This window comes from Streptomyces sp. NPDC048696, from assembly GCF_043198895.1.
In the GTDB taxonomy this organism is placed as follows: domain Bacteria; phylum Actinomycetota; class Actinomycetes; order Streptomycetales; family Streptomycetaceae; genus Streptomyces.
Genome location: NZ_JBICVJ010000011.1, coordinates 112,558 through 167,878, shown reverse-complemented (window position 1 = coordinate 167,878; position 55,321 = coordinate 112,558). Strand labels below are relative to the sequence as shown.

Here is a 55,321-nt window from a genome sequence, read left to right as displayed (position 1 = left end):
CGTGAACGGATCGATGGGTGAGCGCATCACGGGCGATCCAATCCGATGCTGAACTGGCAGGAGCCGTCAGTGTCTTCGCGCCTTCGGCATCGCGTCTTGGACGATTGTCGCGTAGCTTGCTGGCATGCGGTCCGCCGGACAGGCCCACGACGCCGCGTCGCTGTGGGACATCGCCACCCCGTCGCGGCGGGGCCGGCTGCCGGGTGTCAGCATGGCCGGATTCCGCGCCCGTACTACCGACCCCGTCGACCTCGGTGTGGTCCCGTACCCGGCTGTCACGGTGGCCGTCGACCTCGGCGACGCGCCGCTCGCCGTCGACGACGTCAGCGGTCGGCGGCAGAACGGCAGCGTCGTCGTGGGACTTGCGTCCGTCGGAGTACGAGGGCGCGGGCGGGACGTCGAGTGCCTGCAGGTGCGCCTTTCGCCGCCGGTCGCGCACGCGGTGCTGGGCGCCGGTGCGGAGTTGGGCGCCTCAGTAGTCTCTCTCGACGACCTCTGGGGCCGCGACGCCGCGCGTACTCAGGAGCAGTTGCGCGCCGCGAGGTCGTGGGAGGAGCGGTTCGCGATAGCGGAGGCCGCTCTCGTACGCCGATACGAGGCAGGCCGAGCCGTCGAACCCGAAGTCGCTTTCGTGTGGGGGCAGATGGTGACGAACCTGGGAGGGGTTCGGGTCGAGCGGCTGGCGGCCGAGATCGGCTGGAGCCGCAAACGCCTGTGGTCCCGGTTCCGGGCCCAGATCGGGCTCCCCCCCAAGCGTGCCGCTCAGCTCGTCCGTTTCGACCACGCGGCCCACCGTCTGGCCGCGGGCCACAGCGCCGCACAGGTGGCAGCGGAGACCGGCTACGTAGACCAGTCCCATCTCCACCGGGATGTCGTGACCTTCGCCGGTGTGACGCCCACGGCCGTGCGGATCGCGCCGTGGCTTGCGGTCGACGACGTCGCGTGGGCCTCCCCCGCATACCTGTCCCGTTACCTGTCGAAGTCCTGACCGATGGTCCGCGCTCGTCAGGCGTGCGGCCGAGGGCGGATCACGGGGGGGCAGGAACATTTCTACAAGACGCTTGGCAAGCGGGCTTGTGACACTGCGAGCATGACCAAAGACCGGAATGATTCGCCCCTGCCGCGCCTTCACCGGCCGCGGTACGGCGTTGACGCTCCAGCGTTCCCGGCGCTGCTGGGCACCGCAGGCGCGGCCTGTTGCCTGGCTGCCGCCCGGTGGCAGCCGGGGCGGAAGACGATGGTGACCGCGGGGACGGTACTGATCGCCCAGACCGGCATCGCAGGGCAGCACTCGTACCTCACCGGATTCCTCCCCCGCCAGTGTCCGATTCCGACAGTCAGGCACACCTCGTCCGGTGCGCATCTCGTTCTTCTCTGACTCCTCGTGTGGGTGTGGCCCCCGGCGGGACGCGGAGCCGCCCCGATACCGGAAGCCCCCAGGACTCCTATACGTGCCCAGCTGCAAAGCGTTGTTCTTCGGCGGCCCGTTCAGCAGGGGACGACCGTCCACACGTAGTACCAGTTCTGCGAGGTGGCGAGCGAGATCGGCGGCAAGCTCTCGTCGATGTAGTCGCCGCGCTTGCCGTAGAACTTCGCAACGTGGGTTCCGTACTGGCGGTTCACCCACGATCCAGTGCCGGTGTAGTTCATGGGGTAGGAGCGGCAGTAGTACATCGGGTCTTCGCTGCCGGTGAAGTCCTCGCCGCTGAAGGCGCAGAAGTAGCCGTTCCGGGTGACGGCCCACGGGTTGCAGATGCTGCTGTAGGCGGGGCCCGTGCTGCCGTGGTCGGTGAAGGTGCGCGGGTGCGCCTCGCCGGGAACGGCGACGCGGATGGTGCGCCTGTCGTCGACCTTGATCTCGTTGAGGGAGATCTGCTTGCCGCCGCTGCGCTGGAGGTACTTGGCAACCTCGGCGCGCAGCGCCCTGTCCTGCGCGGGAGTGAGATGCGCGGCGCGGACCTGGCCGGCGAACGGCTCGGGCGTACCGGCGCCGACGGCTGCCGCGCTGCTCCGCACACCGGCATCAGCACTGTCGGCGACAGCCGCCGGAGCCATGGCCATCGCGAGGCCGGTTGCTGTGGCGGCCAGCGCGAGCCCGACTTGTTGGACCTTCTTCACAGTGCACTCCTGTCCGGTCGATGCCTGCTTGCTTGTGGCCCATGACAGACTCGCCCGCCCCCGCGATGGCGGCCATCCTTTCAGCGGAGACTGAATCGTTGTCGGGGCCGGGGGGTTCCGGTTCACTGTGTTGCAAGTCCGCTGCCAGGCAGAATCGCCAACCGCAGGGGAACCGGGCCGCCCGGGCCAGCTGTAGCCCGGGCGGCCCGGTGGGCTTCAAGGGCTCAGGGCTTCACCACCTTCCAGCGCTCGGCCAAGATGTCGTTGCAGGAGGCGAGGCGGACGGTGCCGCGGTCCGCGTCAGGGGCCAGCAGACAGAGATGGGTGGCCTCGTTGCGGTAACGCACTGTGCCGTCCGCGTAGGTTTCGGCCAGCCAGCGCTGTCCGGCCGCGTCAACGCCGCGCGCATCGCCGCACGACCGCACCATGGCGTCGGTCTGCTCGGTGGCGTGCTCGTCGCGGACACCCAGGCAGTACTTGTTGCCGAACACGCTCTCCAGGCGGACCAGGTTGTCGCCAGGGCTGATGCGCTGGACGTTCCAACCGAAGTCCAGGCGCTCCTGGCGCAGCCAGTAGATCCACCACCACCTCGACGGTGTGGGCGCGGTGCGGATACCGGTCCCGGGATAGCCCCCGGTCATGATGCGGCCGCCCATGAAGGCGGACTCCAGGCGGATGTTACCGGTGGTCGTCGGCCAGTCCTTGGGCAGTGCGGCCGCGTTGTCCCACCAGCGCTGGGCGATGTCGCCGCCGCATGGCGCCGCGGTCACCTGCTTGTTGGACGGCGTCAGACAGAGCTGGGGGAAGGCCACGTTCCGCCACAGCTGCGGTCCCCCGTTGTCCTGGTTCCACCCCGGATCGGGCCGCGGGTCGGTGAGCGTCCACTGCGCCCGCGGGTCGTCGCACGAACCGGCGACGACCGGGGAGCCGGACACGTCCCGCCGCACCTTCGGCGCGATGGAGACACAGCCCGCGGCGTACCGGATGGTGTGCGTGCCCGCTGCGGTGGTGGACATCCGGGCGGTCTGGTTGTTGTCGTGACGGGCGGCGGTGATCCCGAACGAGCCGTCCTGGTTCGCCTGCATCACAGTGCCGGTGACCGTCGCCATTTCGGTGGCGTAGGGATACGCCGGGACGGGCGCCTGAGCCGGCGGCGGCGTCCGGCTGTAGTGCACCTCCACGTGGTCGGACCCGCCAGCGCGTGGAACGTTCGCGGTGAAGCCGCCGGGCAGACCGTGGGCGATCGTGTAGTCCAGCTCGCTCGGCTCGTCGCTGTTGATGTACGTGGGCCGACCGGTGCGCAGCAGGCTCTCGTCGGCGTTCAGGTGCAGCGACTGGTCATGCGCCTGGGCGGTGGTGCGGTTGAGGATGTTCACGTTGAAGTCGCCGACCATGACCCAGTTCCGGCCCCGCTGGTCGTACCTCGACGCGAAGGTGCGTACTTCTCTCAGCAGGCCCTGGACGTCGCCTCCGCGCGCGTGGATGTTCCAGTACCAGGTGTTGCCGAACCTCAGACCGAGCAGCGGTCGTGCCCGGTACTGGTTGTCCGGGGCGTTCGGGTCGGGGTCGTAGGCGGGGTTGTCCAGCACGCGGACCTCGGTGGCCGGGGTGTCGGTGATGGTCGCCAGGTTCACCCGGCCGCCGTCCCAGGTGTCCTGGTTGGTCCCGTTGATTCTGCGGGGGTCGGTCTGCATGAAGTACACATAGCGCTCGACACCCCCGGCCATCCAACGGCTGAACTGGTAGGAGCTGGGCTGGTTGTGGGGGCGGGTCCTGCCGAGCCGCATGTCGCGGACGATGTTGTCGACCGGTGCGGGTGGACCGGAGCCGACCTCTTGCAGTGCGACCAGCGGGACGCGTTCGACCAGCTGCACGATCTCGTTCGTCCACCGGGCGCCGTTGTCGGAGCCGCGCATGTTGTACGAGGCGAACGGCGACGTGCCGTCGCGGTTCACGGCGTGTGCCGACGCGGCCATCAACGGAACGGTCAGCAGGGCTGCCACCGCGCTCAGAACGGCGAGCACAGCGGTGATCCACCGCGGCGACGGTAATCGTATTCTTGTGCTCCGCAGGGTCGTCATGGCCTGCGGACGGTTGTCTCTGCTCAACGATCAGACCTCTCCCGTCGGTCCCCGCGCCGGGCGGCGCGGGGTACTGCCCAGGCCGACGACTCCCCGCGGTGGCCCCGTGCTGCCGTACCGGCAGCAGACTGGGAGCGCAGTCGCCCCGGATCCGCTGCCGGGCGGATGGTGCACAGACCGTCCCGTGAGTGGTTGCCGACCCTTCAGTAACAGGAGACGGGAGATCGCGCTTGGGCGGTTCAGACCTGCATCGATATCCGGCCCCGTCCCCCGACCCGCCTCCCAAGCCGACTTTCACACGGCCGACCAGTGTGAATGCAAGCGCAAAGTTCGTACAGCCACTCGCTTGGGCGGCCCGGCGCCGCAGCCCCTGATCGTCTCGGGAAGACACCGCTGCCTGGCGATACGCCGCCCCGACCGAACTCCTATAAGTCGATGCAGCGTTGTCCAGAACAGTGGCCCGTGAAACGACCGGGGGAAGGGAGCGCGGTGCAGCGAAGACGTTCGGAAGCACCAAGCTGGTCCGGCAGCCGGCACGTGTCCTGCCCCACCGTGGCAACGCCCGGAGCGCCCCCCAAACCGCGCGCATTCCGTACCGCAGGCCTCAGGGCTTCAGCGCGGCGGGCGTCGGGGGCGGCCGCGGTACGGCGGCTGGCGGATGGTCGTCAGGCGGACGGCACCAGAGGTCATGAGTGGCGGGGGCCTACACCGTTGCCAGTAGTTCCACGACTGCCGCCACCCTCGACATACTTTCCACGCGTCAGCTGTACAGCACGACGAGGGAAGCGAGGAGAAGGATGGCTGCGGCTGAGAGCCCCAGGATCCGGTAGCGGTCCCATGCGATCAGCGCGAGGAAGCATGACCACGCTCCGCCCGTGATGGCGGCGGCCCACCAGCCGGCGGCCGTCTGTGCGGCGACGAGAGGCAGTGGCCCCAGCACGATCGTCTGCGGGATGACTGCGTGCCGTGGCCGGATGCCCAGCTGCTTGTAGACGAGCATCAGGATGATCACGCTTGTCGTCACGGTGAGCGGGAGGGCTGCCAAGCCCAACCATGTGGAGCAGAGGCCGTCTGTCTTCCCGCATGCCCGGGCACTGTCGTGCCTGGCCCAGAAGACGAACTGCGACGCGCCTGCGGCCAAGACCGCGCCGGTGACGGCCGATCCGGCCACGCGCGGCAGGACAGGTCGGGCTTCTGCGTACGGGGTGCTCACGCCCACAGCTTTCCCTGATCGAGGGCCAGGGGCCTGAGTACGGATACTCAGGCCCCCATGAGCGTATCGCCGGCCCGGCGTTCCGTCCGGCTCGGCCGATACCACCGTCGCGATCCACCCGGCACGCCAGACGCACCTGTCACAGGCGACGGGTAGTCTCGGTCGCGCGCCAGGGGGGATCACCGGGCGCCGTGGCGGTCACAGGGGCCGCCGACTTCCTTGCCCTGGGGGGCATGTGATGCGTCAGTCCAGAGCTCGTGCCGTACTGGTCGCCGCGGCGGCCACCGCACTGAGCGCCGCCACCCTCACCGTGGCCCAGCCCGCCGCCGCGGAGGTAGGTTTCCATCCCACCGTGCGCGACCTGACCCTGGGCCCCGGCTCCAGCTGGGGCCCCTCCGGCGGAGCCTCCGGCATACCGGACGGCACCGTCGTCTACGCGTTCAGTAAAACCCCGCTCACCGACGCCTCCTGGCACAGCGGCGGCACACCCGGCGGGCTGAGGGTAACCGCGGGCCACGACGGCTGCACGCTCTACGCCGGTGCGCCGGGCATCTTCCTCTGCCCGGTCACCACCGACAACGTCCTTGACGAGCCCGAGGTGGCGGCCGGCGCGTCGGCCGCCAACGACACCACCGTCTACGTGGGAATCGCGTATGCGCCGCGCGGCGCCAGCATCACGACGGCCATCAAGGCCGCGCAGATGGCCGGCACCACCTCCGACCCGCAGAACCCGACCGCGGCAACCATCAAGGTCAAGACACCCGAGCAGGCCGCCAAGAGCCGCGTCGCACTGACCACGCCGGATGTGCCAGTGAACTCTACGCTTCAGCAAAGCGTGCACGTCCACGCGGAAGACCCCGGCCACCTGACGGTGAACTTCGACCGCACCGACGACGAGCGGTACTTCGACGAGGAGGAGCTGGACAGCACGGTGAAGTCGGTGGACGGCGGCCCGGACAGCGCCTGCCACCACGTCCTCGACTCCATCGCAGGCGGCCACGGCACCGTCACCTGCGACCTGCCCGCAGGCGAGCACACCGTCACGTACACGCTCGTCTGTGGCCCCAAGGTCGCCGCCTGGACGATCAACGCGGGCGCCGACTTCGAGGTCGTCGACTACGGCCACGGCAACCCCACCGCGCAGAGCACCTTCGCCGTCACCAGCCCCTACCCCGTCCGCGACCGGTACCGCCTGTTCGCCCGCGACACCAAAGGCAAGTTCTGGTTCTACGACGGCAGCGGCAGCGCCGCCGCCCCCTACGCACCCCGCACCAAAATCGGCGGCGGCTGGAACACCTACAACACGCTCTTCTGAGGGGGGATTTGAGGATGAAACGTTGTGCACGGTTGGCGGGGGCCGTTGTCGGGCTGACTATGGTCCTGGTCACGGGATGCAGTGGTTCCGGCAGTGAGGAGCGTTCGGTTCGACCATCAGGCGTGGCGACCTCACCGGTGGACGATCCGGTCTCGGCGAAGGCTCAGGCCGCGGAAAAGGTCAAGTCCACACTTGAGGCGAGCATTTCCGCAGGCGAGCAGCAGTTCGGGTCGGGCACGAAATCCCCCTGCTCCACGTCATCGCCACGAATGTTCACCCCGAAGTGCAAAGCGGCGGCCGGTGCCGTCTCCGGTTCTGCCGATCTGGCAGTGCAACAGATCGACGGGCGCGCGGGGTTCGCGACACTGGACTCCGTCGCGCGCAAACTCCAGGCAGCGGTTCACACGTACGAGCAACTGGGCTGCGCGGCGGGACCGACGGCGCCGCGGACCCGTCACGCGTGCCTGGCCCCGGCGGCCGCGATCGCGCAGGGCTTCGACGATCTGCGGGGTGGGGCAAACCTGGCTCTGGCCGGTAAGTGACCGGCCATGTGGAGAGTCGACGGGTCCGCCTCACGTGGCCGTCACGAGGGCAATGGGGACGCGACGACATCGCTGCTCGCAAGGTGGAGGGCAGTCGGCCGAGAGGGCTGAATACATGAACCACCTGTTTTGCAATGGCCTTTCATAAAAGGCCATGCACCCAGGAGTACGGAACCGCCCGCTCTCTCCCTGTGTGATCTTAAACCGATTGACAGTTAAAGATTCTGTGTAAAGATCGCAATGATCACGTGGCGTAGCCCGGCCAGTCATCGCCTTCGGCGTGCGCCGGCGCGCCACGGCATGTTCACCGAAACTCATGGAGAGATACGTGGCCAAGACCACTGGCCGTACGCGTGCGCGCAGAGCCGCCCGTCTCGCTGCCGCGGCGGTGACCGCCGCGCTCGTCGGCACCGCCGTTCCGGCGTTCGCCGCCGACGGCAACAGCCCGGTTCCCGGTTGGCACTTCGGGACCGGAAAGGCCAAGTCGCCCCTGACGGCCGCACAGTCGGGCGCGGCCGCCGGGCCGCAGGCCCCCGTCTTCCCGCTGTTCGGTGTGGACCGCTCCGACCGGGGCTGGCTGTACACGCAGAACGGCAAGGGCGGCCTCACCGACCGCGGCGGGCTTTGGGACGGGAAGCAGGTCCCCGGCCTGAAGACCGGCGCCGTGGTGGACAATGACGGCGACAACCTCCCGGACGGCCTCTGGCTGTGGGACACCAAGGGCGGCCTCCACTACGGCGGCGACAACAACGACTTCCTGGTCGGCGGCGGCTGGAACATCTACGACAAGGTCCTCTCCCCCGGCAACCTCGGCGGCGGCAAGGCGGGCGACCTGCTCGCCCGCGACTCCTCCGGCACACTGTGGCTGTACCTCGGGTACGGCAACGGCAAGCTGACCTCGCGTTACAAGGTCGGCGGCGGCTGGGGCCAGTACACGCAGATCGCCGGCAACGGCGACCTGACCGGCGACGGCAAGCCCGACATCGTCGCCCGCGACGGCGACGGCACGCTGTGGCTCTACAAGGGCACCGGCAACTACAAGGCCCCGTTCGCGCCCCGCACCAAGATCGGCGGCGGCTGGAACACCTACAACACCCTCGTCTCCATGGGCGACGTGGACCTCGACGGCAAGACCGACCTGCTCGCACGCGGCAACGACGGCACGCTGTGGCTCTACAAGGGCACCGGCAACGCCTCCGCCCCGTACAAGCTGCGCGTCAAGATCGGCACCGGCGGCTGGAACACCTACCGCACCCTGTTCTAGGCACAGCCGTGGCCAACGGCCCCCGGCCGTAGGGCCGCACTCACACGAGTGCGGCCCGTGCCGTTGCCGGTCCGGCGGCCACCCTCTCCTGCTTAGTGCCGCTGAACGTCTGCTCCACGAAGGCGTACGCCCGGCTCACTTCCCTGCCGTCCACGATCGCCCGGTCCCAGTCCGGCGTGACTCAAGATGATCACCCCATCTGGGCTCGCTGTAAGTACCACCATGGCACGACCGCCCGAACTCTCCCGTCACCGACCGGAGTTCATGCCTGACCGGCAACGACCGACGATCGCGTTCGGAAAGCGGATTGCCTCTCAGGCCAGCGCATCACCCCTCCGGTGATCACTCGCGGACTGTCAGAGATTCGGCTTGCGCCGAATCTGGTGGAGCGACGCCGACTCGCGCGGACAGGCTGGGAATCGCACCGCGGTTCGGGCGCAGGAGGCATGCGGACGCGGAGTCCTCGTGTGCCATCGCATCGCCCTCCGCTGTGTGCAGATCAGTTCAGGGAAGCAGCGGTTCCGCCCCTGCTCGCGCATGGCCGAGTCAGGTCGGCGCTGAAGAGGGACGCCCGCGGCCCGGAGAGGGAGTTTCATGCGTATGCGTTTCAGGACGTGCGCCGTTGTCGCCGTCGCGGTCGGTTCGCTCGCCACTGCCATCGGCCCGGCCTCTGCCGACTCGTACAGTCAGATCACCTACAAGGTGGTGCCCGAGGTCGCCGACCCCACCACCGAGTCCTGCTCGGCCTGGATGGACGGAGCGTGGGACGACACCCAGGGCTACTGGGTCGCCCGCGGGGTCTTCTACCCCAACGGAAGCTGGTGCAAGGCGGCCCTCTACCGCAAGAAGGACGGCACGAATACCTGGTACAAAGCCAGCAACGCGTACGCGGTCTACACCAACACCATCCTCACCGGCTGGCACTGGGATGGTCCCGGCGCGGTGGAGAAGGCGTGCTTCACTCCCATCAACAGCGACGATCCGATCAAGGCGTCTTACTACTTCTGCACGCAACCGTATTGACGCCTCTTCCGCTGAGCGGGAGGTGTTGAGGAGCCAAGCTCGGACCGCTGGGACGGCCGCCTCCAACATGCGGCGCCCCGCCCCACAGGACGTGGCAAGCCACCGCCCCGGTATCGGCTCGGGGCGGTGGCTCTGCGAGCGGCCTGTCCGCGACGGGGGCTCGGCCAGGCCAGGTTTGGGGGGGCCAGCCGGGGAGGCGGGCGGGAGGCGACCGGGTGGGGCACGTGATGGTCGGGAGAGCCGAACCAGGTGCGGTGGTGACCGGAGGTGGTCACGGTGAGCCCGAACCGGTCGACGCCGGGTCGGCCGGAGGCACCCCACTCCGGCCGACCGAGTGCGGACATCGCGGGCGACCACGGGCCGCCGACGGTAAGTTCCGGCGGGCCTGGGTCCGATGTACGACCGGGTATCTGGGTACGGGCGCAACATTCACCTCTGCGCCGACACCCGGCTCTCGACCGACGAGCGTCGGTCGAGAGCCGGGGTTTCTCTGCCCGTGCAGCAGCCTGGCCGTGGGCGTCGCGGGTGGCCACCGAGTCACCTACCCCGAACCGTGACAGCTCCACATTCCCTGCGCCCGACCGCCGTGGGGCTGTGGCGGAGGGCGTCGGTCGGTGTCAGCAGGCGCCCTCGACCGCCCCAGGCTTGTCGTCGACCGCCTCAGGGCGGTACCCCCTTCGAGCAAGCCGGGGGAATCCGCGCCCCCTGGTACGGCTTCGGCACCGGCCCGCCCGTTTGAGATCCGGGGAAGAGGTTAGATGTAAGTTGTCGGGAAAATTCACGACGATTACTTGAGGAGGCAATGGCATGTCAGGCAATGAGAAGGCCAAGGCCAAGAGCGAGCAGGCAAAGGGAAAGGCCAAGGAGGCTGCTGGCCGCGCGGTCGGCAATGAGCGCCTCACCGCCGAGGGGCGCGTCGACCAGGCCAAGGGCGATGCCCGCCAGGCCAAGGAGAAGGCCAAGGACGTGTTCAAACACTGACCGCGCCCGTGGGGAAACATTCCGTACCGGGGTCCGGAAATCGGGAATCGGCAGTGATGCGCCGACGCATTCGTTTTCCCTCACGTTCCGGCGGACACCGTTGCCGGATTTCCGGAAACGCCGTTTCGCCGGGACGGAACTCCCCAGAATCCGCTCCTCGGGGCGCCCGGTAGCGCTGTGCGGTGATCCCGGACCAAGGGCCCGGAGGTCGCTGGCCTCGGGTCCGGCGACGAGGGACCTGCACCGTGCGACCGCGGCGCCCCGAGGCGGTTTCGTGTAGTACGCACGCACCTTTCTGTCGCCGAAGCGAGAGAGCCGCTGCGCGCCGAGTACCGAGGGTCATCCGCGCTGCCGCCGCTGTTCTCGACCGAGGTCCGCTACGGCCCGTTCCTGCGGCACGATGGATGCCGCAGACCGGCTCGACGCACCAGACGGGCCGTCGACCGCCCCGGAACCCCTCTCGCCGTCACACTCACCGGCGGCAACCGCGACGGCGGCACCCAACTCCTGGCACTGCTGGACGCGGTCGCACCGATCCGGGCACTTCGCGGACGCCCCCCGGCACAAGCCCCGAGGCCTGGATGCCCCGTCAGGTCTGCGCTCAGCCTCTTCGGTGACTGCGGCTAGCAGTGACAGGTACTGGGTGCGTGAGAGGGGATGACCGGGCCGAATCAAGTGTGGGGTCGGAGCCGGTCGTTGAGCGCGGCACCGACGTCGGGGCAGCTCTTCCGGATGGTGTCGAGGAAGGCGCGCAGCACAGGGGAGTGATCGCGGGCCGCGAAGGACAGAACGAGATCGGGCAGGGGCGTGCGCGGGGTCACTTCACAGAACCGCACTTCCGAACGCGGGACCGCCCTCATGCGGGACGGCCCCAAGCCGACACCCACGCCTGATGCGGCGAGGCCGATGATCGTGTGCACATCCCTCGCGACGGTCGCGCTGCCGAGAGCCGATGAGTCCGTGCCCAGCAACGCGCGCAGTCCGGCGACTACAGCGGGCTCGTCCTCGCCGGCCGACACGATCAGCGGCTGTCGCCGCAACTGATCGGCATTTACCGACTGTTGGCCCGCGTACGGGTGCACCGTACTCACCACAGCGATCACGTGGTCGTGTCCGATCGGGACGGACACGAGATGCTCGGCTCCGGCACCCCGTGGTGGGCCGAGGGTGAGGGCCACGTCGAGCTCCCCGGCGACGAGAGCCGGGCTGCTGCGACTGGTTGCCATCTCGTGCAGTTCCATTCTCACGTCGGGCCGTTCACGTCGGAACCGGCTCAGGACGCCCGGCAGCGGGTCGAGCAGTGCCGAGGCGATGAAGCCGAGGCGCAACCGTCCCGTCTCGCCGCGGGCGGCCCGGCCCGCGTCGACCGTGGCCGCCGCGATCTCGTCGAGGGCCCGGCGCGCCCGCGCGAGGAACGCCTCGCCGGCGGCGGTGGGGAACACCCCCTGACGTGTGCGGTCGAACAGCCGGGCCCCGACCTCGCGCTCCAGGTCGGCGATCTGCTTGGACAGCGGCGGCTGCGCGATGCCCAGCTCGCCGGCCGCCCGGCCGAAGTGTCCGTGCTCGGCGAGAGCAACCGCGTACCGCAGGTGTCGCGCTTCCATGATCCGCCCTCCACCCCATCGGCTACTGGCAATACCTCAAAGGTATTGCCATGCCACGTACCAGATCTATAGATGGATGGTGCTGTGGTTCCCTGTCTGGAATGGGGCCATGACGTACGTATCTCTGACCGACACGGTCTTCGTTTTCGTGCACGGCGCCTGGCACAGCTCCGGACAGTGGGCAGCGACGCAACGCGCGCTGGCCGGACTGGGCGCCGCAAGCGTGGCCGTCGATATGCCCGGGCACGGCTTCGACGCACCCCTGCCCACTGGGTATCTGCTGCCCGGCCAGCCGGGCCTGCTGACCGAGAAGTCACGGCTCGTCACCCTGACGATGGACGACTGCGCCGAGGCAGTGCTGAGCGTCCTGCACCAGGTGCGTCACCATCGCACTGTCGTGCTCGTCGCGCACAGCGCGGGCGGCGGTCCCGCGTCCCTGGCCGCGGAGCGGGCGCCGGAGCTGGTGGACCGGATCGTCTACCTGTCCGCTTTCGTCCCGGGCGGGCGGCCGCGGTTCTTCGACTATCTGGGCTCACCCGAGAACGCCACCGCGCTGGGCCGGAACCTGAACCTCGGCGACCCCGCGGACCTGGGCGCCGTACGGATCAATCCGCTCTCATCGGATCCCGCCTACCTCGACGAACTGCGGGAAACGCACTACCACGACACCCCCCTGGACCGCTTTGACCGGTGGCGGTCCGCGCTGAGCCCTGACCTGCCCCTGGCGATCCCGACGACTCCAGTCACCCTGACCGCAGCACGCTGGGGACGAATTCCACGAACCTTCCTGCGCTGCGCCGAGGACCGGGCGCTGGCACCGGACGCGCAAGACCTCATGATCGCGGAAGCCGACCGGGCCTTCCCCGGCAACCCGTTCACCGTGCACACCCTGCCCGGCAGCCACAGCCCGTTCGCAGCCCGGCCGGGCGAACTCGCCGCGGCCCTCGCTTCGTGAGCCGGCATCGGCCCAGGAAGGGTTCCCGTCCCTCAGCGGGACAGCTCGCGGCCGGTGGCGGCGGGCGGCTCGTATTGCCGGTCGTACTGAGCGCGACAGCTGATCGGCGGACTTCTCATCGGCGCCGACCTCTTCGGTCTCGGCTGGCGCTCGGTGTTCCTGGTCACGGTGCCGGTGGCACTCATGTCGCACGCGAGGCGCGGCCGCGCAGCGCGTTGACGGGGTCGGCGTGTTACGCGTGTTGCTGACCACCGTGGGCTTCGGCGCGCTGGCGCTGCCGCTCGCGCTGGGAGGGGAAGCCGGCCGACCCTGCCGGCCCTCACGGCCGCGCTGACGTCGGCTCCCTTCGCGGCCATGGCCGTGCTGGGCAGCCGTAGCACACCCGCGCCAACCCGCTGACACGGGTCAGCCGTGCCCACGGTCTCGGCGCTGGTATTGGCGGGGACGGCTCTTACTCTCGCGCCGCTCATCGGCACGGCGGCCGGACCCTCGGTGGCGTTGCCGGTCCTGGCTCTCGGCGGCGCCGCGCTCGGCTCGTTCACCGCCTCGGTGTTCGCATGGTGCTGGCGAGGCTGGCCGGCTCCGCAGCCGGATCTGCGTCCGGGCTGTTGCCGAACGCCGCCGTCTTCACCGAGCCGGCCTGCGGCCTCATCTGCCTCCGCCGGCTGCGAACCCATTCTGAAAAACGATCACTTACTCCCCTGCGCCGACACTCCCCTGTTCGTACGGGAGTTGGGGCGGGCGCCGCTCCGACTCGGGTAGCGTCAGGGGGACGCCGGGGCTGTCATCGCTGCTGCGCGGGCAGGTGTGGCTGGTCGTTGCGGTGGGCCTCGTCATGGACGAGCAGGCCCAGCAGGGAAGCCACCGTGAGCCCGGCCTCGGCCTCCGTCGGGTGGCGCAGGGTCTTGCCCGGCTCGATGCGGTAGGTATTGCCGCGGCCCTCACGGGTGTGGGACAGGAAGCCGCTCTGCTCCAGATCAGAAATGATCTTCTGCACAGCGCGCTCCGTGAGTCTGCAACGGGCGGCGATGTCGCGGATCCGCGCCGTCTGGTCGTCGGCGATGGCGGCGAGCACGCGCGCGTGGTTGGTGAGAAACGTCCATCCCGTGTGTGATTCCGGAACTCCACCCATGGCCTCACTATAGGCCCGACAGTTCGTGCACCGTAACACTGGAACGCGGCTTCATGTATCTCTTGACGTATGTCGCGGGCGGGGCAAGTCTGGGCTCGGGAACCGTCAACATTCTTAACGGGACGGAGAGTTGGCCATGCGCGAGTCATTTCAGTCCGACCGGCCCGGCGCCGGGCCGCCGGTTGCCACCTGTGCGCGGCCTGCCGCCACCAGCACCCAGCGGCTGTCGGGGCTCGCCGTCTCCGGTGACGCCGGTGGCGACAGGATGGTCATCAACGTGTGGGGCGAACTCGACCTCGCGGAGGACGACGCGTTGCGGCACGTTCTGCGCACGGGTGGCACCGTCGACCTGGCGGTCAGAGGTGCCGAGTTCTGTGACTGCTCCGGCGTCGGCATTCTGCTGAGCGTCACGGCGGACGACGGCGCCGAGGCGTCAGCCCCACGCCGGGAGGGGCCGGAGGACGACCCGTGTGTCGAACTCGCGCAACTGCGGCGGGCCATGCGCAGCCGGGGAACCATAGACCTGGCCCGCGGCATCCTCATGGCCACCTTCGCCCTCAGCTCCGAGGGCGCCTGGCGGGTGCTGATCGCGACGTCCCAGAACACCAACATCAAGCTCCACCGGCTGGCCCAGCAGGTGGTCGACTCCACCACGGGGGCCCCGCTGCCCCGCGCCGTGCGGGACCCGCTGTCCGCCGCGGTCGCCAAGTGCACCACCGCACCGGGCGGCGGAACGTGAACAGCCGACGACTGGGCGGCAGCTGCTCGCCGGTCCCGTTGTCCTCGCCCCCTTCGGCCGATTCAAGCGCGTGGACGTAAACAGCCCGCCACGGATCGGGAGGGCTCAGAGGGCGCCGGGGAGCCTTACTTCCAGGGCACCCTCCCCCGTCAGCCGGGTTTCGAAGGTGGGCTGGGGCGCCGTGGCCGGTCCCCCTACGTTCCGGCCGTCCGCCAGCCGGAAGACGCTTCCGTGCCACGGGCACTTGACGCAGCCGTCGGCCACCTCGCCCTGGGACAGCGCCCCCGCCATGTGGCTGCACCGGTCGACCAGGACGTGGAATGCGCCGTCCGACTCCCGCACCACGAGCAGCGCGACCCCATCCAGCATCCGCCGGACCGCCTGCCCCTCGGCGAACTCCGCGGCGCTGCCCAGGGTGTGCCACCCCGGCTCCACAAGGTGGTCGACGGGCACCGTCTTGTTGGCGCCCACCGCTTGCCGGAAGGCGAGGTGACCGCCGATCAGTCCGGCGACGCTCGCCACGGTGAGCCCGGCGAACGCCAGGAGCCTGCCGAGCACCGGCTTGCCACGGCCCCGTACGACCCATGAGCCGGCGTACAGGCCGATGGCCATGCCGTTCGACGCGGCATGCACCACTCCCGTACGCAGTTGCCGTTCGGGCTGCTCCGCCCAGTCCACCCAGCCCGCCCAGGCTGCGGGCACGGCGGAGACGACCCCCATGCCCACCAGGAGACGCGCGTTGCGTCCGCCGCCCGGTACGAGGTCGAGCACCGCTGCGGACGTCCACGCACCGATCGGCACCTGCACCAGCACCGGGTGCAGCGGATGCCCGATGGGCCGCCCCTGGAGGATGGCGCGGAACGGCCCCAGTGGCAGCGCTCGGGCGGCCCGCTGCAACGCGCCGATGACCTTGTCCAGCCGCTGTACCTCGCCGAGCGCGTCCAGAGCCTTGGGCAAGGCGTCCTTCGGAGCATCACACTCGTCCCCATCGCCTCGTCCCGGGGAGCGCGCCCCGGCCGACGCCAACTTCGCCGACAGCAATCGCATGGGATCCGGTTAACCTCCCCGGCCCGGAGCCAAACGGCCAGTCGCCCGGTTCTACCCGTACACGGGCATCATCGGCGCACCTGCCCCCGTCCGCTGGTGGGTTCGCGGACGGGCTGATACGAAGCGAAGGCCTCTGGCACGCGGGGCCGCGGCCGGTCGGGAACCCAGGTGCGGGGCTGCGTCGCCCGGCTGCCGAAGTCCTCCGCCCGCGCCCTCCGCGGGTCCGAGCGGTCTCACGTACCTGAGCCGTCCCGGGATGAACATGGGCGGCCGTACCGCCGACGAGGTTGATGGCGCGGTATCTGCCGGACAGCATCAGCACGTCGAGAGCTGCTCCGGGCCGAACTCGGCGGCGAGCCGCCCCCACCCGACGTCGTCGATGTCCCGGGCGCCTGCAGGGCGTCGACTGCCTGGCCGGCTGAGCAGCCTGTCGCGTTCGCTCGTCCAGCGGGGACCCGCTGGATCCGGTCAACCCGCCTGGGGCGTGGCACCGCTCTGCCCTTCCTCGGGCGGCGGCATCGACTGATCGTCAGCTCGGCGCGTGCCCTGGTTGCCGAAGTTGGGCAACTGGTGGGGGGTGAGGCGGCCCTGGCCGCGAGGCACCTCAGCGGGCTCGCGGCGTTCGAGGACCTCGCCGACCGGGCCGGACCCGGGAACCCGGGGCTGTTCCCCGGGAGGCGGCGGGCCGGGGGCGCGAGCCTGTCGCCGCCGGCCCCACCACACGGCTCCTACCAGCAGCGTCACCAGCGCCACCCCGATGGCGAAGGGCGCGGCGCCGATCACAAGCCCGTGGTTCACGGCCAGTTGCCCACGGAGAGACGTCATCCTGTGCGGGTACCGCGGGGACCCACTCGAAACGGCCCGCCCCTCTGCGGGCGGGTCAGGATCACTCCGTCTTCAAGGCGACGTGCTCGTCCAGGACCAGGCCGATCGCGACCACGGCGGGGACGGCGACCAGGGCGCCCATGGGGTAGCGGTCTTCGAGCCGACCGAGTGGAGAGCTGTGGTGGTACAGCGGGCGCAGCCACCCCGGCACGGCCCTGACGAGCGCGTTCATCTCGTCGGCCGCCGACCGGGCGGCTCGTCGTCGGGGTGCTGCACCGACGGCATCAGGGAGTGCGTTCCTTGAGCGTTTCGAGCACGGTCTCGCAGAAGACCTTGAGGTCGTCCGGCTTGCGGCTGGTGATCAGGGTGTTGGGGCCGCCGGTACAGACCTTGACGGGCTCGTCCACCCAGGTGCCGCCCGCGTTGGTGATGTCGGTGCGCAGGCTGGGCCACGAGGTGAGGGTGCGTCCGCCCAGCACGTCGGCCTCGACGAGCGTCCACGGCGCGTGGCAGATGGCCGCCACGGGCTTGCCCGCGTCGAAGAAGTCCTTCGTGAAGGCGACCGCGTCCTCGTCAAGGCGTAGCGCGTCGGGGTTGGCGACACCGCCGGGCAGCACAAGCGCGGCGAAGTCGTCGGCCCGCGCCTCGTCGGTGGTCAGGTCGACGGGGAAGGTGTCAGCCTTGTCGAGATGGTGGTACGCCTGGATCGTGCCCGACGTGGTGGACACCAGCTTGGCGGTGTGGCCCGCTCCGGTGACGGCCTGCCACGGCTCGGCCAGCTCGACCTGTTCGACGCCTTCCGGCGCCACGAGAAATGCCACCCGCATGGCTCTGGCTCCTTTCTGTCCCGGCGGCGTGTCCCGGCCCGCGCCGTTCCGCCGTGCCCGTCACCGAGCATGTCCGACGTCGGGGGCCGCGGCGACATTTGTGACGGGCACGTGGGCGCCCCGCCGGTTCGGTGAAGGTGCCCGTGCCGCGTCCAAGTGCCCCGCGGTCGCAGAGCGAGCCAACGCGGCTCCTCTGGATTTTCCCCGCGGGGCTGCCCCGGCGCCCTGGCCGGCAACCGTCATACCTGCTCGTCGGTGGTGTGCCGGTGCCGCACCCACAGGGGCAGCACGAGCCAGCAGAGCAGGTACCAGGCGACCACGGCGCCCACCAGCCACCCCCAGTAGTCGCCGTGCGAGGCGACCTTGAGCACCAGCAGCAGCGCCGAGCTCATGGTGGCGAGCAGCAGGACGAGGCCGGTGACGGTGAGCCGGGACGCCCACACGACGGCAGTCGGTTTGATGTGGCGCCCGGCCAGCAGCCGGTGGAAGGAGACGGGTGCGACCAGGGCGCCGGTCGTCACCGAGCCGAGGACCACGGTGCAGAGATAGATCGCCCTGTCGGTGGAGCCCAGTTGGTGGAAGACCGGTGTGAAGGCGACGGTGAGGAGGAAGCCGAACAGGATCTGCACGCCCGTCTGCGCCACCCTGATCTCCTGGAGGAGATCACCCCATTTGCGGTCGGCGCGCCCTGCGGGAGTCTCGTCGCGGCCGTCGTCGACGCTCCGTGTGCCGTCGCCATGCCTGTCCATCGCGTCCTCCTGGTACTCCGCCGCGCACCGGCACGGCTGGCCGCCCCGCGCGCGGTGCGAGGCCGGTCTCGCCTCGGTACCCGCTGGTGACGCACCGCAATCAGGTCGGCCCCGCGCAGGCGTGGGACGCAGGTCACGACGGCCGCCTGCTGCGCCGCATCTGCCGCGAGGCACCCGCGCTGCCTGCGCCCCGGCGGCGTGCTCCTGCTCGTCCATTCCGCCCTCAGCGGGGCGCAGACGAGCCTGCGTGAGCTGCGCGCCGAAAGCCTCAAGACCTCGGTGGCAGGCTGGTCCTCCCACCAGCCCCGCGGGCGTTGACGGTGACGATCGGGGCTCCGCGTGCGGTGAGTCGTGCGTTCGCTATGGCGGATTCATGTGCCCGTTGCGGCGCGGAGGCTTCTCTTACGCGCCCCCGTGATCACTTCCGCGCGCCTTCGAGTCGCGGCATGTGGAACGAGACTTGCGGCCAAGCTCCTCGGGGACAGACGGCCGTCAACCGACAGCCGCCGAGCAAAGGCAAACCTCCCCCATGCGTCTTCGTCACACTCTCGGCGCCGCCTTGGGCGCCCTCGTCCTCGCTGTGAGCGTCCCCTCCTCCGCTCACGCGGTGGAGGGATCCTTCGACTACCACTACGGCGACCCGGCGAACCCCTCCAACGGACAGCTACTGGACCCGAAGGTCCAGTACTGCTACAACACGACCGAACTCGCCGGCACGCCGCAGGTCGCCTTCGGCGCCCGCAACGAGCTCTCCAGCACCGTCGTCATCTACGCCGACGAGGAGTGCACCGGAACGAAGACCACGTTGAAGCCCGGCGGCGAGGTCGCCAACGACATCACGTTCAAGTCGGTCTACATCGTCGGCTCAAACTGACGCACACACCTCATACGACTCTTGTCGCCCCACACCTGCCATGCAGCGCCCCGTGTGGGGCGGCTGACTGTGCGGACAGAATCCGGCTGCGGCCGACCGGCGCCTGCCTCGGCTGGATGCGCTGAGACTGAACGGGGATCGGCACAGTCCGGCGCGCTACCAGGGGTCACAGGCTGCTCGCCGCGCCGCGGCGTGAAGGTGCCGGTGAAATGCGACGGGGACGGCCCTGGAGCCTGCCGCCGGCGGACCGGGTCCTGCCGGTGGCCGCGTACTGGCGGACCAACCTGACGATGCGGCAGCTGGCCCTGCTCTTCGGTGTATCCAAGTCCGCCGCCGGCCTGATCGTCGGCCAGCCCGTGCCGGGCAACCGCAACGACTGCAAGGCGTGGGCGGAGTCCAGGGCCGAGGCCGCCGTCGGCAAGACCACGACGATCGCGGACGGCGGCTACCCGGGTACCGGACTCATCATGCCCACCGACGGCGCAAGGACGAAGACCTGACCGCCTGGAAACCGGCCCACAACAAGTCCCACAAACAAGTCCGCGCGCGAGTCGAGCATGCTTTCGCACGGATGAAGGCGTGGAAAGTCCTGCGCGACTGCCGCCTCAAGGGCGACGGTGTCCACCACGCCATGCGTGGCATTGCACGCCTCCACGACCTAGCCCTCTCGGGATAGCGGAAGAGCACACCACGAAGCAGGCGCAATACGCCTCAGACGATCATTGCGGGACAGCCTTTAGCGCCGCGAATTCCGGACCATGGCATTGTACCGCCCGTAATTCGCCTACCAGCGGTACCAGCGCCCGCTTCCGCCCCGCGGCCGGGCGACGAACCCGATGAGCCACAGGACCAGGACGACGATCGCAACCCACCAGAGGATTTTCACCGCGAATCCGGCACCGAAGAGGATCAGTGCCAGCAGCAGAACAAGAAGCAAAGGGACCATTGAGTCCACCTCCAGCTTTCCGTGTGCCCCCGATCCGCCTCTCCATACATTTCACTGGAGAATTGCCGGGGGCACTATTGCGAGCATGGAGAATCCCCAGCAGGGGTACCCCGGGGAGGCCCCACCACCGAGAGAGGGGCAGGACGACACGATGCCGCGGACCGTTGTGATCACCTGTGCCAACGCCGTTCGGCACGCACCGCACGGCTGCACCGCGACAGCCCGTGCGCATTACGGCGGTGGAGTTGCCCGCAGTGGTGAACGCCGCAGCTCTTCCCGGGTGTGCTCACGGCTGCCCATCCACGCACAGCCGGTACCGCCTGTCGATCGCCCGAGGTTGCCGCCAACGCCGTCACGTATGGTGCCGGCCACCCCGCCGCAAGCAGCCCTGCATCCGTACTTCCACGGTCGCCACGCTGTGGGCCGGCCGGTTCGCCCCTGCATTGCTCGACCGCCATCTCGCCCGTACGGGCTACTTCTCGCGGCAGACCGCATCGCCCGCGCCGGGCACCGGTCCCGGCATTCTCCGGCAACCCCCGGACGGCGTCCGGGCGCCCCCAGTGCCCACGGCGCCTTCGCCGCCCCCTCCCCTCTGCACTCCGCCCGGTCGGCCCTTACCCGGGCACCCCGTCCTCGGCCGGCAGCGGATGCCGCGGAGGCCGCGGCCGTGCTTCGCTAGGCGGGAGCCACTGGGCGACCCGGAAGGCGGCAGGACATGACACGCGCGGCGGTCTTCGATGTGGACGGCACTCTTGTGGACACCAACCACCTGCACGTCGTGTGCTGGTGGGAGGCATTCCGGCAGGCCGGGCACCGGGTGGCGACCCACGCCGTCCACCGGGCGGTGGGACTGCCCTCGGAGGATCTCATCGCCCGGCTGCTCGGAGAGGACCGGGACCGTGACGAGGACTCCGAGCTGAGTGCCGCGCACACCGCCCTGTACGCCACCTATTTCGAGCGGCTCGCGCCGATCAAAGGGGCAGGGGACCTGCTGCGGGCGCTGGACGACCGCGGCTGGCGCGTGGTCCTGGCGACCTCGGCGGGCAGCGCTGAGCTGGGCGCGCTACGCCGGGCCATCGACGCCGACGACGTCATCGCAGGAGTGGCCGGTGCCGACGACGTGGAGTCGGGCAAGCCCGCGCCCGACCCCGTGCACCGCGCGCTCGACCTGGCCGGGGCGGATCCCGGGTCGTCCGTGTTCGTCGGCGACACAGTGTGGGACATGAAGGCGGGGGCCGCGGCCGGAGTGCTGTCGGTGGGAGTGCTCGCGGGCGGCATCCCACGCCGCGACCTGGAAGCGGCCGGCGCCACGGCGGTGTATGACGGCCCGGCCGCCCTGCTGTCCTGCCTCGACGAAAGCCCGCTGGCGCGGCTTGAGCGACGCGGCTGACGCGGAGCCGATGGCGCCCACCGGCTCGCCCGCCCGAAGGCGCAGACGCCCCGCGCCCTGTCACCCGCTGCGCAGCCGCAGCTGGACATCCACTTCCTGGTCGCCGGAAGCCGCTCCGTCGTCCCTCACCGCGAAGCCGCGCTCCACGGTGTCACGGAGGCTGGCCACCGCCACAGGGCCGCCCCGCAGGTCGAGGCACGAGCGGATACAGACCCTGGCTCGGGTGAGCGTCGTGGTTGCCCCGCGGTCAACGCCCTTGTCCAGAGGGTGGTTTGTCCGCGAACGAGGTGCGGTAGGCGCGTGGGCTGGTCGCCAGGCGGGACGCGAAGTGCTGGCGCATGGTGACCTCGCTGCCGAAACCGGATCGGCGGGCGACCTCGGGCATGGGCAGGTCGGTGCGTTCGAGGAGTCTCTGGGCCATGGCGATGCGGTGGTCCACAAGCCAGCGCAGCGGGGTGGTTCCGGTGGCCGCCGCGAAGTGCCGGGCGAAGGAGCGCGGCGACATCCCGACACGGGCGGCGAGTGCGGACACGGTGAGTGGTTCGTCGAGATGCGCCAGGGCGAAGGAGCGTACTTCGGCCAGCGCGTCCGCGTCGCGGTCGGCGGGCGGGGTCGGGTGTTCGATGAACTGGGCCTGGGTGCCGGTCCGAAATGGTGCGGTGACCATGGAGCGGGCGACCGTGGCGGCCACCTCCGCGCCGTGCATGGCGCGTATCAGGTGCAGACACAGGTCGATGCCGGCGGCGGTGCCGGCAGAGGTCCACAGATTTCCGTCCTCGACGAACAGGGCGTCCGGCTCGACCCGCACCCGTGGGTGCCGGGCCCGCAGCTGATCGGCCAGTGCCCAATGGGTCAGCGCCCGGCGGCCGTCCAGCAGGCCCGCCTGGGCGAGTGTGAACGCTCCGCCGCACAGCGCGGCGATGGTGGTGCCTCGGGCGTGAGCGCGGCGCAGTGCGGCGAGGATCGGCTCGGGTGCCGGGGTGACAACGTCGTCCAGGCCCGGTACCAGGATCAGCTCGGCGCGGGGCAGCCAGGCCAGGGTCCGGTCCGGTGCGAGCGCGAGCCCGCCGCGCATCGGTACCGCCTCGCGGCCGACGGCCACCCGGCGCAGCTCGCACATGGGGACCCCGCGGTCGGTGCGGTCCGTATCCCACACCTCGGTGATCACCGAGACGTCGAAGGCCCGGATGCCGGGGAAAGCGAGCAGGGCGATGCGGTGGGCCGGTGCCGGTTGGGTCATCCTGGCAGTAAACCATCGATCGCTGTCTTTCCTCCTTCTGTGAACGGGCCCGGCCCGGAGGCAGGATCGTGGGCATGGAGATAACAGAGAACGCCGCACTGGTAGTGGTGGACGTGCAGAAGGGCTTCGACGAATCGGAGTTCTGGGGCCCGCGCAACAACCTGGCCGCCGACGAGAACATCGCTTCCTTGATAGCGGCCTGGCAGGACACGGACCGGCCGGTCGTCTTCGTACGGCACGACTCCGAGCAGCCCGGCTCGCCCCTGCGGCCCGGGTACGAGGGCAACGACTTCAAGGAGTACGTCCAGGAGCGGCGCGGCAAAGGCGGCGGGCCGGAGCTGCTCGTGACCAAGTCCGTGAACTCGGCGTTCTACGGCACCCCCGACCTTGACGACTGGTTCAAGGCGGCGGACATCACCCAGGTCGTACTGGTCGGCATCCAGACCAACATGTGCGTGGAGACCACCGCCCGCATGGGCGGCAACCTCGGCTACGACGTGCTGGTCGCCCTCGACGCCACCCACACCTTCGACCTGACCGGCCCGAACGGCTGGCGTCTGACGGCCGACGAGCTGACCCTGGCGAGCGCCGTCTCGCTGCACGGCGGGGGTTTCGCCCGGGTGGTGACGACCGGCGAGCTGGTGGCCACCGTCCGCCCCTGACCTCCCCGATCAGGGGTGCGGGCCACCGTCCCGGCGCCGGTGTCGGTGCCGGAATGCGTGTTCACCTCGCGGCCCGCGACAACGGGATTGCCCCGGGCCGCAGTACATATGCGGTGCGACGACTGATGCCGTCTCATAGGCTGCGGCCGTGACTGAGATGCAGACTCCGATGCCCCGTGACGCCTTCGAGTTGCTGCTGGCCGGTAACGAGCGTTTCGTGGCGGGCGCCCCCGAGCACCCGAACCAGGACGCCGCCCGGCGTGCCGCGACCGCACCGTCCCAGCGCCCCTTCGCTGTGCTGTTCGGCTGTTCCGACTCCCGGTTGGCCGCCGAGATCATCTTCGACCGCGGCCTGGGTGACCTCTTCGTCGTGCGCACCGCAGGCCACGTGGTGGGCGCGGAGGTGCTGGGCAGCATCGAGTACGGCGTGGACGTGCTGGACTGTCCGCTGGTGGTGGTCCTCGGACACGACTCGTGCGGCGCGGTCGGAGCCGCGTGCGACGCCCTGGAGAACGGCATGACACCGGCCGGATACGTCCGTGACGTCGTCGAGCGGGTGACTTCCAGCGTGCTGGCGGCGCGGGCCGCCGGACGCGTGCAGCCGGACGAGATCCTCGCCGAGCACATACGGCACACCGTCGACCTTCTGCTTGACCGTTCCCGCGTACTCGCGGAGCGCGTCGCCGCCGGGCAGGCAGCCGTGGTGGGCCTGTGCTACCGCCTGGCCGACGGCAGCGCGCGGCTCGTCGCGGCCCGCGGCCTCGATGTGACGGTCCCCGCCGCACCCTGACCGCGCCCGGCCGTGGCCGCTCAGCGTGAGGGGGTTTCCCGGAGAACGACATCAACACCCGCAGGCCGCTGGCTGCACTGGCCAACGAACTCGCCCACCGCGACCTCGACTTCGCCACCCGGGCCGGCGAACTGGTAGCCCCCGGCATGGGCCGAGAGCCACGCCGTGTCTCATCGGGCAGGGTGATCGTTGGTCGGTCACACGGCCGCGATGATGAGCGGTCCCTACGACGGGAATACAAAATGCTGCTGCTTGTTACCCAACCCCTGGGTGTCACCAGCGCGCACGCGCTCGCAGCCCTCGGCGGCATCCTGCACGGTCTGATCGCCACGCTCTGAGAGCGGGCCCGACCGGCGGGCGCAGCGCAGGGCTGACGGCACGGCAACCATCAAGACCCGACCCCGGTACCGTCCCGCCCGGTACCGGAACGGCCCTGACCTGCCGGGGCTTGGTGGACACCGGTCCGCGCACCCGCCCGGGCCGTGTCGTCACAGGCCCTCACCTCGCCCGCAGCCTCCCGCTCAGCCAGGCCAGCGCCGGCGGGATCTCCCGCCGCCAGGTGTTGAAGTTGTGCCCTCCCGTGTCGAGCGTGATCGACGAGACGTGGGCGGGGCTGTGCACCTTCGCGATGAATCGCTGGGTGGCCCGGTAGTTGACCTCGCCGTGCTTCGACGTCGTGAGCAGGAACGAGGAGTGGCCCTGGGGCAGGTGGTCCAGGCTCCACAGCAGGTCGGAGCGCTTCTCCTCCTGCTTGTTGCCATGGAAGAGATCGCCGGAGTCGCGGTCCACCTCCGCCTTGTAGTCGGCGGACAGACCCACCCCGGCTGCGTACGCCTCGGGATGCTGGAGGACGATCTTCAGGGCGCAGTAGCCGCCCGTCGAGTCACCCATGAAGCCCCAGTTGCGGGGCGCGGTGCCCACCCGGAACGTCCCCGAGATCGCTTTGGGCAGGTCCTTGGCGAAGAACGTCTCGGTCTGCGGGCCGCCGGGGATGTCGATGCACTGGGTGTTGCGCGGCGGCGTCACGGTCGGCCGCATCATCACCAGGATCATCGGCTGCATCTTCTTCTGCTTGACCTGCGTCCACGCCGTCTTCGGGTACCGCAGCCCCTTCAGCAGGTTCTCGGCGGTGCCGGGAAAGCCGGTGAGGACCACGACCGCGGGGAACGTTGTGTGCTCGTACTCCTTCTTGAAGTACTCCGGCGGCAGATAGACGTACGCGGGGCTGACGATCCGCGACCGCTCCCCCTGCACCGAGATCTTCTGCACCTCGCCGCTGAGCTGCGGCGATCCGGACCCCGGCACGCCGACCTCCTGCTTGCCCAGGAGCTTCACGCCCGGGTTGCCGATGGCATGGGGGTCCAGCACCCCAACCCCCGTCTGCTGCCCGAACAGGTCAGCCCACGACCCGTAAAAGAGGAACGTCCGGTTCGCCTCAAGTGCCACCGAGGAGAACAGGAGCACCTGGATCGCCAGGACCAGGCCCACTCTCCCCAGCACCGGCACCCACCCCTGCCGCGCCAGGCGCGGCCACAGCCAGACCGTGGCGGCGAACAGCAGCACCGTGCACAGGACTGCCAGCAACAGAACGGTGGTACTCGTCAGGCCCATGAACCCGCGCAAACTCTCTGCCGGGTCTCCCCGGACCGTTGGACGTCCAGTGTCGGCTACACAGATACGGATCGGGGGCAATCCGTTCCCAGGGCGGGTCGCCGCCCTGGCTCCTCAGCCCGTGACCGCCGTACTGGGCGCGCCGAGCAACCTCGTCTCGCGCGCCCGTGGTGTCTCCGCCCGGCGTACGCCCCGGCGTGCGGCGCTCCGCCGAGAGTGCGCTCTGTCTCGCGCCACCATGCGCCGCGTGGACGCTATGGCCAAATCCGGTCACTCGGCGGACACTCCCACCGCACGGCACGCTCAGAACACGCTCGAATCCGCGCCCGAACCGCAACTGCCGCCACAGGAGAAGACACTACCGGGGCTTCGACGGCACCTCAGCAGTTCGGTCCAACCCGTCGAGTCAGCCGTCGGCAGCGCGGTACGTGCCCGTGGCGCTGTCGACGGCCCGCAGGCCCGCAGGCACCACAGCCGCCGGTACCGCGGCACCGGCATCGCCGGGCAAGGCCCGGACCGGGCACGCCACATCGTCACACCACCACCCACCACTTCTTCCGACGAGGAGGGCCTCCATGCGACATTTCGTCACCATGGTCATCACCGTGGCCGCGGCCGTGGTCTTCGGCGGCGTGTCGGCTCCGGCTGCGCCGGCCGCGCGGACCGCGCCGCACGCCCTGGGGTGTTCGAGGTCGGCGGCGCCCGGCGGCGACTGGCCGATGTACGGGAGGGACTACACCAACGCACGTACGCAGCAGGACGAGAGAGACCTCCCGTCGGCGCGGGCCGCCACGCTCACGCCGCACTGGGTCTACGACACCGGCAACCGGGAGCAGGTGGTGGGGTACGAGGACATCGCCAGCACGCCGGTCGTCGCGCGGGGATGCGTCTTCTTCGGCGACGCCGGCGGCGATGTGGCCGCCCTGGACGCGGACACCGGCCGCCGGGTGTGGCGGACGCACATCGATCTGACCGTCGACCAGACAGGCACCCGCTCGGGTGTGGTCGTCTCGACGGTCGCCGTCGACGGGCAGCAGGTGTTCGTGGCGGTGAACAAGGCGGGCGGGCCGTATGTGCTGGCACTGGACGCGGCGACCGGGAACCGGCTGTGGCAGAGCCCGCCGCTGGACTCGCAACCGGGCGGCTACACCAACGCCAGCCCGATCGTGTACCGCGGGGCCGTCATCGTGGGCTTCTCCGGCCCGGAGGGAGTGCCCACCGGCCAGGGAGGGTTCGCCGTCCTGCGGGAGTCCGACGGCCAGATCCTCAAGCACACCTACACGGTCCCGGCAGCCGACCAGGCGACGGGCTTCGCCGGTGGCGGGGTATGGAGTACTCCCGCGGTGGACACGGCGACCGGATACGCCTACGTGGGGACCGGCAATCCGTTCAGCAAGCAGAAGGAGCACCCGCGGACCAACGCGATCCTGAAGATCGATCTGATCCCGGGCAGCCCGACGTTCGGGACCATCGTCGCCTCCTACAAGGGACTCATCGACCAGTACGCCCCGATCGTGCGTGGTCTGTCGCGACCGACGTGCATGCTCCTGCCGGAGAACCCGACCTTCCCGCCGTTCCCGCCGTTCCTGCCCCCGCTCCAGGAAGCCCGCGACAGCATCGCCTGCCTGCAACAGGACCTGGACTTCGGCGCGGCACCGAACCTGTTCCGCGGCCCGACCGGCGAACTGCTCGTCGGGGACCTGCAGAAGTCGGGCTTCTACCACGTCGTACGGGCGGATTCGATGCAGGTCGAGCGCCGGATCCTGGTCGGCGTCGGCTGTCTGGTCTGCAACGGCGCCTCCACCGCACGCGACCCCGCGACCGGCCAGGTGTACGCCGACGTCTTCCCGGGCACGCAGATGGTCGCCTTCAAGCCGGACGCGAGCCTCGCGAGCTGGGTCTCGCCCGTCGCGGACGGGATCCACTACCAGCCGGTCGCCGTCGCGGACGGGGTCGCGTACACGGTGGACTCGACCGGCTTCCTCGACGCCTTCGACGCGGCGACCGGGATCCCGGTCCTGCGCCGTTCACTGGCGCTCGACGGCGCGCCCGACGCCGTGGCCGCGCTGGCGAGCAACGGTGTGTCCATCGCCCACCACACCGTGTACGTCGCCGCCGGGAGCCGGATCATCGCGTACCGGCCGCTCGATCTCGTGTGAGCACCCCCCTTCGGCGTGTGCGGGAGACCGGACCCAAGGGCTCGGTCTCCCGCACCAGGCCGGGCAGTGCTCTAGCCTACGAAGGCTCGTCACGCGCCTCCAGCCCGCCCATCGCACCCGGTACAACCGGTACAAGGGGAACCATGCACACCGTTCGCACCGTTGTCCTCGGCTCCACGCTCCTCCTCGCGCTCACCGCGTGCGGCGGCAACAGCGCCCCCGCCGCCCCGTCCTCGAACTCCGAGGCGCAGATCGCCGAGGAGTGCAAGAACGCCGTGGCGGCCCTGCCCCCGGACGAGACCGGGCGGATTCCCTCCGCACCGACGCCGCCGGCCTGTGCCCCGCTGACGACCCCGGAATACCTCGCCGCCTACCAGGAGGGCGTCGCGCAGGACGAGCAGACGGCCCAGGACGCCCTCGAAGACGAGATCGACGCGGCCGCACCACAGCCGTAACCAGGCAACTCGGAAGGCGGGGCCTACTTCTGCCAGCCGACCGTCTCCGGCAGCGGGCTGTTGAAGATGGTCGCGCCGACGTTGGCCAGGCCCTTCTTCACGCCGTATGTCGAGGGGCCGCTGTACAGCGGCAGGAAGGCGTACTGCTGGAGCGCCTTCTGCTCGACCTTGTTGACCGCCGCGATCTGCTGGTCGAGATCCGCGATGTCGGAGGCCGCATGGATCTCCTTGTCCAGCGCCGGTGTGCCCGAACCGGTGATGTTGGAGTCGCGGTCGGAGCAGTAGAAGTCGCACAGGTAGCGGGCGCCGAACGGGTCCATGGAGCGGTTGCCCGACACGAAGAGGTCGAACCGGCGCTCGCTGAGGATCTTGGAGAAGTCCGCGTCGTCGGCCTTCTTGATGACGAGGTGGACGCCGGCCGGCTTCAGCATCGCGGCGAACGCGCCCGCGGTGGCCTTCGCCAGCGGGTCATCGCCCAGAAGCGTGTAGCCGATTTCGAGCTTCTTGCCGTTCTTGACGCGGACACCGTCGTCCCCGGGCTTCCAGCCCGCCGCGTCGAGGGTCTTCTTGGCCTCGTCGGGGGCGTACTTCAGTACGGCCGAGACGTTGTCCTGGTAGCCCTTCTGGAAGCTGTAGAGCACGGCCGAGCCGGGCAGCGGCTCCTTGTAGCCGAGCCCTTGGAACTGGATCTTCGCGATCTGACTGCGGTCGACGCTCTGCTGGACGGCCTTGCGGACATCGCTCTCCGCGAGGACGGACGACTTCGTGTTGAAGTACAGCGCGTACTCGAACGGGCTGCCGCCGCTGCGGATCTCCGTACCCTTGAGCCCCTTGACCTGCTTGAGGCTTTCCGCGTCGGAGGCCGAGGTGTAGTCGAGCTGACCGTTCTTGAAGGCGTTGACCGCCGCGGTCGACTCCAGGTTGACGTAGACGCGCTTGTCGAGCTTGCCCTTCTTGCCCCACCACTTCGGGTTGCGGACGAAGGTGATGTTGCCCGAGTGGGCGTCCCAGGTCCCGACGGTGTACGGACCCGCACCCCACTCCGGGTGGGCTGTTTTGACGTACGCCTTGTTGAAGTTGTCCACCGTGGCGGCCTTGGGGTGCAGGAACGTGGTGAACAGGCTCGACCAGGCGGCGTTGACGCCCTTGAAGGTGATGACGGCCTGCTTGGCGTCCTTGCCCTGCTCGACGGAGGTGATCCGGTCGTAGCCGTCCGTGGACGAGGCGGCGTAGGCCTTGTCCGATCCGTTGTTGGCCTTCCAGGTGGCCTGGATCGCGGTCCAGTCGATCGGCGTGCCGTCGTTGAACGTGGCCTTCGGGTTGATCGTCAGCGTGACCTTCTGGTTGCTGCCCTCCACGGACACCTTCACGTCGCTGTAGTAGTCCGGGTTGTACTGGACCTCCCCGGTGGGCGAGTACGTGATCGCGTCGGCGTTGTACCAGGCCCACACCCGGGACGCGGTGAGGGTGGAGTTGACGTTGAACGGGTTGCCCTGCTCGTCGAAGGTGCCGACCGTGGTGTAGGTGCCGCCGTCCTTGATGTTCTCGTAGGGCTGCGGGTTGTAGTCGGCGACCGACGACGCGACCTTCTGCACGTCCTTGCCGTCAGTTTTCGCCGTGCCCTTGTCGGAGGAGGACTGGCACGCGGTGGCGGCGACGGCGGCGACGAGGGCGACGGGCAGGGCCAGTCTTGTACGCATGGCGAAATGGTTCCTTTGGGGTTCGGTACGGATGGAAGTTCGGGCCTGGCCGCTCAGACGGCGTGGCAGGCGTACGCGTGGCCGGGCCGCCCGGCCACCTCGGCCGGTGCGGGACGTTCCGTGCGGCAGCGCTCCCGTACGTCGGCGGGGGCCAGACGGTGCAGCGGACACCGGTCGACGAAGGCACAGCCTGCGGGCAGACGCGCGGCGCTGGGCTGTTCGCCCTGCAGCACGACACGTGCGCGGGTGCGCTCGCGCTCCGGGTCGGGCACCGGGATCGCCGACAGCAGTGCCCGGGTGTACGGGTGCTGGGGATCGGAGAAGATCGTCTCGGTGTCCCCGGTCTCGACGATGTGCCCCAGATACATCACGGCGATGCGGTCGCAGATGTACCGGACCACGGCCAGGTCGTGGGCGACCACGAGGTAGGCGAGCCCGAGTTCGCGCTGGAGCCGCGCCAGCAGGTTGATCACTCCGGCCTGCACCGACACGTCCAGGGCGGAGAGCGGCTCGTCCAGGGCGAGCAGTTTCGGCTCGGTCGCCAGCGCGCGGGCGATGCCCACCCGCTGACGCTGCCCGCCCGACAGAGCGGCCGGGAAGCGGTCGCCCACGGAGGCGTCGAGTCCGACCAGCGCCAGCAGTTCCGCGATGCGGGAGCGGATCGACTCGCGGTCGCGCCCGATCGCCTGCAGGGGTTCGGCCAGCAGATCGAAGACGGGCAGCCGCGGGTCCAGGGCTCCCAGCGGGTCCTGCATGACGATCTGCGCGTCCCGCCTCAACTCCCTTTTGCGCCCGGCGGTTTCGACCGTGGCGACGTCGGTTCCGGCCACCTCGATCCGGCCGCCCTCGGGCGCCCTGAGCCGCAGGACCTCCAGCAGGGTCGTGGTCTTGCCGCTGCCCGACTCCCCCACCAGGCCCAGGGTCTGCCCCGCGCGCAGCTCGAAGCTCACCCCGTTGACCGCCCGCAGCGTGCCGACACGGCGCTTGAGGAGGGCGCCCTTGGTGATCGGGAAGGTCTTGACGAGGTCCTCCACCCGCAGCACCACCTCACCGGCCGCGACCCGCCCGGAGGCGGCGGGCTCTTCGACGGTCGCGACACCGCCCGCGGGATCAAGTGACCCGGCGGCGATCTCGTCGGCGCGCAGGCAGGCCACGTGGCCATGGCCGGTGACCGCGCGCAGCTCCGGCTCGTCGCCGCGGCACGCGTCGAGGGCGACGGCGCAGCGGCTCGCGAACGGGCAGCCCGGCAGGAGGTCCACCAGGCGCGGCGGTTCCCCGCCGATGGGGACCAGGGGCCGGTGGACACCGCTGTCCACGGTCGGCACCGCGGCGAGAAGCCTGGCGGTGTACGGCATGGTCGGGCGGCGGAACAGCTCCCTCACCCCCGCCTGCTCCACGAACCGGCCCGCGTACATGACGGCGACGTCGTCGGCGTGACCCGCGACGACTCCGAGGTCGTGGGTGATGAGGACGAGCCCGGCGCCGGTCTCCCGCTGCGCCAGGCGCAGGACATCGAGGATCTGGGCCTGCACGGTGACGTCGAGGGCGGTGGTGGGCTCGTCGGCGACGAGGACGGAGGGTTTGTTGGCGATCGCCAGGGCGATGACGACGCGCTGGCGCATGCCGCCGGAGAACTCGTGCGGGAAGGATTTGGCCCGCTCGCGCGGGTCGGGGATGCCGACGAGGTCGAGCAGTTGGACGGCCTGCTCCCAGGCGGCCCGCTTGGTGAGGTCCTGGTGGACGCGCAGGGCGTCGCTCAGCAGTCGGCCGACGGAGAAGATCGGCGTGAGCGCGGAGAGGGGGTCCTGGAAGACCATGCCGATGGCGTTGCCCCGTATCTCGGAGAGCGCCTTGTCATCGAGGCCGATCAGGTCGCGTCCGCCGAGCAGCACCTGGCCCCGCATCTGCCCGGAGGGCGGCAGCAGGCCCATGATGCCCATCGCGGTGGCCGACTTGCCCGAGCCCGACTCACCGACGATGCCGAGGGTGCGGCCCGGCAGGAGGTCGAAGCTGACGCCGCGCACCGCCCGGACGGGACCGGCCTCGGAGGGAAAGGAGATACGCAGGTCGCGCACCGACAACACAGGGGTGGCGCCGGTGGGCGCCGCCGGGTGCGGAGAAGCAGTCGTGGCGAGGGTCATCGTCGGCCTCCTGCCGCACTGGTCACGGACGAGGGGTCGAGGGCGTCACGCAGTCCGTCGCCGACGAAGGTCATCGACACGGTGAGGAGGACGACCAGGCCGGCGGGGAAGGCGAAGAGCCAGGGGGCGCTGGTGACGGTGCCCGCGCCGTCCGCGAGCATCGTGCCGAGGGACACGTCCGGGGTCTGCACGCCGAACCCGAGGAACGACAGAGCGGTTTCGCTCAGTACGGTCGCCACGACCCCGAGCGTCAGGTTGACGATCAGCAGTGAGCCGAGGTTGGGGATGATGTGGCGCACGATGATGCGCAGCGGGCGCACTCCCATGAACTCGGCCGCGGTCACATAGTCCCGCTCGCGCAGTGAGGTCGACACGGACCAGATCACGCGCGCGGTGGACATCCAGCCGAAGACCGTCAGGACGACGATGAGGACCCGCCAGTCGCCGGCCAGGCGGTGGGAGACCAGGGCGAGGATGAGGAACGAAGGGACGATCAGCAGGAAGTGGATGACGGCGAGTGTCGCCTTTTCGACCCGTCCTCCGAAGTAGGCGGCGCCGGAGCCGACGACCGCGGCGACGACCACGGTCAGCACGGAGACGCTCACGGCGATCACCAGGGAGCGCTGGAGTCCGTGCACGGTGGAGGCGTAGATGTCGTTGCCGCCCTGGTTGGTGCCGAACCAGTGGGTGGCGCTCGGCGGCTGTGTGAGGGCGGCGAAGTCGGCGTCGGAGTACGCGTAGGAGGTGAGCAAGCCGCCGAACGCGCTGAACGCCACCAGCAGCACGAAGATCAGCACGCCCACGACGGCGAGGCGGTTGCGCAGGAAGCGCCGCAGGTAGAGCCGGCCGCGACCGAGATGGCGTCCGTCGCGGCGGGCGGAGGACGCCTCATGGGGCACAGCCGTCACGTCCGTCGTGGCATCTGTCGTCGCGCTGGTCGTCGCGTCTGTCGTCACACCGGTGGCCACGTCAGCTCACCCTCACTCGCGGGTCGAGGAAGACGGTGGCGATGTCCGCGAGGATCGCGCCGATCGCGGTCAGAGCCGCCGCGAAGGCGGCCGTCGCGACCGTGCCGTGCACGTCGTTCTTGCTGATGGTCTGGATGAAGTAGCGGCCCATGCCGTTCCAGCCGAAGATCGTCTCGGTGATGATGGCTCCGGTGAAGACAGACGGTATGCCGAATGCCACGGACGCCGCTGTCGGGATGAGCGCGGCGCGCAGGGCGTGCCGGCGGATCGCCTTGGTCCGGGTGAGCCCGGTGGCCTGGGCGGTGCGCACGAAGTCGGCGTTGATCGTGTCGAGCAGCAGCGAACGCTGCGTCAGGTGGTAGCCGACGTACCCCATCAAGGTCAGCGTCAGGGTCGGCAGGATCAGGTGCAGCAGCCGGTCGCCGATCGTGGGGAGCAGCCCCTGGACGTTCGGGGAGTTCTCCCCGGCGACGTAGAGGAAGTGCAGCCCCGCGTGCTGGTTGAGCCAGATGGCGACGAACACCACGGCGAGCGCGGCAACGGACGTCGGCAGGTTGAACACCGCGATGGAGACGGCCTGGGTGACGCGGTCGGCCCAGCCGTACTGCCGCGACGCGGTGTACACAGCGAGCGCGACACCGATCACGGCGGACAGGACCGTCGCGATGACGACCAATTCCGCGCTGATGAGCGACCGGTATCCGATCTCCCCGTTGACGGCGACACCGGTGGGTGACCTCCCCCAGTCGAAGCGCAGGAACACCGCGGTGAACCAGTCCCACCAACGGTGCACGAGGGGCACGCTCGGGTCCAGGTTGTACGGCGCGAGAGCCCGGTCGATCTGCGCCTCGCTGCGGACGGGCCTCAGCTCCTTGAAATTCGACCGCGGGTCCAGGAACCAACTGGCCAGAAAGTAGGTCGCGTTGGTCGCGACCACGATCATCAGGAGCCAGCCCGCCGCCTTGCGCGTCACATAGCGCACCACACCCGCCACCTCCTCACCGCACGCGGGAGGTGCGCCCGGCGGGCACAGGGTCTGAGGGAGGTATACATGCGCGGCGGAGCCTTCTGGAGGTACGGAATGTCTGCACTGACGTGCGAGGACGAGTCTGGTCCGGACCTCGGAAGCGCCACCAGGGTTTGGCGGTTTCCGCCATGAGGCCGAAACGCCGCCGTAGTAAACGGTCTTGATCGCAGTCCAATGTGTACGGCGGATGACACCGATCGGCTGGTGTACCACTGCGGTGGTACGAGCCCCACGGCCTCGCCGGGGGATGACCGCGGGGCAGGGCAGTCAGCCATGATTCCCCGTCCGGCGGATGCGCTGGTCGCCGTATCACCCAGCTGGGAGAAGATCTGATCGTGAACTCCTCGCTGGCGGAAGCTGTCTCCGTCGTTCTGCTCCTGGCGGTGCTGGCGTGCGCCGTTATCCGCCCGTTCGGCTGGCCGGAGGCGGTCGTCGCCGTCCCGGCCGCAGGCCTGGTCATCGCCACCGGAGCGATCTCGCTGGACCACGCCCGCGACGAGGCCGCGCGGCTCGGACCGGTGATCGGCTTCCTCGCCGCCGTCCTGGTCCTGGCCCAGCTGTGCGACGACGAGGGCCTGTTCCACGCGTGCGGAGCGTGGATGGCCCGCACCGCGGCAGGTAGCCCGCGCCGCCTGCTGGTCCAGGTGTTCGCAGCCGCATCAGTGATCACCGCGGTGCTCAGCCTGGACGCCACCATCGTGCTCCTCACCCCGGTGGTCTTCGCCACCGCCGCCCGGCTCGGAGCCCGGCCCACACCGCACGTCTACGCCTGCACCCACCTGTCGAACACCGCCTCACTGCTGCTGCCGGTCTCCAACCTCACGAACCTGCTCGCGTTCGCCGCCAGCGGACTGAGCTTCACCCGTTTCGCCGCCCTGATGGTCCTGCCCTGGTTGGTCGCCATCGCCACCGAGTACGCGGTCTTCCGCCGGTTCTTCGCCACCGACCTAGACGCCGGAGCCCAGACGCCACCCATCGCCGAACCCCGTGAGCTGCCGGTGTTCGCCCTGGCCACCGTGGCCTGCACACTGGCCGGGTTCGTCCTGACCTCCGCGCTCGGGGTCGATCCCGCCTGGGCGGCCTTCGCGGGCGCCGTCGTGCTGGCCGTGCGTGCTCTGGCACAGCGCCGCACCGGGCCCACCGCCATCGTGCGCGCCGCCGCGGTCCCCTTCCTCGCCTTCGTCCTGGCCCTGGGCATCGTGGTCCGCGCGGTCGTCGACAACGGCCTCGCCTCCGGCCTGGGCCATCTGATCCCGGGCGGCACCGGCTTCGCGGCCCTGCTCGCTGTCGCGGCACTCGCCGCAGTGCTGGCGAACGTCATCAACAACCTGCCCGCCGTGCTGGTGCTGTTGCCGCTGACCGCACCGTCCGGGCCGGGTGCCGTCCTCGCGGTGCTGCTCGGGGTGAACATCGGCCCCAACCTCACCTACGCCGGGTCCCTGGCCACCCTGCTGTGGCGGCGCATCGTGCACGAACATGACAGTGATGTGGAACTCGGTGAGTTCACCCGGCTCGGCCTTTTCACCGTGCCTGCCGCCCTGCTGCTCGCGGTGGTGGCACTGTGGGGCTCGCTCACCGTCATCGGAGGCTGATCGCCGTGAGAGTCATCGCCTGGATCACCGAGGGCACCTGGCCCTCCTGCATCGACGCCGTCCGCAGCCACGCACCCGAGGCCGCTGACATCGTGCTGCTGCATGTCACCGGCCCCGAAGCCCCCGGCGTCGCGCACGGCGCGTTTGCCGGGCTGCTCGGCCGTGGCCATCCCGAGCGCGACCCCGGCACGGTGGTCGAGCACCTGGCCACCGCCTCCGCCGAACGGCTCCTCGCCGAAGCCGCGCAGCGCCTGATGCGTCCCTGTCACCGTGTTGAGCGCACCGGCCGCATCGAGCGGGAGGTCGTGGCCGCCGCCGAGGGCGCCGACCTGCTCATCCTCGCCCGCGACGGCGACCGGACCCATCTCGGGCCCCGCAGTCTCGGCCCCGCCAGCCGCTTCATCGTCGACCACGCCCCCTGCCCCCTCCTGCTCGTCTGGCCCGAGACCACCCCCGGCGTCGCCACGATCCCGCCCCCGCCACCACACCCACCACACCACCGGTAGCACGGGGTACTTCCGCGAAACCGGTCCCCACCGGCTACCGCACTTCCCGCCGAGGACGACGGGGGTTCAGGCTGTCGTCGAGCGCGGCGTGCGCTGTTACCGACATTCCGGTCGCCGGGTACTGGCCGGGATTCGTCTGTCAGGGCAGGATGGGGATTCCGGTCGGCTTCGTGCCGGTCTGTGCCAGTGGCTCGTCCTGTCCGCCGTCGGACGGCGTTCCCGAACTTCCGTTCGGTCAGGGTGTGTGGTCGAGCCGCCGCCCACTCACCTGTCTGAGTCACCGGGTGCGTCGGCACACCCGAGATGGGCGGGAGGAGCTCGACATGCCCGTAGGAGACGTCGAGGCGGAGGTATTGATCGTCGGTGGCGGGCCGGTCGGACTCACCGCTCGTGCGTTGCTGGAGCGCTGGGGCGTGCGGACCTTGCTCGTCGAAAAACACCGCGAGCTGTCCCCCTTTCCCCGGTCCCGACTGGTCAACGTGCGCTCGATGGAGATCTACCGCCAGCTCGGGCTCGCTGCCAAGATCACAGCCACCGCGTTCCCACAGGAGTACGGCCGCATCCGCTTCCGGGACACCCTGCACGACCACGACTTTGCGACAGCGGCGATGGTCGGGGTCAACGCGCCGGTGCCCGAAAGCCCTGTGATCGGCGCGGTCACCTCGCAGGACCGGCTGGAGCCCACTCTGCTCGCCGCGGCGGACGCACCAGCGCGGTTCGGGGTCGAGCTCATCGACCTCACCGAAGGAGCCGAGAACGTCGCGGCCTCGCTCATCGACCACCAGAGCGGCGAAGAGACTCGTGTCCGTGCGCGCTACGCAATCGCCGCCGACGGCGCGAACTCCACTGTCCGGCAACGGCTGGGGATCAACACCGCCGGCCCCGGAGCGATGGGGGGCTTCACCACCGTCGTGTTCGATGCCGACCTCAACCACTGGCGCGCCCACCAGCCCGCCGGGGTCTACTTCACCGCGCACGGATCGTTCGCCCCGCTCTACCCCGAAGGAGGCTGGGCCTGGTTCGCCCCCACACCCCAGGACGCTGCGCGCGCCGACTGGCCCGGACTCGTCTCGCACGCCCTCGGTCCCAAGGCTGACGTGCGGGCAGAGGTGTTGCGGGTTCAGCACTGGGTGATGAACGCCTTCGTCGCCGAACGCTTCCGTCGAGGCCGGATCCTGCTGGCCGGCGATGCCGCGCACGCGATTCCCATCCTGGGCGGCCTGGGGATGAACGCCGGCATCGCCGATGTGCACAACGTGTGCTGGAAACTGGCGGGTGTCCTCCAGGGGTGGGCCGAGCCGAGCCTGTTGGAAACCTATGAGACGGAACGACAGCCCGTCGCCCACCGCACTCTCCGCCAGGCGGTGGCCAACACCCAACTCATGCGCGATGTGCAGAGTCGGCGCCGCGACCAGCTCCGAACCGGCGAAGCGCCCCCGGACCACGTCGAACTTCCCTGGTCGGAACGGTACTTCGCCCAGCTGGGCCTAGTGCTCGGCGTCACCTACGACTCTGCCGCGGTCCTCACCGACGACAGCGCCGCACCCGAGCCATCCGAGAGTGGCACGGACTATGTCCCCACCACACGGCCAGGCCATCGCATGCCACACCTCTGGCTCACGCCCAACCGTTCCATGCTCGACACCTTCGGCGAATGGTTCACCCTGCTCACCCCGGACCCCACCCGCTGGCAGCAACAAGCCGCCACGCCAAGGCCACTGCGCATCGAGCCCCTTCCCGCGGAGCACACCGCTTTCTGTGGCCTCGGCCCACGTGGAGCACTCCTGATTCGACCTGACGGCCACGTCGGCGCCCGCTGGCGCGACCGCCCGCGGAGCGACTCCACCCTCTGCAACGCCCTCACCGCGATCACCCGCTCGACACCGCTCTGATGACCTACGCCTTTCCCGAGGATCATCTGATCGTTGGTCTGTTCCGACCGGGCCATGGAGGCGGTCAGTACGGGCTCGGGCGGTTCTCCTGTGCCCAGCGCTGCTCGGCCTCGCTCAGCGGCGGGGGCGGGGCTATGCCGTCGATCATCCAGAGGTCCTGCGGCGTCTCGTCGATGTGGAGTTCGCAGTACAGCCCGCGGTCCTTGGTGTGGGGCGCGAGCAGCGCGGCGAGCGCCTCCCGGGTCCGCCGACGCATGTCCGGGTCGCTGGTGTGCCGGGCGATGTGCTCGACGACGACGCGGACGGCGTCCGGCGTGGGCTCGCCGCCCACGTAGAACGAGTCGGCGCCGATCTCGTGGAAGAGCACCACGGCGTAGAACTTCGGCAGTCCGAAGCGGGTGTAGAGCCCGGTGATGTCGTCGGCGAGTTGCTTCTTCTGCGGCGGGGTGTAGGTGCCGGGAGGGTGGTAGACGTGCCAGAGCGGCATGGCTCTCCTCGATGCGATGCGGTGCGGTGCGGTGCGGTGGGATGGTGGGGTGCTGCTTCGGGCGTGGTGGCGGTTCAGCGGCGGATGGAGATGCCGAGGCCGTCCACCGGTCCGGACAGTGCGGCCTTGATCGCGCGGGTGGCGTCGTCGACGAGGATCTCGCTGTCCCCGCGCTCGACACCGTCCAGGACGATGCGGGCGACGTCGGCGGCCGCGATCTTCTCGACCGGGATGGCCGCGACCATGTCGGTGTCCGCGAAGCCCAGGTGCACGCCGACGACCTGGGTGCCCTGGGCGGCGAGTTCGAGGCGCAGGGAGTTCGTCAGCGACCACAGGGCGGCCTTGGAGGCGCCGTACGCGCCGGCTCCGGCACCCCAGGACAGCAGGGAGTGCATGTCGACGAGGGCGCCCCCACCGCGGGCGGCGAGCACCGGCGCGAACGCCCGGGCGATCCGCAGCGGGCCGAAGACGTTGGTCTCGAAGGTCTCCCGGACCAGTCGCAGGTCCGCGGTGAGCAGCGGCCCCGGGTGCAGGACGCCGGCGTTGTTGAAGACGAGGTCGACGTCCTGTGCGCGCTCGGCCAGGGCGGTGACGGAGACGTCGTCGGTGACGTCCAGGGGGAGGACCTCGACCCGCCGCTCGTCCGGGCTCGGGGCGGGCTTGCGGGCGGTGGCGTAGACCTTCGTGGCTCCGCGCCGGAGCAGTTCCTCGACAAATGCCTTGCCGATACCGCGTCGGCCTCCGGTGACCAGTGCGACAGAGCCTTCGATCACGGTCATGTGCGTTCTCCTCGCTCTAGGATGGCATTTAGATTATTACCATCATCTATACGCGATGCGGAAGATAGGATCCTCAAGAGCTCCCGAAGGCTCAGGACGAGGAAGGGACCGCCGACCATGCCCCGCGTGTCACGAGCCGAGGCCCAGCAGCACCGGCAGCAGGTGATCGACCACACCTCCCGACTGATCCGGGAGAAGGGCGCCGACCAGGTCAGCGTCCCCCAGGCCATGGCCGCCGCCGGGCTCACCCACGGCGGCTTCTACCGCCACTTCTCCTCGAAGGACGACCTCGTGGTCCAGGCCCTCCAGGCCGCCTTCGCCGAGCGCCGCGAAGCCATGGACCGGCTCGCCGAGGCCGCCCCGTCCGACCGGTCCGGCCGTGCCGAGTTCCTGGCGCGCTACCTCTCCGACCTCCACCGCGACAACCCCGGCGGCGGCTGCGCCGCGGCCGCCCTGGCCGCCGACGCCACCCGCGCCGAACCCGGCGCCCCGATCCGCACGGCCTTCACGCAGGGCCTGCGCGACCTCGTCGACGGCTTCCAGCAACTCGGCGGTGACACTGACGACCGCGGCACCGTCCTCGTCGAACTGTCCACCCTCGTCGGCGCCATCCTCCTCGCCCGGGCAAGCGACGACCCGGACCTCTCCCACGAGATCCTCACCGCCGCCCGCCGACACCTGAACGCCCCGGCCTGATCTCCGCGCCCCTGTCGGTGTTCGCATGTAGGTGGCTCTGGCAAGAATTTCGTAGCCGGAGATCATCTCGGTGACACGATTGGGGCGGCCTCCAGCGGCACTTTCAGCCGAAGGTGCCATCGTCACGGCCGGCAAAGTATTCGCAGCCGTCGTGCTCAAAACGCACGCGTCCATCGAACCGGGAGTCGGCCTGGGTGCAGGCTCCCCAGTCCAGACCCAGATCTCCGCTCAGCGGGATCCAGAACCGGCATCCGCCGCACTGCTCGTCGAACCATTCATCCCGGTAGCTGGCGCTCCCCGTGGAGCGATTGAGCAACTGCAACCAGCGTCTGTGGACGTCGTCGCCCGCGTCTCCGTTGCCGCCTGTCTGCGGCCCGCCCAACGCCATCCGTTCCCCATCGTCCTACCGGTGTCGGTCGTTGATCGTGCGGGGCATCACTCCGAGGATCAGGTTCTCCAGGGCGTGTGGCATGGTCCCGAAGCTGGCGACCCAGGTCTCGACCAGGTGGATCTCGCTGTTCTCGTCGATGCCGAGAAAGAACCGGCCGTGATCGAGCTCACCGAGAGGGAAGAGCTCTCTCCCCAAGTCGTCGCTCCACTCGGCGAACCGGTCCTCCTCTCCCCAGACCAGCGCCGGATCCAGTTCGAAGGCCTCGCGAGCCCGGCTGATCCCCGGGCCACCGTGGGCCACGGCCAGCCCCCCGAACTCCTGGAGGAACCTCTGCGCGGCATCGTGCGTGCCGATACCGACTTCTTCGAACATGGTCCGCCAGCCGGCCGTGTCAACCCGCCCGCCAGGCGTCCACCCCGAGGCCTGCAGTACCTCAAGCACCTCCGGCGACCACTCGCTCATCACAGACCCGCCCCCGCCATGCCGAAAGAGAACACGATCATCTCAGCAGAGGATTTCTGGCACATCGCGCTGGACAGCTCCACCACATCGGAGGTCTTCGCCGTGGTCAAGACCCACGACCGTCAACAACGCTCGTGATCAATACGTCTAGTGCGCGTCCCGACAGAGCCCACGGCCGAGGGCTCGGTCAGCCACCAGACACACATCGCTGCGGATCATGGTTTCACACCAGGGCCGGTTAACCCCACGGCGCCCAGAGGGAGTCGCTCTCCGTCTCCACACGCCTCGGCTGTCTGCCCCACTCCCCTCAGAGTGAGGCGGGCATGACATCCTGGGCGTCTGCTGTGGGCTGGGGGGTACGGGGACGGCCCAGCTACGGGATCTTGGGGGTTGTCGTGCGCCGTGTGCTTGTCGCTGCCAGTGCTGCCGTACTAAGGAGCGTGGGTCAGTAACGGACCAATCGTCGGACAGGCCGAGGTGGTCCCGGAGCGCGCTCCGGCCGGTGTCGGTGAGAGCGACGGCGCGGCTGGTGCCGATCTGAGTGATCCAGCCGGAGTCGAAGGCGTGACGGCATACGGCGGCACCGACAGTGCCAGCCAGGTGGGGCGGCGTTCCGTCCAGTCCAGGCAGGAGCGGACAGGCGGACGCAGCTTGTCGGGCGGAAGGGTGATGCCGAGCTCGTCCAGCCAGGCGGTCCCGTTGCCGGTGAGCGTCAGCCCTTGCTCCCAGTCCAGTAGTCCCCGATCGGTCATGGCCCTGGTGATCGCGACCCCAAGGGCGCCGGCAGGGTGGTCGTAGCACGTGCGGGCGCGGGCCAGCGCCCGGCTGCGGTTGACAGCTGGCAGAGAGTGGGGCGGGGCGACGCGTCGAGGAGCCATGGAAGCAAGGTTCTCGATCAGTTCCGCCGTGGCGGGGTCGGCCAGGCGAACGTAGCGATGACGGCCCTGACGCTCCTGTGCCAGCAACCCTCCAGTGACAAGGAGGTTCAAGTGCTCGGTCGCAGTCGAGGCAGCCACCCCGACATGACGGGCAAAATCCAGCCTGTCATGTCGGCATCAGACACAGGCGCGTGGCGGGAGACACGCGCGGGACTTCGTCAGGAGGACGGGGCGCGTTCGAGGGCGGGCCGTTCCATGTCCCCGTTGAATCGGTAAGCCGGCAGTGAGCTCGTCTTGATGAGACGGAAGCCCTTGCCGCCGTTGTCCAGGGTCGTGGTGCCGGACTTGCCGTCGGCGACCCAGTGCAGGACGATCGCGAACGCGCAGTCGCCTGTGATGTTCTTCGCGTTGACGAGGAAGTCCTCGGGGTCGTTGAGGCTGACCTTGAAGGGGAAGCGCACCGGCGGGATCGCCTTGCCGTTGTTGTCCTGGCCGGCGTCCGGGGTCACCTTCACCGGCCGGCGAGCGAAGTCCGCGGTGAACGACCGCTGGAGCTGCGCCGCACCGCAGCCGAACGCGGTGTTGATGACGACTCCGCGGGTCGGCGGGGGAACGCTGCGCAGGACCGTGACCTCCATGCCGGTGAGAAGCACCGACTCCTCGGTGCGGCCCTGCACCGTCATGTCCACCGGCGGACTGTACTGGTCACTGACCAACTCCGTCGCCGTCGCGTCCTTCGTGTGGTTCTTCCACGCGGTGAAGTACCGCTCCGGCGGGCCGTCGTACCAGATCGTCGGGCACTCGCCGTCGGACCATGCGGCGCGCACGGCCAAGGGCGACTTACCCGTCCAGACCGGCTCGTTCAGCGACGCACCGGCTGCTGACGACAGGGGGGCGGGTCGCCCGTTCCGGGATGTGGCCGACCCCGTCGACGAGATGCCCGTGCGACTGCCGGTCGCCCCGTCCGGCGCGTGGTCATCCGCCAGCAGCCACACGCCGCCCGCGGCCAGCAAGGCGGCCACCGCGGCGGTGGACAGTGCCCAGAGGACGAGCCGGCGCCGTCCGGTGACGCGAGGCCCGGCCGGCGCCGCGTCGCCCGGAGCTTCCTCTCTCACCGTGCGCTCGGCGGCCGCGGCCTCGTCGCGCTGCCGGCGGGCCTCGTCCCACAGCCGCAGCGCTTCGGACGCGGCCTTCCTGCCGCCGAGCGCCCGAGCGACGGCCTCGGCGGTCTCGCGGCGCGGCAGGCCACTGTTGCCCCTGAAGAGGTTCGACAAGGTGCCCAGGGACAGTGATGAAGACGCGTCAATCCCACGGATCTGCTTGATGATTTTCTCGTAGCTGGGTGATCCGTGCGACACCCGTAACTCGCGCATGTACCGCGTGAGCTCCTGCGCCGCGTCACCCTGCGCCGTCGTGCTCTCGCTGTCGACCATGCCCGCACCCCTCCCGCACTCCCCCGCCTCTTTCCGGGCGACCGGTGCAGCGCAGCCTAGACCGGGCCGCCCGGAGCGGTGGCGGCATCACACCAATGGGCTTCACTTCCCTTCAACACCCTTCAAAGGCCTTCAATGACCATCGGACCAGTGGCGAATCCCGGCCCCGGACCTTGAACTCAAGGCATCCCACCCGATCGGCCAGGCCCCGTTCGTGCCTCGGCCTCGTTGTGTCCGGAGCTGCCGTGACCCTCACTTTTCACTCGCCCCAGGGACTTCATGAACTCCTGTACGCCTGGGGGGTCCTGCAGCGTCAAGCCCGCCCGGAGTGGTGCGTCACGTATCTGGTCCGGCACACGGGCCTCGCCCTTCGCGACCTCGAACACCTGCGGCTGGTACGCAACCGCTGCGCACACCCGGAGGACGGCTGGCCCGCTCAGACCGAGATGGACCGCGCTCTGTCCACCGCCCACCGCGCCCGTCGTCGCCTGGGACTGGACAAGTGATCGCGGTGGCGTGGGCCGTATTCTGCGTCGCCAATCCGGTCCCCGGTGGTGAAAGGTGAGGTCATGCCCAGCCGCCAGCCTGAACTCAGCGGTGTCCCCGGCGATCACGTCCCAGTCCCACCACGACCCCTCAGGAAGCTGGATGCCCACCTGGTGGCCTTCCACGTCCACGCCCCTCCTCCCCCGGTTCGAACAGATCGACAGGCTACACACGGACTTAGCGCGACGGACTTGACTTGTTACACGCCTGAGGTGTCTGGCACCCCTCGGCCCCTGCGCTCAGGGCGGTCAGGGCCTGCTCCCGGGTGGCCGGTGCGCAGCGTTCGGCGCGACGCGGGCCCAGCACTGGTCGGCGGTGGGGCTGGTCTTGGTGTGGATCACGAGGGGGTCTTGGCCGATGCCGTGCTGGACGATCCAGTCCGCCGGGGGCGGGCGGCTCTCCCGGGCCCGGCGCTCTGCTCCTGTCGCTGGCGCACGTCGGTGATGCGGTCATCGAGGAGACCCACCCACATGGCGTGCCATGCCCGCAGGGCCTCCAGGCGGGGGCGGTCCGGGGGGGGAGCAGGCCGGGTGGCAGGTCGGTCATGGGCGCCGGTCGCCGCGTCATGGCCTGCTCGTCCCACCAGTACCAGCCTGTAGCGCCCCATCGGGGTTTTCCGAACTACGAGCGTGGCTGAGCCCGCTGGCGGTCTAATGCCATGTCATGGATGCAGGAGTGGCAGCTGTCATCGGCGCAGTAGCCGGCACTATCGGGGGCATTGGCGGCGGATTGGTCACTGCCATGAGTCAGGGAGGCCAGCAGAGACGGCAGCGGCAATTTGACCGAGAACACAGGCTGGATGAGGCACGCCGCGACGCCTACAGCGCGTGCATCAGCACATCCAAACAGGTGTCTGCTGCTTGGTGGAGATTGGCAGCTCGACTACGGCAAGAAGGCAGTACGGAGGCGCAATGGCAGGAACCTGCCGCCGAGGCGCACGCAGCATGGGCCCCATTCAGTGCTGCTGTGGCCTCTGTGACAGTCGTGGGGCCCAGGTTTGTGGCTGACGCGGCCGACACACTCCGAAGGGCGCTGTACGACCTAGACATGGCGGGGACGGCTTGGCACGACGCCGCCCGCCAAGCGGGAAACGGTTGCCTCGAAGTCTTCGACGTGCGATACATGCAGGCAGTTGAAGCAAAGCGTTCACCGGGGAGCGACTTCCAGGTGGCAGCGCGCAAGGCGTTGAATGCGGAGACCTGAGTGCCACTGGCTGACGTCCTTTCACGCCGACGCACCCTGGCCGAGGCGGCCCTCAGCTGCACCGAACACGTTGCCGTGGTGCTCGCCGGCAGCCGCAGACGGCGTCCCCGTGGGGACTTCCTGACGTCTGCGACCAGTGGCATGGTCAACGCGTTCGACAAACGAATACCGACTGCCTGGCGTTGCGCTCACGCCCGGCGTGCCCTCCGGTAGTCCGGTCAACACCTCAGCCGGCCACAGGCACAGGCGGTAGGCGCGGCGGCCGTCCTGGCGGTCGTAATGGGCCATGACGACGGCCCGGTACCCGCGGCCGTCGACCCGCAGGTTGATCGCGACCACCTCGCACGGCGTGTACACGTGGACGACCGTGCCCGTGGCCGTCTCGGCATCACGCGGTTCGTTCACTTGTTCGATCCTACGCGCTGGGGCGCTCTCCTGCTCAGCGGCGATACTTGTCCCGTGCCATTGGATCTTGATCGTGTGCCATCGAAACTTCACCAACCCGAGTTCGAGCCCCACCAAGACTGAGCACGCCGCCAGAGGCTCCAGACGCCAATATCCCGGCTTCGGGGCGGGAGCCGGGGCGTTGCCGTGTAGGCCCGTCTGGGTGAAGGACCTAGATCTCATGGCATTCCCGGCGCCCCTTGGTGGATGTGTGAGACCAACCACAGAGAGGCGCGGCCATGAGCGACGACAACGAGATCAACCTGAAGGTCAAAGGCAACAGCGGGGAGACCTTCTTCAAGATCAAGATGAGTACGCCCCTCGCGAAGGTAATGGACGCGTACTGCGCCAAGACCGGTCAGCTCCCGAGCACCGTCCGCTTCCTCACCAACGGCGACCGCATCAGCCCGACGGACACGCCGGCATCTTTGGGCTTTGAAGACCATGACGTCATCGACGCCCTGGTCGAACAAGTCGGGGGCTGACCTTCCCGGCTTCTTCGTGGTCCTGCATGGTGCTCAAACGCCGCTGGCACACGCCTAAGGTTCCGTGTCACAGGACAGTACTGCGGGGCCCGGCCCCGCCCCTCCACCCGTCGATAGGGTGGCGGGGCTCGGGGCGGGTGGCTGGCGTGCGGCCAGCGACGGAACGCCCGCCCCGCACTCTGTGAACCGGGTGAAACAGAAGAGCCCCGGCCAGAGGCCGGGGCTCTCCTTCGTAGCTCAACCCCGCAGACGCGGGACTGAGTGGAGAGCCCCGGCCGGGCGCTCTGGGAACCGCGCCGCCGGGGGGGCAGCGGCACGTCCCCCCGCGTCGCGCTCGAACGCCGCCTGCGCAAGGCCAAGTTCGAGCAGCAGGCCACCCTGGAGGGCTTCGGCTTCAACGCCTCCCCGAAGCTGCCCGCAGCCGAGATCCGCGACCTCGCGGCCCTGCGCTGGCTCCACTCCGGCGAGTCCGTCATTCTGTTCGGACCCGTCGGCGTCGGGAAGACACACGTCGCCCAGGCCCTCGGCCACCAGGCCGTCCGCCAGGGCGCCAACGTCCGCTTCACCAAAACCAGCCGCATCCTCGCGGAGCTCGCCGGTGGTCATGCGGACCGCACCTGCGACAAGCGGATCCGCGAGCTCATCCGCCCCGACCTGCTCATCCTCGACGACTTCGCCATGCGACCGTTGTCCGCATCCCAGGCCCACGAACTCTACGAACTCGTCTCCGAGCGGCAGGGCCGGCCCCTGATCATCACCAGCAACCGGGCTCCCAGCGACTGGTATCCCCTCTTCCCCAACCCGGTCGTCGCCGAGTCACTCCTGGACGGATGATCAACGCCAGCCACCAGGTCATCATGAACGGCCCCAGCTACCAGCCCAACAAACGGCCGAAGGGACCTGTCGAGCCCCCGGCCAAGTAGCCGAACTTACCCCAGGAGCTGGGGGATTACGCGACCACAGCTCCTGGGCAAGACGCCGTCGACACGCTCTAACTCACAGCCACCGCTTGGCTGCTTCGACGCTGTCGCCGCCGCTCGTGTTGAACGCGATGGCCGCCTTCGGCGCGTGACGGCGGACCAGATTCACGATCTGCTCAAAGAGCTGCAGAAGAGGTTCCGGCTTGCGGATCCCACCCCCGATGACAACGACGTCCCAACTGTGCTCGGACAGTGCTGCAACGATCGTCGGCTCGGCCGACTCATCCAGCTCGATCAGCGTCATGGACGCATCGATGGCGTGTTCGCCGAATCGGGCCAGTTCCTGATCCAGGGCAACTCGAAGGGCATCTCCATCCATACCGGGCACTGCACGTGGGTCGATACCGAGAACGAGAACACGGGGCATGTCCAGAAGACGATCAGCCGTCAAGCCAAGTTCCCGAGGCGCGAGGTTGGCGTCCCACAGGAGGAGCAGCGCACTGGGGAATTAGCTGAACGCGGAAGGTGGGGAATTGTTTACCGTCGACAGCTTCATGGCACTGCCGCTCCATCTCCACCGCATTGGGGTGCCAGTCCACAGGTACGAGCACGGGATAGTCAGGGATCCGGTAGACCGTTCCCGGTTCGATCCGCATATCGCTGATCTTCATGCCATCAACCTGCATCGCGTCGGGGTGACGATGGGCAGCGCACCGTCCTCGGCCGCCGCCGTCCGCTCCCCGGCCAGGCCGCAGGCCGCAGGCCGTAGGCCGTAGGCCGTAGGCGCAGCACAGATGGTGGAGGTGTCACGCTCTGCCTCGGTCCGGTCGAGGTAGCTGGACGGGGCCGTTCACCGGGCGCAGGCAAGCGGATTGTGGTCGGCGCACCGCGCAGAGCATCGTCACCGACCTTGAACAGACCAGCTACATGCGCCGCGAACGCGACGGACGGCGCACGCGCCACGTCCTGTGCCCAGACGGCACCCTCCGCCATCCAGCAGAGGCACACGCGCCCGTCCGGGAACTGCTGGAACTGTTCACCCCGCACGACAAAGCACTGAAACCGCAGCGTGCCTGCCAGAACTTGCGGGGCGGGACATAGAGGCGGCACATGACAACGTCACTGTCCACTCCGGTTCGCGCCGAGCGTGACGGTATGGCGCGTGATCAGCAAGCCTTCTCCCGTGGCAGTCTGCGGATCAGAACGATGACGTGGAACCGGAGGTACCCCGCCCGTGGCGGCGAGCATGAATCCCACCATCAGGAGACGTCGCCTGGGGGCTGAGCTGCGCCGGCTCCGCCAGGCCAGTGGGCTCAAGAGCACCGAAGTGGCCGAGCGGCTGATGGTCTCCCAGCCCAAGATCAGCCACCTGGAGAACGGCCGCCGCGCGGTCAGTCCCCGCGACGTGCGCGACCTGTGCGCGCTCTATGGGGTGAGGGACCAGCAGGTCATCGAGACGTTGGTGGAGATGGCGAGCGAATCCGGGCGGCAGGGCTGGTGGCATGCCTACGGCGACATCCCCCAGAGCGCCTACATCGGCCTGGAGACGGACGCCGCCTCGATCCACGCCTACGAGCCCCTGATGATCCCCGCTCTGCTGCAGACCCCGCCCTACGCCCATGCGGTCATCGGGGAAACGATTCCCCTGCTCACCGCCGAAGAGGCAGGCACGCACCTGAAGGTGCGGCTGCGCCGGCAGCACCGGATCTACGACCCGGCGGGCCGGCTGCGGCTGTGGGCTGTCCTGGATGAGTCCCTCCTGCGCCGTGTCGTCGGGTCTCCCGACATCATGCGGGAACAGCTGGAGCACCTGAACGCCCTCGGCGCCGAGCCGAACGTCACCGTACAGGTCCTCCCCTACGCCGTCGGGGCTCACCCGGGCCTGTCGGGGCGGTTCTCCATCCTGGGGTTCGCCGACAACTCCGCGGCGCCGGTGGTGTATCTGGAACAGTTCACCAGCGACCTCTACCTGGAGAAGCCAGCCGACGTACGGACCTACAGCGCGATGTACACCCACCTCCAGGCCCAGGCCCTCGACCCTGACAGCACCCGCCAGCTCATCGCCGACGCCATCAAGTCACACACCGAAGCGGTGAACCGCCCCTGACTGTCGGCGTACTGCGAAAAGTGGCTCTGGCAAGTACTTCGTAGGTGAAGATCATCTCGGTAATACGGTCAGCCGGTCCGCAGCACGGGCAGCCTGTGACTGTGCCCTGTTGAACTGGTCTCACTGCTACCGCAGTTGGCTGATGTACTGGTCGTGTCGGTTGATGTCTCTGACGTTGGTGTGGTGGTTCGCGCCCGCACGAGGTCCGGTGTTCCCGCGGCATGTACAGGATGCGGCTGGCTCAGCGATTGGTGCCATAGCCGCTATGTACGGCGTCTGGCCGACGCCTGTCTCGGGGGCCGGCCGGTGCACATCGACTTGTCCGTACGCCGTCTGTACTGCGAAAACGCAGCGTGCCCGAAGGTGACCTTCGCCGAACAGACAGCGGGGCTGACCGTGCGCTACCAGCGGCGGACGCCACAGCTGCAGCGCCTGGTGGAGGACGTCGGTGTGGTGCTGGCGGGCCGGGGAGGTGCCCGGATGCTGCGCATCTTGAACATCAAGCTCTCGCGATGCACGGTCCTGTCCCAGCTGATGCGGGTACCGCTTCCGCCGCTGGTGACGCCGCGGGTGCTGGGGTGGACGACTTCGCGCTCTACGGCGATACCTACGGCACCCTCCTGGTCGACGCCACCACCCGCCTCCCGCTCACCCTCTGGGAAGGACGCGACGCCGAGCAGCTCAGCCGGTGGCTCCGCGAGCACCCCGGTGTCGAGGTCACCTGCCGCGATGGTTCTCTCACCTACCGGCAGGGCATCACGGGCGGCGCCCCCGATGCCATGCAGGTCAGCGACCGCTTCCACCTCTGGCAGGGCCTCCCCCGCCGCGTCCAGGACATTGCCTCCGCCCACCGCGGCTGCCTGCCCGCCGCACTGCCCCCGGCCGGCGAAAGCAATCCAGCACCGGCCGAGGCGACTGCTGGCAACAACGCGGAGGACAGTCGGGCCGCACGGCACGCCCGCAGACTGTTCGAGGCCGTTCAGGCCGTGACCAGCACCGGCCGGAGCCACAGTTCCGTGGCCCGCGAGCTCGGCCTGGACCGCCGCACGGTCGGCAAATACGCCCGGGCCAACACCTGGCACGAAGTGATGCGCCGCCCGCCCCGCAAGCCCTCCGCCCTGGATCCCTACCTCGACTACCTGCAGCAACGCTGGGACGAGGGCCAGCACAGTGCGAAAATCCTGCACGAGGAACTCCAGATGAAGGGCTACCTCGGCCACTACCAGCGCGTGAAGATGGCCGTCGCACCCCTCCGGCGGGGCCTGCCCCTGGACGAACCACGCGAACGCCCGCCGTCACCGCGTGAAACGGCCCGCTGGATCACCACCCACCCGCACCGCCGCAACCTCCACATCAGCGAGCGGCTGCCTCGGCTCCTCGACCACTGCCCGGAACTGAGGCGGACTCATGACCTGGTCCGCCGGTTCGCCGCCATGCTCGGCAACCGCGACGCGACACCCCTTCCGGGCTGGCTGAACGACCTCACCAACAGCGGTCTGACCCCTCTCGTCGGCCTCGCCGGAGCCCTTCACGAAGACCGGCATGCCGTCGCCCTGGGAATCACCACCCCCTACAGCTCCGGCGTCAACGAAGGCCGGATCACCGACGTCAAGCTGCAGAAACGCCTGATGGCCGGACGCGCCGGCGTTCCGCTCCTCCGCCACCGCGTCGTTCTGATCGCCCACCTCCGCCGCCGCTACGCGGACCAGCCGACTGGCCCTTGCAGGTGATGTCTGCGACACACTGGGCCGTTGGCCTGCGGGTCGCAGGAATCAACTGGCGGCTGGGCACTGGTTCCGTGCAGATTTGACCCTGCGATTTCGGCGAGAGGGCGGGGAACGGATGGCATCGGGCAGGCCGCAGACGGACGGCAACGCAGATGCGGGCGACGACGTCCACAGACGCTGGTTGCTGCTGCTCAATCGCTCCACGGGAAGCCCCGACTACCGGGATGAATGGTTCGACGAGCAGTGCGGCGGATGCCGGTTCTGGATCCCGCTGAGTGGAGATCTGGGCCTGGACTGGGGGGTCTGCACCCACGCCAACTCCCGGTTCGACGGGCGCGTGCGTTTCGAGCACGACGGCTGCGAACACTTCTCCGTCCGCGACGATGGCACCTTCGGATGATCTACGGCTACGAAATTCTTGCCAGAGCCATGTAGGTGCCCAGCTCGGTACACAGCTGCGTGCTCGGCGGGGTGGACGCCAGAGTGCCGGGGCCATCCTGGCTGCTGTCCACCGCCGCGCTCGCCCTGGCCCTCCGGCTCAGCGAACGCGGCTACGGCGCCCGAGACCGCCGTGCCGCCCCCTCGCTCCACCCACCCGGACGGCGAGACAAGCGGCGAGAATGGCCCGAAGCGAGGTCGCGTGCCACTCGGAGAAAAACCCCTGCGGACGGCCCCGCGGTACCTTGCGCAATCCGCCCCGCGCCTTTGGTCCCTTCGCACAGCCAAGGCGGGCAGGACCCCCGGGAACCGACCGTCTAGTCTGGCGTGGTGACTGACGATCGGGAGCAGGTGCAGCCGTCGGGAGTGTGGGCGACCGCAGTGGGAGTGGCCAGGGTGCGAGCGCTGGAGACCGAGCGGGAGAACCCGCTGTTCCGCGACCCACTGGCACAGGCCTTCGCCACCGCCGGCGGGCTGGGCCCCTCCTCGCCGCCGCTGCCCGATGAGGCCGCGGAACTCCGCCGACTGGCCGTGTCGTTCTCCATCGTCGTCAGGACGAAGTTCCTCGACGACGTATTGCAGCAGGCCTCCGCGTCCGGGGTCCGGCAGGTCGTGCTGCTCGGCGCCGGCATGGACAGCCGGGCTTTTCGGATGGACTGGCCCGAAGGCACCCGGTTGTTCGAGGTCGATACCGCCGCGCCACTGGACTTCAAGGCGTCGGTGCTGCGCCAGGAGCGCGCCGTCGCACGCTGCGAGCGAATCACCGTCGCGGTGGATCTGCGGGATGACTGGCCGGGCGCGCTGGCCGCCGCAGGACACGACCCGACCGTGCCGACCGTATGGATCGCCGAAGGGCTGCTGATCTATCTGCCCGAGGACGCGGTGGAGTTGCTGCTGGCCCGGATCGGCGCGCAGTCGGCGCCGGGCAGTCGCATGGGGCTGACACTGAGCCCGCGCGGCGTGATCGAGCGCTTCCGCGCGGAAGCGCTCGCGGGATCGGCGGCGTCCATGTGGCTCTCGGAGATGCCCGAAGACCCGGTGGACTGGCTGGCCGGGCACGGCTGGGAGGCCAGCACCCACACCCTGCGCGAGCGCGCCGCCGCCTACGGCCGCCCGATCAACACCCCGCCGCGGCCCGAGGAACAGCCCGGCGGACTGGTCTCGGCGGTCCGCCGGTAAAGCCCCCTTCCGGTAGAACGTCCCGGTTCCCCCGATAGCCATTAGTCGTTCCCAGGAACCCGGTACGCGGGGCCGGAGGCCACCCCGCTGACCGGCGCCAACCCGGGGGTGGCGATGGTCTTCCAGTCCTTCGCCCTGTTGCCGTGGCTGACCGTGCGGCAGAACGTCGAACTCGGGCTGAAGGCCCAGGGCGTCGCAGAGGAAGAGCGCCGCGAGCGCGCGCTGAAGGCGATCGACCTGATCGGGCTGGACGGCTTCGAGTCCGCCTACCCCAGGAACTGTCCGGCGGCATGCGCCAGCGCGTCGGCTTCGCCCGCGGCATCGTCGTCGAGCCGGACGCCCTGCTGATGGACGAGCCCTTCTCCGCCCTGGACGTACTGACCGCGGAGAACCTGCGCCGCGAGGAGGCCGCCGCGGCAGCCGTCGAGGCCGTCCCCGCCGTGGCCGTCGCCCGTCCCGCGCCGACACCGACCAACACGCCACTGCCGGACGTTAGCGTCGGCGGGCTCGCCGGCCTGCTGGAGATCCTCGTCGCCCGCGGAGGCCGCGACGGCCTGGCCGAGATCGCCGACGAGCTCAGCTTCGAGATCGACGACCTGCTGCCCCTGGTGGACACCGCCGTACTGCTCGATCTCGCCCGCATCGACGGCGCCGACATCGCCACCACCGACGCCGGGCGGGAGTTCGCCGCCGCCGACATCCTCACCAGCAAGCACCTCTTCGCCCGCCACGCCGCCCACCACGCCCCCCCCTGGTCCGCGTTATCGTTCAGGCCCTGGCCGCCACCCACGGCCACACCCTGCGCGAGGGCTTCTTCCTCGACCTGCTCCGGCGCGGCTTCTCCGCCGAGGACGCCCGCAACCAGCTGGAGACCGCCATCGACTGGGGCCGCTACGCCGAGCTGTACGACTACGACCGCGACGACGGCCGGCTCACCCTCGAACCCGGAGCCCAGACCTACCTGTAAACCCGGGTGCGTCAGGTGCGCTCCCGGTGGGCGGTGTCGGCCAGCAGGTGGGCGAGGTCCGCGGGCAGGTCGAGGTTGTGTTCCAGCCAGGTGGCGTCGTGCCCGTGGGTGGCGAAGATCCACGCCGCGTAGAGACGGTTCAAGCCGGGTGCGTCGGGTGTGAGCAGAAGCGGGCGGACGGCGTCCATGGGAAAGCCGTCCAGGGCGCGAGTGGTGAACCACGACCCGTCGACTGTTTCGGCCAGCTGTCGTCTGGCCTGTCGCCGGGCCCGGCGGTGACTGTGTATGACGGCCGCGACCACGACGAAGGCCGCGGTGGCGGCTCCGACGAGGGCGCCAGCGATGATCGGCCGGTCGGCGCGCGGCGCGGTGGCCAGCACGGTCATCTCCAACACGGTCAACAGCAGGACGCCGAGCACGACGGCGCCCTCGCCGGTCTGCGGGTGGGGCAGTGGCCTCATCGCCGTCTTCCTCCTCTTCCCTCTTCCATCGTGGTCCGCAAGCGGGCCCGATGTCCTTGGGCCGACCGTCCTCTTGCGGGATTCGTACGCGGCCTGCAGGCGTGTGATCAGGCCGGCACACGGGGCGCGGGTCGCGCTCGGTGTCCTCGTCCTCCAGGTGCCAGTGCGAGTCATGTATTGCCGCCTCCGGGGAGAGTCGGGCGATGACCTGTCCCAGGGCCCTCGGCCTGGCCGGGGATGGTGACGGTGGCACGCAGCCCGGTGGTCTGGTCGTCGTCCTCGCGGCGGGCCCGCAGCCCGATCGGTGCCTGGCCAGGCGCACGTCGGCCCGTTCCGGGGTGGGCGGTCACGACCACGCACGGCCAGCAGAGCAGCGCCCTCCCGCTTGCTGGGGAAGGCGGAGCATCGCGGTCACGGGTTCCACGCTTTCCCTACCAGGCGGCACAGCGGTAGTCGACCGCGGAAGGCCGCGGAGTGGGGTCGAGGGCCGGTTGGTTGCGGCCGGTGTCGTTGTCGGCGGTGGCGTCGAGGTGCCAGTGCAGGTCGCGGATGCCGGGTTCCAAGGAGAGACGGGTCACGACCTGCTCCAGTGCGCGGGTGACGTCGCCGTCGACCAGGACGGTGGCACGCAGACCGGCGGTGTTCTCGCTGCGCCGGGCGCGCAGGCCGGTGGTGGGCAGCCCGGAGGCGGTCAGCGCCTGCAGGAGCAGGGCGCGTATGTGGGTTTCCTCGCTGCGGTCGCACTCGATGTGCACGGTGGCGGGGAGGTGGGTGTCCTGGTCGGTGCCGCCGGCGGGGGCGTGGTCGAGGAGGCGTCCGGCCGGGCGCAGCAGGACGTGTACCGCCAGGACGACCACGGCGAGGATCAGGGCGAAGGCGAGGTGGCCGGAGGCGGCCATGACACCCACGGCGGCCGAGCACCACAAGGTGGCCGCGGTGTTGAGGCCGCTGATGCCGCCGCCGTCACGCATGATGACGCCGGCGCCGAGGAAGCCGATGCCGGAGACGACATAGGAGGCGACCCGGGTGGGGCTGCCCGCGTCGGTGACGGCCTCGCTGTAGAGGACGAAGGCGGTGGCGCCCAGCGCCACCAGGGTGTTGGTGCGCAGCCCGGCCATCCGGGCACGCCACTGGCGCTCGATGCCGATCAAAGCACCGCAGCCCAGACCGGTGGCCAGACGCAGCAGGAATTCAGTGGTGGTCAGGGTGTGCACGGGGCACCTCCTCGAAACCCGCCGCCGCTGGGGCACGGCGCGGACGGAGTCGGGACTGCTCCCGGGGCACGGTGGCCGGGCCGTGCGGACGCCGCTAAGGCGTACGAGGCCGGGTACCCGGGAGCGGGACGGAATG

General features: G+C 69.6%; 55 protein-coding genes and 4 pseudogenes (1 of these 59 cut by a window edge). 30 read left to right on the top strand and 29 right to left on the bottom strand.

What is annotated here, in order from left to right:
• Positions 1 to 27, bottom strand: partial view of an amidase gene (locus tag ACGFRG_RS23985; RefSeq protein WP_393266979.1) — the 5' portion only. 1,410 nt of this gene lie to the left of the window's left edge; only the first 27 of its 1,437 coding nucleotides appear in the window; it begins with the start codon at positions 25 to 27; the stop codon falls past the left edge of the window.
• A 97-nt stretch (positions 28 to 124) separates the two neighbouring features.
• Between ACGFRG_RS23985 and ACGFRG_RS23980 the strand changes: the two genes are divergently transcribed.
• Positions 125 to 988, top strand: coding sequence for a helix-turn-helix domain-containing protein (locus ACGFRG_RS23980; protein WP_393266976.1), 864 nt, complete (start codon positions 125 to 127; stop codon positions 986 to 988).
• A gap of 500 nt (positions 989 to 1,488) precedes the next feature.
• Here the strand turns inward: ACGFRG_RS23980 and ACGFRG_RS23975 are convergent, their stop codons facing one another.
• From ACGFRG_RS23975 to ACGFRG_RS23965, 3 genes are all read right to left on the bottom strand, one after another.
• On the bottom strand, positions 1,489 to 2,118 hold the full coding sequence (locus tag ACGFRG_RS23975; RefSeq protein WP_393266973.1) for a hypothetical protein: 630 nt from the start codon (positions 2,116 to 2,118) through the stop codon (positions 1,489 to 1,491).
• Positions 2,119 to 2,342: 224 nt separating this feature from the next.
• Complete coding sequence (locus tag ACGFRG_RS23970; RefSeq protein WP_393266970.1) at positions 2,343 to 4,142, bottom strand: endonuclease/exonuclease/phosphatase family protein; 1,800 nt, start codon at positions 4,140 to 4,142, stop codon at positions 2,343 to 2,345.
• An 817-nt stretch (positions 4,143 to 4,959) separates the two neighbouring features.
• Positions 4,960 to 5,412 (bottom strand): hypothetical protein, encoded by a 453-nt coding sequence (locus ACGFRG_RS23965; RefSeq protein ID WP_393266967.1) that lies wholly within the window; start codon positions 5,410 to 5,412, stop codon positions 4,960 to 4,962.
• 238 nt (positions 5,413 to 5,650) lie between these two features.
• Between ACGFRG_RS23965 and ACGFRG_RS23960 the strand changes: the two genes are divergently transcribed.
• The 6 genes and pseudogenes from ACGFRG_RS23960 to ACGFRG_RS23935 all read left to right on the top strand — a co-directional run.
• Positions 5,651 to 6,727, top strand: coding sequence for a hypothetical protein (locus ACGFRG_RS23960; RefSeq protein ID WP_393266964.1), 1,077 nt, complete (start codon positions 5,651 to 5,653; stop codon positions 6,725 to 6,727).
• A 122-nt stretch (positions 6,728 to 6,849) separates the two neighbouring features.
• Positions 6,850 to 7,269, top strand: a complete 420-nt coding sequence (locus ACGFRG_RS23955) for a hypothetical protein (RefSeq protein WP_361432479.1) — start codon at positions 6,850 to 6,852, stop codon at positions 7,267 to 7,269.
• Between the two features lie 328 nt (positions 7,270 to 7,597).
• Positions 7,598 to 8,533 (top strand): FG-GAP repeat domain-containing protein, encoded by a 936-nt coding sequence (locus tag ACGFRG_RS23950; protein ID WP_393266961.1) that lies wholly within the window; start codon positions 7,598 to 7,600, stop codon positions 8,531 to 8,533.
• A gap of 600 nt (positions 8,534 to 9,133) precedes the next feature.
• Positions 9,134 to 9,556, top strand: a complete 423-nt coding sequence (locus ACGFRG_RS23945) for a hypothetical protein (RefSeq protein ID WP_361423975.1) — start codon at positions 9,134 to 9,136, stop codon at positions 9,554 to 9,556.
• Between the two features lie 807 nt (positions 9,557 to 10,363).
• Positions 10,364 to 10,537: a CsbD family protein gene (locus ACGFRG_RS23940; RefSeq protein WP_361423978.1), complete on the top strand. Its 174-nt coding sequence runs from the start codon at positions 10,364 to 10,366 to the stop codon at positions 10,535 to 10,537.
• Between the two features lie 447 nt (positions 10,538 to 10,984).
• Positions 10,985 to 11,132 (top strand): annotated as a pseudogene (locus ACGFRG_RS23935) (IS5/IS1182 family transposase); the annotation flags it as partial.
• 76 nt (positions 11,133 to 11,208) lie between these two features.
• Here the strand turns inward: ACGFRG_RS23935 and ACGFRG_RS23930 are convergent.
• A complete protein-coding gene (locus tag ACGFRG_RS23930) occupies positions 11,209 to 12,141 on the bottom strand; it encodes a LysR family transcriptional regulator (protein ID WP_393266958.1) in 933 nt (310 codons plus the stop codon).
• A gap of 109 nt (positions 12,142 to 12,250) precedes the next feature.
• On the opposite strand from ACGFRG_RS23930, the gene ACGFRG_RS23925 reads away from it, so the two are divergent.
• On the top strand, positions 12,251 to 13,096 hold the full coding sequence (locus ACGFRG_RS23925) for an alpha/beta hydrolase (protein ID WP_393266955.1): 846 nt from the start codon (positions 12,251 to 12,253) through the stop codon (positions 13,094 to 13,096).
• Positions 13,097 to 13,880: 784 nt separating this feature from the next.
• On the opposite strand, the gene ACGFRG_RS23920 is transcribed toward ACGFRG_RS23925, so the two are convergent.
• A complete protein-coding gene (locus tag ACGFRG_RS23920; RefSeq protein WP_361423987.1) occupies positions 13,881 to 14,228 on the bottom strand; it encodes a helix-turn-helix domain-containing protein in 348 nt (115 codons plus the stop codon).
• A gap of 136 nt (positions 14,229 to 14,364) precedes the next feature.
• Between ACGFRG_RS23920 and ACGFRG_RS23915 the strand changes: the two genes are divergently transcribed.
• Positions 14,365 to 14,967, top strand: a complete 603-nt coding sequence (locus ACGFRG_RS23915) for an ANTAR domain-containing protein (protein ID WP_393266952.1) — start codon at positions 14,365 to 14,367, stop codon at positions 14,965 to 14,967.
• Positions 14,968 to 15,072: 105 nt separating this feature from the next.
• Here the strand turns inward: ACGFRG_RS23915 and ACGFRG_RS23910 are convergent, their stop codons facing one another.
• From ACGFRG_RS23910 to ACGFRG_RS23890, 5 genes are all read right to left on the bottom strand, one after another.
• Positions 15,073 to 15,924, bottom strand: coding sequence for a Rieske 2Fe-2S domain-containing protein (locus ACGFRG_RS23910; protein ID WP_393266949.1), 852 nt, complete (start codon positions 15,922 to 15,924; stop codon positions 15,073 to 15,075).
• A 558-nt stretch (positions 15,925 to 16,482) separates the two neighbouring features.
• Positions 16,483 to 16,839, bottom strand: a complete 357-nt coding sequence (locus ACGFRG_RS23905; protein WP_393266946.1) for a DUF6479 family protein — start codon at positions 16,837 to 16,839, stop codon at positions 16,483 to 16,485.
• 61 nt (positions 16,840 to 16,900) lie between these two features.
• The gene (locus ACGFRG_RS23900; protein WP_393266943.1) at positions 16,901 to 17,071 is read right to left on the bottom strand and encodes a hypothetical protein; all 171 of its coding nucleotides are present in this window, start codon (positions 17,069 to 17,071) and stop codon (positions 16,901 to 16,903) included.
• A gap of 52 nt (positions 17,072 to 17,123) precedes the next feature.
• Positions 17,124 to 17,666 carry a type 1 glutamine amidotransferase domain-containing protein gene (locus tag ACGFRG_RS23895; protein WP_361424001.1) on the bottom strand — a complete coding sequence of 181 codons (543 nt, stop codon included), beginning with the start codon at positions 17,664 to 17,666 and terminating at the stop codon, positions 17,124 to 17,126.
• 239 nt (positions 17,667 to 17,905) lie between these two features.
• Positions 17,906 to 18,415: a DUF6328 family protein gene (locus ACGFRG_RS23890; RefSeq protein WP_361424004.1), complete on the bottom strand. Its 510-nt coding sequence runs from the start codon at positions 18,413 to 18,415 to the stop codon at positions 17,906 to 17,908.
• Positions 18,416 to 18,944: 529 nt separating this feature from the next.
• Between ACGFRG_RS23890 and ACGFRG_RS23885 the strand changes: the two genes are divergently transcribed.
• Together ACGFRG_RS23885 and ACGFRG_RS23880 are read left to right on the top strand one after the other, a co-directional pair.
• Positions 18,945 to 19,289: a hypothetical protein gene (locus ACGFRG_RS23885; protein ID WP_393266939.1), complete on the top strand. Its 345-nt coding sequence runs from the start codon at positions 18,945 to 18,947 to the stop codon at positions 19,287 to 19,289.
• A 170-nt stretch (positions 19,290 to 19,459) separates the two neighbouring features.
• Positions 19,460 to 19,965 (top strand): annotated as a pseudogene (locus ACGFRG_RS23880) (transposase); the annotation flags it as partial.
• A 108-nt stretch (positions 19,966 to 20,073) separates the two neighbouring features.
• On the opposite strand, the gene ACGFRG_RS23875 reads toward ACGFRG_RS23880, so the two are convergent.
• Positions 20,074 to 20,235, bottom strand: a complete 162-nt coding sequence (locus tag ACGFRG_RS23875) for a hydrophobic protein (RefSeq protein WP_361424010.1) — start codon at positions 20,233 to 20,235, stop codon at positions 20,074 to 20,076.
• Positions 20,236 to 20,950: 715 nt separating this feature from the next.
• Here ACGFRG_RS23875 and ACGFRG_RS23870 point away from each other — a divergent pair.
• A complete protein-coding gene (locus tag ACGFRG_RS23870; RefSeq protein WP_393266936.1) occupies positions 20,951 to 21,625 on the top strand; it encodes an HAD family hydrolase in 675 nt (224 codons plus the stop codon).
• 247 nt (positions 21,626 to 21,872) lie between these two features.
• Here ACGFRG_RS23870 and ACGFRG_RS23865 read toward each other — a convergent pair whose 3' ends face one another.
• A complete protein-coding gene (locus tag ACGFRG_RS23865; protein ID WP_361424016.1) occupies positions 21,873 to 22,865 on the bottom strand; it encodes a helix-turn-helix domain-containing protein in 993 nt (330 codons plus the stop codon).
• A gap of 74 nt (positions 22,866 to 22,939) precedes the next feature.
• Between ACGFRG_RS23865 and ACGFRG_RS23860 the strand changes: the two genes are divergently transcribed.
• Positions 22,940 to 23,527, top strand: coding sequence for a cysteine hydrolase family protein (locus tag ACGFRG_RS23860; RefSeq protein ID WP_361424019.1), 588 nt, complete (start codon positions 22,940 to 22,942; stop codon positions 23,525 to 23,527).
• Between the two features lie 148 nt (positions 23,528 to 23,675).
• Positions 23,676 to 24,317 (top strand): carbonic anhydrase, encoded by a 642-nt coding sequence (locus ACGFRG_RS23855; protein WP_393266933.1) that lies wholly within the window; start codon positions 23,676 to 23,678, stop codon positions 24,315 to 24,317.
• A 498-nt stretch (positions 24,318 to 24,815) separates the two neighbouring features.
• Here ACGFRG_RS23855 and ACGFRG_RS23850 read toward each other — a convergent pair whose 3' ends face one another.
• The gene (locus ACGFRG_RS23850) at positions 24,816 to 25,928 is read right to left on the bottom strand and encodes an alpha/beta hydrolase (protein ID WP_393266930.1); all 1,113 of its coding nucleotides are present in this window, start codon (positions 25,926 to 25,928) and stop codon (positions 24,816 to 24,818) included.
• 575 nt (positions 25,929 to 26,503) lie between these two features.
• Between ACGFRG_RS23850 and ACGFRG_RS23845 the strand changes: the two genes are divergently transcribed.
• Both ACGFRG_RS23845 and ACGFRG_RS23840 read left to right on the top strand, forming a co-directional pair.
• Positions 26,504 to 28,087, top strand: coding sequence for a PQQ-binding-like beta-propeller repeat protein (locus ACGFRG_RS23845; RefSeq protein ID WP_393266927.1), 1,584 nt, complete (start codon positions 26,504 to 26,506; stop codon positions 28,085 to 28,087).
• A 143-nt stretch (positions 28,088 to 28,230) separates the two neighbouring features.
• The gene (locus ACGFRG_RS23840; RefSeq protein WP_361424032.1) at positions 28,231 to 28,542 is read left to right on the top strand and encodes a hypothetical protein; all 312 of its coding nucleotides are present in this window, start codon (positions 28,231 to 28,233) and stop codon (positions 28,540 to 28,542) included.
• 23 nt (positions 28,543 to 28,565) lie between these two features.
• Here the strand turns inward: ACGFRG_RS23840 and ACGFRG_RS23835 are convergent, their stop codons facing one another.
• The 4 genes from ACGFRG_RS23835 to ACGFRG_RS23820 all read right to left on the bottom strand — a co-directional run bounded on the left by ACGFRG_RS23835 (position 28,566) and on the right by ACGFRG_RS23820 (position 34,336).
• A complete protein-coding gene (locus tag ACGFRG_RS23835; protein WP_393266925.1) occupies positions 28,566 to 30,242 on the bottom strand; it encodes an ABC transporter family substrate-binding protein in 1,677 nt (558 codons plus the stop codon).
• A 53-nt stretch (positions 30,243 to 30,295) separates the two neighbouring features.
• Entirely contained in the window at positions 30,296 to 32,383 is a 2,088-nt protein-coding gene (locus ACGFRG_RS23830) for a dipeptide ABC transporter ATP-binding protein (RefSeq protein WP_393266922.1), read from the bottom strand.
• On the bottom strand, positions 32,380 to 33,291 hold the full coding sequence (locus ACGFRG_RS23825) for an ABC transporter permease (protein ID WP_393267234.1): 912 nt from the start codon (positions 33,289 to 33,291) through the stop codon (positions 32,380 to 32,382). Before ACGFRG_RS23825 ends, ACGFRG_RS23830 begins: the two co-directional genes overlap by 4 nt.
• Before the next feature lie 61 nt (positions 33,292 to 33,352).
• Positions 33,353 to 34,336, bottom strand: a complete 984-nt coding sequence (locus ACGFRG_RS23820; protein WP_393266919.1) for an ABC transporter permease — start codon at positions 34,334 to 34,336, stop codon at positions 33,353 to 33,355.
• 377 nt (positions 34,337 to 34,713) lie between these two features.
• Here ACGFRG_RS23820 and ACGFRG_RS23815 point away from each other — a divergent pair, with 377 nt between their 5' ends.
• The 3 genes from ACGFRG_RS23815 (at position 34,714) to ACGFRG_RS23805 (ending at position 38,368) form a co-directional block, all read left to right on the top strand.
• A complete protein-coding gene (locus ACGFRG_RS23815) occupies positions 34,714 to 35,970 on the top strand; it encodes an arsenic transporter (protein ID WP_361424044.1) in 1,257 nt (418 codons plus the stop codon).
• A 5-nt stretch (positions 35,971 to 35,975) separates the two neighbouring features.
• Positions 35,976 to 36,476, top strand: coding sequence for a universal stress protein (locus ACGFRG_RS23810; protein ID WP_393266915.1), 501 nt, complete (start codon positions 35,976 to 35,978; stop codon positions 36,474 to 36,476).
• Between the two features lie 323 nt (positions 36,477 to 36,799).
• Positions 36,800 to 38,368 (top strand): FAD-dependent monooxygenase, encoded by a 1,569-nt coding sequence (locus tag ACGFRG_RS23805; protein WP_393266912.1) that lies wholly within the window; start codon positions 36,800 to 36,802, stop codon positions 38,366 to 38,368.
• Positions 38,369 to 38,432: 64 nt separating this feature from the next.
• Here the strand turns inward: ACGFRG_RS23805 and ACGFRG_RS23800 are convergent, their stop codons facing one another.
• Both ACGFRG_RS23800 and ACGFRG_RS23795 read right to left on the bottom strand, forming a co-directional pair.
• Entirely contained in the window at positions 38,433 to 38,855 is a 423-nt protein-coding gene (locus tag ACGFRG_RS23800; RefSeq protein ID WP_361424053.1) for a tautomerase family protein, read from the bottom strand.
• Positions 38,856 to 38,929: 74 nt separating this feature from the next.
• A complete protein-coding gene (locus tag ACGFRG_RS23795) occupies positions 38,930 to 39,634 on the bottom strand; it encodes an SDR family oxidoreductase (protein ID WP_393266909.1) in 705 nt (234 codons plus the stop codon).
• Between the two features lie 117 nt (positions 39,635 to 39,751).
• On the opposite strand from ACGFRG_RS23795, the gene ACGFRG_RS23790 reads away from it, so the two are divergent.
• Positions 39,752 to 40,330 carry a TetR/AcrR family transcriptional regulator gene (locus ACGFRG_RS23790; protein WP_393266906.1) on the top strand — a complete coding sequence of 193 codons (579 nt, stop codon included), beginning with the start codon at positions 39,752 to 39,754 and terminating at the stop codon, positions 40,328 to 40,330.
• Between the two features lie 103 nt (positions 40,331 to 40,433).
• Here ACGFRG_RS23790 and ACGFRG_RS23785 read toward each other — a convergent pair whose 3' ends face one another.
• The 4 genes and pseudogenes from ACGFRG_RS23785 to ACGFRG_RS23770 all read right to left on the bottom strand — a co-directional run bounded on the left by ACGFRG_RS23785 (position 40,434) and on the right by ACGFRG_RS23770 (position 43,494).
• Complete coding sequence (locus ACGFRG_RS23785; protein WP_393266904.1) at positions 40,434 to 40,718, bottom strand: DUF3027 domain-containing protein; 285 nt, start codon at positions 40,716 to 40,718, stop codon at positions 40,434 to 40,436.
• A 15-nt stretch (positions 40,719 to 40,733) separates the two neighbouring features.
• Positions 40,734 to 41,183 carry an SUKH-3 domain-containing protein gene (locus tag ACGFRG_RS23780; protein WP_393266901.1) on the bottom strand — a complete coding sequence of 150 codons (450 nt, stop codon included), beginning with the start codon at positions 41,181 to 41,183 and terminating at the stop codon, positions 40,734 to 40,736.
• A gap of 462 nt (positions 41,184 to 41,645) precedes the next feature.
• Positions 41,646 to 42,220: pseudogene (locus tag ACGFRG_RS23775) on the bottom strand (ArsR/SmtB family transcription factor); the annotation flags it as partial.
• Between the two features lie 59 nt (positions 42,221 to 42,279).
• A complete protein-coding gene (locus ACGFRG_RS23770) occupies positions 42,280 to 43,494 on the bottom strand; it encodes a hypothetical protein (RefSeq protein WP_361424067.1) in 1,215 nt (404 codons plus the stop codon).
• A gap of 245 nt (positions 43,495 to 43,739) precedes the next feature.
• On the opposite strand from ACGFRG_RS23770, the gene ACGFRG_RS23765 reads away from it, so the two are divergent.
• Complete coding sequence (locus ACGFRG_RS23765; protein ID WP_361424070.1) at positions 43,740 to 44,000, top strand: hypothetical protein; 261 nt, start codon at positions 43,740 to 43,742, stop codon at positions 43,998 to 44,000.
• Between the two features lie 1,264 nt (positions 44,001 to 45,264).
• On the opposite strand, the gene ACGFRG_RS23760 is transcribed toward ACGFRG_RS23765, so the two are convergent.
• Positions 45,265 to 45,648, bottom strand: a complete 384-nt coding sequence (locus ACGFRG_RS23760) for a hypothetical protein (RefSeq protein ID WP_361424073.1) — start codon at positions 45,646 to 45,648, stop codon at positions 45,265 to 45,267.
• Positions 45,649 to 45,926: 278 nt separating this feature from the next.
• Between ACGFRG_RS23760 and ACGFRG_RS23755 the strand changes: the two genes are divergently transcribed.
• Positions 45,927 to 46,172 (top strand): ubiquitin-like protein, encoded by a 246-nt coding sequence (locus ACGFRG_RS23755; RefSeq protein WP_393266897.1) that lies wholly within the window; start codon positions 45,927 to 45,929, stop codon positions 46,170 to 46,172.
• A gap of 261 nt (positions 46,173 to 46,433) precedes the next feature.
• Positions 46,434 to 47,006, top strand: coding sequence for an ATP-binding protein (locus tag ACGFRG_RS23750; RefSeq protein WP_393266895.1), 573 nt, complete (start codon positions 46,434 to 46,436; stop codon positions 47,004 to 47,006).
• Between the two features lie 162 nt (positions 47,007 to 47,168).
• On the opposite strand, the gene ACGFRG_RS23745 is transcribed toward ACGFRG_RS23750, so the two are convergent.
• Positions 47,169 to 47,519 carry a hypothetical protein gene (locus tag ACGFRG_RS23745; RefSeq protein ID WP_361424494.1) on the bottom strand — a complete coding sequence of 117 codons (351 nt, stop codon included), beginning with the start codon at positions 47,517 to 47,519 and terminating at the stop codon, positions 47,169 to 47,171.
• Positions 47,520 to 47,532: 13 nt separating this feature from the next.
• Positions 47,533 to 47,763 carry a hypothetical protein gene (locus tag ACGFRG_RS23740; protein WP_361424079.1) on the bottom strand — a complete coding sequence of 77 codons (231 nt, stop codon included), beginning with the start codon at positions 47,761 to 47,763 and terminating at the stop codon, positions 47,533 to 47,535.
• Between the two features lie 563 nt (positions 47,764 to 48,326).
• Between ACGFRG_RS23740 and ACGFRG_RS23735 the strand changes: the two genes are divergently transcribed.
• The 7 genes and pseudogenes from ACGFRG_RS23735 (at position 48,327) to ACGFRG_RS23705 (ending at position 53,510) form a co-directional block, all read left to right on the top strand.
• Entirely contained in the window at positions 48,327 to 49,199 is an 873-nt protein-coding gene (locus ACGFRG_RS23735) for a helix-turn-helix domain-containing protein (RefSeq protein ID WP_393266893.1), read from the top strand.
• A gap of 578 nt (positions 49,200 to 49,777) precedes the next feature.
• Entirely contained in the window at positions 49,778 to 50,929 is a 1,152-nt protein-coding gene (locus ACGFRG_RS23730; protein WP_393266890.1) for a transposase, read from the top strand.
• A 112-nt stretch (positions 50,930 to 51,041) separates the two neighbouring features.
• Positions 51,042 to 51,326, top strand: coding sequence for a DUF3027 domain-containing protein (locus ACGFRG_RS23725; protein WP_361424085.1), 285 nt, complete (start codon positions 51,042 to 51,044; stop codon positions 51,324 to 51,326).
• 404 nt (positions 51,327 to 51,730) lie between these two features.
• Complete coding sequence (locus ACGFRG_RS23720; RefSeq protein WP_393267231.1) at positions 51,731 to 52,543, top strand: class I SAM-dependent methyltransferase; 813 nt, start codon at positions 51,731 to 51,733, stop codon at positions 52,541 to 52,543.
• A gap of 114 nt (positions 52,544 to 52,657) precedes the next feature.
• On the top strand, positions 52,658 to 52,891 hold the full coding sequence (locus ACGFRG_RS23715) for a hypothetical protein (RefSeq protein WP_393266887.1): 234 nt from the start codon (positions 52,658 to 52,660) through the stop codon (positions 52,889 to 52,891).
• A pseudogene (locus tag ACGFRG_RS23710) lies at positions 52,834 to 53,232 on the top strand (AAA-associated domain-containing protein); the annotation flags it as partial. The gene ACGFRG_RS23715 and the pseudogene ACGFRG_RS23710, both read left to right, overlap by 58 nt.
• Before the next feature lie 62 nt (positions 53,233 to 53,294).
• Entirely contained in the window at positions 53,295 to 53,510 is a 216-nt protein-coding gene (locus tag ACGFRG_RS23705) for an AAA-associated domain-containing protein (protein ID WP_393267228.1), read from the top strand.
• An 11-nt stretch (positions 53,511 to 53,521) separates the two neighbouring features.
• Here the strand turns inward: ACGFRG_RS23705 and ACGFRG_RS23700 are convergent, their stop codons facing one another.
• Together ACGFRG_RS23700 and ACGFRG_RS23695 are read right to left on the bottom strand one after the other, a co-directional pair.
• A complete protein-coding gene (locus ACGFRG_RS23700) occupies positions 53,522 to 53,971 on the bottom strand; it encodes a hypothetical protein (protein ID WP_393266885.1) in 450 nt (149 codons plus the stop codon).
• Between the two features lie 431 nt (positions 53,972 to 54,402).
• On the bottom strand, positions 54,403 to 55,185 hold the full coding sequence (locus ACGFRG_RS23695) for an MgtC/SapB family protein (protein ID WP_393266882.1): 783 nt from the start codon (positions 55,183 to 55,185) through the stop codon (positions 54,403 to 54,405).
• Positions 55,186 to 55,321: the final 136 nt, after the last annotated feature.

What these genes read in the sequence shown, in the direction of transcription:
- ACGFRG_RS23980 (WP_393266976.1), top strand. Translation starts at nt 125, where the DNA reads ATGCGGTCCGCCGGACAGGCCCACGACGCCGCGTCGCTGTGGGACATC.
- ACGFRG_RS23960 (WP_393266964.1), top strand. Translation starts at nt 5,651, where the DNA reads ATGCGTCAGTCCAGAGCTCGTGCCGTACTGGTCGCCGCGGCGGCCACC.
- ACGFRG_RS23945 (WP_361423975.1), top strand. Translation starts at nt 9,134, where the DNA reads ATGCGTTTCAGGACGTGCGCCGTTGTCGCCGTCGCGGTCGGTTCGCTC.
- ACGFRG_RS23940 (WP_361423978.1), top strand. Translation starts at nt 10,364, where the DNA reads ATGTCAGGCAATGAGAAGGCCAAGGCCAAGAGCGAGCAGGCAAAGGGA.
- ACGFRG_RS23930 (WP_393266958.1), bottom strand. Translation starts at nt 12,141, where the DNA reads ATGGAAGCGCGACACCTGCGGTACGCGGTTGCTCTCGCCGAGCACGGA.
- ACGFRG_RS23925 (WP_393266955.1), top strand. Translation starts at nt 12,251, where the DNA reads ATGACGTACGTATCTCTGACCGACACGGTCTTCGTTTTCGTGCACGGC.
- ACGFRG_RS23920 (WP_361423987.1), bottom strand. Translation starts at nt 14,228, where the DNA reads ATGGGTGGAGTTCCGGAATCACACACGGGATGGACGTTTCTCACCAAC.
- ACGFRG_RS23915 (WP_393266952.1), top strand. Translation starts at nt 14,365, where the DNA reads ATGCGCGAGTCATTTCAGTCCGACCGGCCCGGCGCCGGGCCGCCGGTT.
- ACGFRG_RS23905 (WP_393266946.1), bottom strand. Translation starts at nt 16,839, where the DNA reads ATGACGTCTCTCCGTGGGCAACTGGCCGTGAACCACGGGCTTGTGATC.
- ACGFRG_RS23900 (WP_393266943.1), bottom strand. Translation starts at nt 17,071, where the DNA reads ATGAACGCGCTCGTCAGGGCCGTGCCGGGGTGGCTGCGCCCGCTGTAC.
- ACGFRG_RS23895 (WP_361424001.1), bottom strand. Translation starts at nt 17,666, where the DNA reads ATGCGGGTGGCATTTCTCGTGGCGCCGGAAGGCGTCGAACAGGTCGAG.
- ACGFRG_RS23890 (WP_361424004.1), bottom strand. Translation starts at nt 18,415, where the DNA reads ATGGACAGGCATGGCGACGGCACACGGAGCGTCGACGACGGCCGCGAC.
- ACGFRG_RS23885 (WP_393266939.1), top strand. Translation starts at nt 18,945, where the DNA reads ATGCGTCTTCGTCACACTCTCGGCGCCGCCTTGGGCGCCCTCGTCCTC.
- ACGFRG_RS23875 (WP_361424010.1), bottom strand. Translation starts at nt 20,235, where the DNA reads ATGGTCCCTTTGCTTCTTGTTCTGCTGCTGGCACTGATCCTCTTCGGT.
- ACGFRG_RS23870 (WP_393266936.1), top strand. Translation starts at nt 20,951, where the DNA reads ATGACACGCGCGGCGGTCTTCGATGTGGACGGCACTCTTGTGGACACC.
- ACGFRG_RS23865 (WP_361424016.1), bottom strand. Translation starts at nt 22,865, where the DNA reads ATGACCCAACCGGCACCGGCCCACCGCATCGCCCTGCTCGCTTTCCCC.
- ACGFRG_RS23860 (WP_361424019.1), top strand. Translation starts at nt 22,940, where the DNA reads ATGGAGATAACAGAGAACGCCGCACTGGTAGTGGTGGACGTGCAGAAG.
- ACGFRG_RS23850 (WP_393266930.1), bottom strand. Translation starts at nt 25,928, where the DNA reads ATGGGCCTGACGAGTACCACCGTTCTGTTGCTGGCAGTCCTGTGCACG.
- ACGFRG_RS23845 (WP_393266927.1), top strand. Translation starts at nt 26,504, where the DNA reads ATGCGACATTTCGTCACCATGGTCATCACCGTGGCCGCGGCCGTGGTC.
- ACGFRG_RS23840 (WP_361424032.1), top strand. Translation starts at nt 28,231, where the DNA reads ATGCACACCGTTCGCACCGTTGTCCTCGGCTCCACGCTCCTCCTCGCG.
- ACGFRG_RS23835 (WP_393266925.1), bottom strand. Translation starts at nt 30,242, where the DNA reads ATGCGTACAAGACTGGCCCTGCCCGTCGCCCTCGTCGCCGCCGTCGCC.
- ACGFRG_RS23830 (WP_393266922.1), bottom strand. Translation starts at nt 32,383, where the DNA reads ATGACCCTCGCCACGACTGCTTCTCCGCACCCGGCGGCGCCCACCGGC.
- ACGFRG_RS23805 (WP_393266912.1), top strand. Translation starts at nt 36,800, where the DNA reads ATGCCCGTAGGAGACGTCGAGGCGGAGGTATTGATCGTCGGTGGCGGG.
- ACGFRG_RS23800 (WP_361424053.1), bottom strand. Translation starts at nt 38,855, where the DNA reads ATGCCGCTCTGGCACGTCTACCACCCTCCCGGCACCTACACCCCGCCG.
- ACGFRG_RS23795 (WP_393266909.1), bottom strand. Translation starts at nt 39,634, where the DNA reads ATGACCGTGATCGAAGGCTCTGTCGCACTGGTCACCGGAGGCCGACGC.
- ACGFRG_RS23790 (WP_393266906.1), top strand. Translation starts at nt 39,752, where the DNA reads ATGCCCCGCGTGTCACGAGCCGAGGCCCAGCAGCACCGGCAGCAGGTG.
- ACGFRG_RS23785 (WP_393266904.1), bottom strand. Translation starts at nt 40,718, where the DNA reads ATGGCGTTGGGCGGGCCGCAGACAGGCGGCAACGGAGACGCGGGCGAC.
- ACGFRG_RS23780 (WP_393266901.1), bottom strand. Translation starts at nt 41,183, where the DNA reads ATGAGCGAGTGGTCGCCGGAGGTGCTTGAGGTACTGCAGGCCTCGGGG.
- ACGFRG_RS23770 (WP_361424067.1), bottom strand. Translation starts at nt 43,494, where the DNA reads ATGGTCGACAGCGAGAGCACGACGGCGCAGGGTGACGCGGCGCAGGAG.
- ACGFRG_RS23755 (WP_393266897.1), top strand. Translation starts at nt 45,927, where the DNA reads ATGAGCGACGACAACGAGATCAACCTGAAGGTCAAAGGCAACAGCGGG.
- ACGFRG_RS23745 (WP_361424494.1), bottom strand. Translation starts at nt 47,519, where the DNA reads ATGCCCCGTGTTCTCGTTCTCGGTATCGACCCACGTGCAGTGCCCGGT.
- ACGFRG_RS23740 (WP_361424079.1), bottom strand. Translation starts at nt 47,763, where the DNA reads ATGAAGATCAGCGATATGCGGATCGAACCGGGAACGGTCTACCGGATC.
- ACGFRG_RS23725 (WP_361424085.1), top strand. Translation starts at nt 51,042, where the DNA reads ATGGCATCGGGCAGGCCGCAGACGGACGGCAACGCAGATGCGGGCGAC.
- ACGFRG_RS23715 (WP_393266887.1), top strand. Translation starts at nt 52,658, where the DNA reads ATGGTCTTCCAGTCCTTCGCCCTGTTGCCGTGGCTGACCGTGCGGCAG.
- ACGFRG_RS23700 (WP_393266885.1), bottom strand. Translation starts at nt 53,971, where the DNA reads ATGAGGCCACTGCCCCACCCGCAGACCGGCGAGGGCGCCGTCGTGCTC.